The following is a 57,671-nucleotide window of genomic DNA, read 5'->3' as shown; positions in this document are numbered from 1 at the left end:
GTTCCAGCTAACAAAGCTAACATCGAGAAATTTGAAGCTCGCCGTGCTGAATTAGAAGCCAAACTGGCTACTGATTTAGCTGCTGCTAACGACCGCGCTGCTAAGCTGGCGGCACTGGCTGAAGTGACTATCGCTTCTAAAGCCGGTGACGAAGGCAAGCTGTTCGGTTCAGTAGGTACCCGCGATATCGCGGATGCCATTACTGAAGCTGGCGTGCCAGTGACTAAAGCTGAAGTGAAATTACCTAACGGTACTTTACGTGATACTGGCGAGTTCGATATCGATCTGCAGTTACACGCTGAAGTAGTAGCAACCATTAAAGTTGTTATTATCGCTGAAGCCTAAGGCTCAGAGCGCACTGCTCGCGCAGTGCGCTTCTCTTTTCTGCACCAATCCTCTCTCTTCTCCGTTGTTCCATATGTCGCTTTTCTTTTATCCTGTGTTTATATGCTAATTTTTTACAGTCTGTGCTTTTTATTCTGTTTCTTGCAGGGTAGCATTGCAGCCTGAGTTTGATAATCCAGTCGGTGTTATGAGTAGTCCAAAAGATAAGCAGGTGGCGGCGATTAAGATGCCTCCACATTCGATTGAAGCCGAGCAATCGGTGCTGGGCGGAATGATGCTGGATAATGAGGCCTGGGATCGGGTGTCAGAAAAAGTGGTGGAGCAGGATTTTTATCTGCGCTCGCATCGCTTTATTTTCAGTGCCATGTCGCGTCTGGCTGAGAGCAACCAACCGATAGACTTAATTACCGTGTCAGAATCGCTGGAAGCCAATCAGCAACTGGACGACATTGGGGGTTTTGCCTATTTAGGCGAAATTGCCAAAAATACCCCCAGTGCCGCCAATATTATGGCTTATGCCGACATAGTGCGCGAGCGCGCTGTGGTGCGCGATATGATATCGGTCGCCCACGATATTGCCGATGCCGGTTACGACACCCAGGGCCGTACCAGTGCAGAACTGCTCGATTTTGCCGAAACCAAGGTATTTAAAATTGCAGAGCAGCGCGCCAATGCCAATGAAGGGCCTGAGCCGATTAACAGCATACTGGCGAAAACCATCGACAAAATTGATGCCTTGTACCAATCGCCACAAAATGGCATTACCGGCTTATCGTCTGGCTATGTCGATTTGGACAAAATGACCAATGGTTTCCAACCGTCGGATTTAATCATTGTCGCAGCGCGGCCTTCTATGGGTAAAACTACCTTTGCCATGAACCTGTGTGAGCATGCGGCGATTACCAGCGATAAACCTGTGCTGATTTTTAGTCTGGAAATGCCCTCAGATCAAATTATGATGCGGATGTTGGCCTCACTGGGCCGCATTAACCAAACCAAGGTGCGCACCGGGCAGTTAGAAGATGAAGACTGGGCCCGCTTATCCTCGGCCATTGAGCTATTAAACACCAAAGGCAAAATGTATATCGATGATGCCTCTGGCCTGACACCCACTGAAGTGCGCTCAAGAGCGCGGCGGGTAGCGCGGGAGCATGGTGGTTTGAGCATGATCATGGTCGATTACCTGCAGCTGATGACAGTACCTGGCTTAAGTGAAAACCGTACCCTGGAAATTGCCGAAATTTCGCGCTCTTTAAAAGCCTTGGCGAAAGAGCTAAAAGTGCCGGTAGTGGCGCTGTCTCAGTTAAACCGAGGCCTGGAGCAACGCGCAGATAAAAGGCCGGTGAATTCTGACTTGCGTGAGTCCGGCTCTATAGAGCAAGACGCCGATTTAATCATGTTTATCTACCGTGATGAGGTGTATCACGAAGACAGTGCTGATAAAGGCCTGGCCGAAATCATCATCGGTAAACAGCGTAACGGCCCTATCGGCAAGGTGCGGCTGACCTTTCATGGCCATTATTCGCGCTTTGATAACTACGCGGGAAGCGCGCGTTTTGAGGATGAATATTAATGAGCCGCCGGCCATTGGCGCACATTGATTTATCTGCTCTGCAGCATAATCTGGCCAGGGTAAAACAGTTGGCAGCCAACAGTCAGGTGCTGGCCGTATTAAAAGCCAACGCCTATGGGCATGGCCTGGTGCAGGTGGCTCAAGCGCTTCACCAGGCGGATGCATTTGCGGTGGCGCGCATCGATGAAGCCCTGGCACTGCGTACCGGTGGCATCGTTAAACCTATAGTGCTGCTGGAAGGCTTTTATGAAGCCGCTGAGCTGCCGGTATTGCTGGCCAATAACCTGCAAACCGTGGTGCATAACCAACTGCAACTGGAAGCGCTGGAGCAAACACCGCTGGCCGGACAATTGAAAGTCTGGTTAAAAATTGATACCGGCATGCACAGGTTGGGTATAGCGCCTGCGCAAACTGACGAGTATTATCGCCGATTATGGCAATGCGCAACGGTGCAGCCTGGCATTCGTTTAATGAGCCATTTTTGTTGTGCCGACGAACTGGCCGCACCTCAAACCCTGCAGCAACTGGCTTTATTTCAACAACTCTGTGCTGATAAAGCGGAGCAATGTAGTCTGGCCAACAGTGCAGGTATCATTGCCTGGCCGCAAAGCCAGTTAGATTGGGTGCGACCAGGGTTAATGCTGCATGGTATCTCACCCATGCTGGGGCAACTTGGCAGGGATCATCTATTGCTGCCGGTAATGCGTTTAAGCAGCAGAGTCATAGCTATGCGACAGGTGAAGCAGGGGGATACTGTAGGTTATGGTGCCAGTTGGCAAGCAAAAGCTGATACTGTTATCGCGGTGATTGCCATTGGCTATGGGGACGGTTATCCGCGTCACGCCGCCAATGGCACACCAGTGTGGTTAAATGGCCGCATCGTTCACCTCGCCGGGCGCGTGTCAATGGATATGATCACCGTTGATTTAGGGCCAGAGCCTGACGCAACAATTGGTGATGAAGCGGTATTATGGGGGCCAGAGTTACCCATAGAACAAGTTGCAACGGCTGCAGGCACTGTTGCTTATGAGTTGTTATGCAACATTACGCCGCGGGTAGATTACCGGTATACTAATATTAAGTAATGGTGGCAGCCATGGTAATCTGGTACTGGCAGATAGCCTTGCATGGGTTAGCTGCCAGAGACACCCTTACTTATCAAAACTCACTTCAATATGAACTTTACCAAACTCAGAATTAAACGGCATTAAGATGGTGGGACCTTCACCTTTGTGGGTAATAGTGTGGTTCTTCCCTGAGACTATAATGGGCGTGGCCATGGTAAATTCATAACCTTTATCCCCTAAAATGCGTTTTGCGCCACCAGTCACCATATTGGTGATTTCGCCGACCATATCGGTGACATCAGCATTAATACCTTTGGGGCGTTCACCAAGCATCCGGAACATAATTTCCAGTGCCAGCGGTTCTTCAAAACTGACGGAAAACGACCCTTTGATAGTGGGGCCGACCATGCCAATTAATCCGGATACATCACCGCGGGCGATTTCATCTTTTTTAATCCGCGGCTGGCCAGGGGTAATAGTAGTGTTGGCCATAGTTGCCAATACATTAACTAATGAAGACAAAAACGGGTTTATATACTCTACATTCATCTGTCATGCCTATTGGTTAACGTCGGTTGCGCACAATGTGTCGCGCAGTGTGAGTGAAAAGTGTTATTAGCATAAGACTAGGTGTGTTTTAAAAAATAAACAAGATAGCTTATTGTTTTTATAATCATTTATCCAGTCAATTTTGCTGGCAACTTCGACAGGTGCCAAGGCCTTCAATCGTTTGATGTTGCAGTACAAAACCGCTGATTTCGGCTAACCGGCTGAATTCTTGTTGTAAGGCGCTGGAATGCAACTCAGTGACATTGCCACAATGCTGGCATATCAGTAATTGCGCCGGATGATGATGGCCAAAATGATGGCAGAGCATAAAGGCATTATTAGATTCTATTTTATGAATAAAACCCTGCTCAGTTAAAAATTCCAGTGCCCGGTATATAGTGGCAGGTTTGGCTGCCGGTTCAGTGGCTTTTAATTGTTCCAGTAGCTCATAAGCACCCTGGCCTCCCTGGCTTTCGGCCATTAAACGAAACACCTTTTCCCGAATGGCAGTAAAGCGCGCACCTTTTTGCTCACACATGGTCCGGGCCCTGCTTACCAGAGATTCAGTGGACATAAGCTTTCTCCTGTTACTATCTGAAGCAGTGTAACATATTGCTAAACAACTGCCATACTCAGCGCTATAACAGCCCGGTAAACCTTGAGAGCAATACCTTGCTGCTGCATTGCATCAAAACAGTCCTTTTACAGAAGGGTTATGCTAAAATTATGCTCATAAAGTACCTCATTCAGATACGAAGGTGAAGTGAGTTTGAACGCATCTATTTTGCCCCAACGCTTCTCAGTAGCACCCATGTTGGATTGGACGGATAAACATTGCCGTTATTTTCACCGGTTGATGACCCGCCATGCAGTGCTCTATACCGAAATGGTGACAACCGGCGCAATTATTCATGGTAAAGGCGATTATCTGGCTTTTGATATGGCTGAGCAACCCGTGGTGTTACAACTGGGTGGCTCAGACCCGGCGCAGTTAGCACACTGTGCCAGACTAGCCGAGCAACGCGGTTATGCTGCAGTCAATTTGAATGTCGGTTGTCCATCCGACCGGGTGCAAAACGGTATGTTTGGTGCTTGCTTAATGGCGAATCCGCAACTGGTAGCGGATTGTGTAAAAGCGATGCAGGATGCGGTATCCATACCGGTATCAGTGAAAACCCGTATCGGTATTGATGACTCGGATGACTATCAGTTTTTGCAGGATTTTGTATCTGTAGTATCTGAAGCCGGTTGTCAGCAATTTGTTGTGCATGCCCGCAAAGCCTGGTTACAAGGCTTAAGCCCAAAAGAAAACCGCGAAATTCCGCCGCTGAATTACCCCAGGGTATATCAGTTAAAGCAGGAGTTCCCCTTGCTGGATATCAGTATTAATGGCGGGGTTAAAACACTGCAACACGCCAGGGAGTTGCTGGAATATTTGGATGGCGTCATGATCGGGCGTGAAGCTTATACCAACCCTTATTTATTAAGCCAGGTAGATGCGTCGCTATATCAGGATCCGCATCCGTTGCTGAGTCAGCATCAACTTGTGCAACAGATGGCCAGTTATGCGGAGCAACAAATGCAACAAGGCGCTCGTTTCTGGCATATAGCCCGGCACATGCTGGGGTTATTTCAGGGTATGCCGGGCGCCCGGCAATGGCGGCGTTTACTCAGTGAGCAAGGGCATCTGGCAGAGGCAACACCGGAATTACTGCTACAGGCGTTGGCAAAAGTCCCGGAAGTTGAGCTGGCGTGAAGTCATCAAGGTTTAAATCCTACTGGTGAATTTGACTAAATGACTGGTTAAATTCACTACTTTTTAGTTCTAGCTGTTTTTTTCAGCAGTGATTGATGTTAGGTATTAAAATAAAATAACTTATAAATCAATATCTTAAAATTATCACCTTAGTTGGCATAAGCCTTGAAATAACTAGTGAACTGAAATGGTTCAGTTCACTAAAAGTTACGTTAAGGAGCATATGATGCCAGTATCAACTTTAAGCCTTGTTGTGTTTTCACTGACCTTAGGTCAGGCGGCACCTGCTGAGATGACCACCAATGTCGATTATAATCCGCAGGTTAATATTGCACCAATCCTGGTTGATGGCCGCAGTAAATTGGCGGCACAACTGGAGTTAATGCACTATCAGCAACAGCAACAGTTAAGCCATACCATACAACAGCAATCCAGTCAGGCATTGCTTGGTATCGCTATGCAAGCAACGACCTCGGCTCAAACTATAGGCGTTGCCAGTGTGACTTTGGCGCAGTCCGCCTTGCTGCCATCGCGGAGCGAATAACCATGCTGATGTCAGGCAGTGTAATACTGCTGATGTATTTACTGCCGGTGCTGGGATTAATTCTCGGTTGTGTACCGGCCTGGCTGGTATGGCATTTTCATAAGCCAGGTTACCGGCGTTAGTACCATTGCCGTCTGGTAAAACCAGGCAAGTCTATCTGTTAAGACAAGGAACTAATATGACAATTGAACGCAATAAAAGCTGGTATCGTTTAACAGCAGCTGGCAAAATTTCTGGTGTCTGTGCTGGTTTGGCAGATTATTATCAACAGCCGGTGTTAATGGTACGTGTTATCGCCGTGGTATTGTTACTGTGTTCTGGTTTGCTGGCGCTTGCAGCCTATGTAGCGGCGGCCATGTTGTTACCCAAATGTTATTACTGACTTTACGGTAACTCGCCACAATTTTATGGTATAACGCATACCTGAACTGATTAAACTGTTACATTTACCTGCGGTTTATCATTCGTTAAAGGAGTTAACTATGCGAGTTGTGTCCCTGCGAGTTTTATCTATGTTGCTTTGTTCAGTGGCGTTGTTGTTTACTGCTGTTCTGAGTGCGACCCAGCTGAGTATTGAGCCGGGGCAGATCCGTATGCCGATGCCAGGCAGGACTGTCACTGCCGCGTATTTAACTATTTATAATCAACAGCAACAAGCTGTCACCCTGATAGCGGCTTCTAGCCCCGCGTTTGAACGTGTTGAAATTCATACCCACTTACATCAGGATGGCGTGATGCGTATGGTACGCCTTGACAAGCTGGACCTTGCTGCTGAGCAAAGCGTTACCTTTCAGCCTGGTGGTTTACATTTGATGTTATTTAATCCACAACAAGAGCTTACTGAAAGTCTAAAAATACCGTTGACCCTGGAATTTGCGGATGGCCAGACATTACACACAGAGCTGCCCGTGGTAGCTATGCCAAGGCGATAAATATGTCATTGCTCAATAAGTCATTACAGCGCACTCTGCTGCTATCGGCGGCGATATTGGTATTTTTGTTGTTTCTACTCAGTTGCTGGATTAGCCGCGAACTGGCTCTGCTGGTCGACGAGGTGCAGAACAGCCATAGTGTGAATCAGCAGCGTGTTGTTGGCTACCCAACAGTAACGGCGCTGATCCGGGTAACTGAAACCTTGCTGGATAAGCCGGGTGGATATTTGTCAAATGATGTGCTGCCACCTTTTAGCTTACTGGATAATATGCCTGCGTGGGAATTTGGGGTGTTAGAAATGTCCCGGGATTTAACCTTAGCCTTGCGCAGAGATTTTAGCCGTTCACAGTCGCAATCGGCTGAAAATGCTTTCTTGCGGGTGGCGCAGCCGCAGCTGAATATTGATCATCAAAGCTGGATGTTACCCAGTGCAGAATCTGAATACCGTAAAGCCATTGCTCAGTTGTATTTATATCGCTCAGCCTTAGCAGATGCCAACCAGCCTGATAACCAGTTTTATGCCAGGGCAGATAATCTGCGTTCCTGGTTGAAAAATGTTGAAAAGCGTTTAGGCAGTTATTCACAGCGCCTCAGTGCCAGTGTCGGTCAAGAGCGTTTTAATACGGATTTAGCGGGTGATGCTGAAGCCCGGCAATCTACCGGTACTATGATCGCGCAGCGTGTTCAGACCAGCTGGTGGAAAATTGATGACGAATTTTATGAGGCCCGAGGTGCCGCCTGGGCCTTATTGCATTTTTTAAAAGCAGTAGAAGTGGATTTTGCTGATGTATTGCACCGACGTAATGCCATGGTCAGTTTGCAACAAATCATCCGGGAGCTGGAAGCTACTCAGCAAACCGTCTGGAGCCCAATGGTGCTAAATGGCAGTGGCTTTGGTTTGCTGGCTAATCATAGTTTGGTCATGGCAAATTACATTTCCCGTGCGAATGCCGCTTTAATTGAATTATCGGAATTACTGTCTCAAGGATAGCCTTTATGAAAAATACCTTTGTCATTGCATTGCTGGCTGCCGGTATCAGCACCAGTGCCCAGGCAGACACTTTACTTGGTTTGTATCTAGGCGCCGATGGTTGGCGTACCGATACGAGTGGTAGCTTTGGAAACAATGAGCCTCTGCAAGCCTTTAATTTTGAGCCCTCCACTCAAAGTAGTTTTTATCTGGCGTTGGAGCATCCAATACCGGTTTTGCCTAATGTTCGTTTACAATACAATGATTTGAAATCCAGTGGCAGTACTGATATTCAGCAGCAATTTAACTTTGCCGGCCAAAACTTTAATGTCAACAGCCGCATTTTTAACGAATTGGATTTAAGCAGCACTGATGTCGTGCTGTATTATGAGCTTTTAGATAATGCATTGCTTTCATTGGATTTTGGCTTAAACGCAAAATTGGTTGAAGGGCGTGCCTTTGTTCGAGAGCAAGTGCCACAAGGCCGAAGCGGTGAAGAGGAGGTATCACAATGGCTACCAATGTTGTATGCCAGTACTCAGGTGGGATTGCCTTTAACCGGTTTGGATCTGTTCGCCAGTGGAAGTTTTATCGGCTGGAGCGATAGTCGCATGTATGATGTGCAAGCCGGTGTAGCTTATAAAGTCGTAGATAGTCTGGCAGTAAATGTGCGCTTAAAACTGGGTTACCGGGCGGTAAACTTAAAGCTGGATGATCTAGACAACCTCTATACTAACGTCGATTTTAAAGGCGTATTCGCCGGAATAGAACTTCACTTTTAGCCTTTTTCAGCCGCCAGTGTGGTTTTGCTCTCTGGCGGCGTCTTGTGAGTCCCGCTTAATCGTTTTATAGTGTAGTTACTTGTTTTGCGGCAGGCCGTATTTTGACTGAACTCTACCGACATTTATTAGTGCCGCTATATGCGGCGGCCTTGCTGGCAATGTTATTGCTAAGTTTATGGTTTCGCTATGATGCCACTATGCAGTTTCAAAGCCAGTTACAGCAATTTTCAGCGCTGGCACAAATAGGTTTGCGTCCTTATTTAGGGAAAGTTCCGCCGGAGCAGGTTGCTGCGCATTTGACCCAGTTAAAATTTAGTTCCTCTTTACCTTTGTCGGCGTTGGCAGTGTATAGCCGTCATGGCGAATTACTGGCCAGTACTGTAGCTATTGAACCACTGCCGGCGCAATTGCAGATTGAGCTCAGTGAGCGGTTTTTATTCACACATTTGCCAGATGGCCGCGCTATGGCCTGGCAACCGCTATCATCGGTTGATATTGCCGCTAGCGGCAGTCCTGCCCAATTTTATCTTGCTGTGCAGTTCGACAGTTACAGCAACCGTGAGCTGTGGTTATGGCCCACTGCCTTGAGCGCCTTGTTGCTAGTGATATTGTTGTTGCTGCATAGTAGTTGGCTGCGCCGTTACTTTAAACGTCAGCAAACCGATATTAATCAATTGCAGCAGTGGTTTAGTCTGCTTGGGCGTGGTCAGCACACTGAGCGGTTCACAGCCCGGGTGCATAGCGCTGTACTGCCACTGAAACATACCGCTAATGAATTGGCGTCCCAGTTAGAACAACAGCATTTACGGCATCAGCAACAGCAACATCAGTTGGAACTGCGCGCTCAGCAATTACAGCAAAGTGAGCAGCAACTTAACGCAGAAGTATTGCGTCAAAAAAGCGAGCTGCGTTTGCAAGAACAGCAACTACAGTTGTGGTTACAAAATACCCGGCAAATGTGGTTAGCAAGAGATCAACTGGATACGGCTGAATTGACGGTGTTATTGTCCAGCAATCTGTTACAGGGGCACTTTTTGTTTTCGGCTGCCATTGTGCCGCCCTCACCTTTGCCAATGCCTAAGGCGTTGTCGGAACTGGTTTGCTCTTTGCCCGGTATCTTGCCTGAAAACATTATTCTGGAATGTGTTGAAGACAGCAGCTGCCTGACGCTGATGCCTTATATCGAACAGGATGTATTCCACTTTTTGTTGCAGGCATTGATCCGATGCGGTTTGCGCTCAACGGGCGTCAGCAGGTTGCAGTTGAGGATTAAATTACAGGCAGTCAAAGATCAATGCCAACTTCAATTACAACTGCATTGTGATGGCGATGGTTTGCCAGCTACACTGATTACCGAACTGCAGCAGCTGCCACCTGCGTTATTGCCCTGGCAGCAGGCAGATTTGGGATTGTTATCTGCGGTGGGGCAGGCACCGCAAGCTAATCTTACCGTGCAGTCACTGGATGGCTTAGGCTGCAATATCAGCTTAATGCTTACTTTACCCGCCGTTACCCAGTCACCTCCGACCTTACTACCCTTGCTGATAGTCTTGGATGCAGATCATGAGCGGTTAACTGAGCGCAAACTGTTATTTAGTGCTTTAGCAGCACAAAGCTTGTATTGCTCCAGTTTTACTGAACTTGAGCGAATGCTGCAGCGACATCAACCGGATGTATTGCTGATGCAAGATGTGCATAAGTTAGGTGAATTGCCTCTGACATTGAAAGCCTTACTAAGACGGCAAAACATTATAGTCTGTGGTGCTCTTGCGCCCAATTGGTCGTTCCCTGTCAGTTATTATCATTGTTTTTGCAGTGAACAGTTATTAGTAAGGGCTCAGCAACTATTTGAGGTGCAATCAGTTAAGCAATTGCTGGTAGTGGATGACAGTGAAACTAATCTGGCCTTTGTAAGGTTAGTGTTAAAAGATAAACCGTTGTCGGTAATTACGGCCAGTACAGGCGCCGAGGTACTAACGCTGTGTCAATATCAGCAGTTTGATCTTATTTTGCTGGATATCCAGTTACCCGATATGTCAGGCGTTGATATAGCCCGACATCTAAGGCAACAGCCGGCCTATCAGCATACTCCCATCTTGGCGTTTACTGCCCATGCCCTTCCCGAAGAAATCGCTACTTTTTTAGCTGCTGGTATGAATGATATTATTGTTAAACCGCTTGAACCGCAAAGGCTGGAAACCTTGCTACACCATTATCAATTGTTATCCTAAATCGCCTCGAATTGCACAACAGGCGCCAGCATTTTCTGTAGGGCGCTGATATAGTGTTGCTGTGGTTGGCACTGAATAAGTGGCAGCAGCTCAGCACCTGTTGGGGTATATTTATAGTACTGCAGGACCACACCGGCTTGTTTAACACTGCCGTTAAGCACTTGTTGTTGTATCTGCCAATGCACACGTTGACCGTTTTGCAATTCACCACTTTCTATTTCACTGCTATGTAAAATACCGATATCAATTAGACTTAATATTTGTGGGTAGCTTAATTGAAATTGGCTCAGGTTTAACAGTGCCAGTTGTCGGCCAGTTAACCAATGCCACAGCGAGGGTTTACGGCTATAGCCAAAGTAAATGCGAGCGGCCTGCTCAGATCGCAATCTACAACTCAAGGCAGCTGCATGTTGCAAGGCAACCGCTTCACGAACACTCATTTGCTTTAGTGTTAACAGGGTTTTTAACGCAAAACGCCCTGGCGCTGCCAATTCACCGGCCAGAATTTTAGCCCAAAGTTGCTGCATGCTGGCGTTTGAAATATCCAGTACCAATTCGCAATATTGATTAAACCAATCGGGCTCTATGTCTTGTTGAGGTAGTTGCACTGAGCAATACTCTTCGGCCAGTGACATAATACGCTCAAGGTTTGCTTGCTGGCGTTCATGTTGCATTTGCTTTCGTCGTGCCGCTCTTTCCGCCAGACTAAGGTTGCCATCAGTTCCAGCGGCACCTGAACGTGACAGTAACTGACCAAAACGTTGCCGGGCGGCAGTAGCACTGAGGTTGCTCACAGCTTCGTTCTCAGCTGCCACAACCGCTTTGCTCAGCGCTTGCTTGCCCGCGTGCTGAACTTTGCGTTGTGTAATGGATGAACCAATTTTCGTCATATTTCTTGTTAATGGCTGAGTTGCGGCAATACCCATCTTGGCACTAACGCCTGCCTGGGGCAAGCTAACTGAAACAATCAACCACAGGTCTTATACTTTTTTGACGCTTTGAAAGCTAATTGCGATGGTATTTTATTTGCTGTGACATAGCATCGTGCTAAATTGCTTGAGCAGGTGTTCAAAATAATTAAACAGGGCTTCCTCTTTTAGTAAATAAGCATGTATATTTAATAGCGTAATCAAGTAAAAGGCTATGCAATGACGCCACATGAAACAGATGAAGGATTTCTGTTTTTAGCAGAAGACGAGATATCAGCACAAGTAGCTACACCCAGCAGAGGGGAGTGGCATCTGCTTATTGTTGATGACGATGAAGAAATTCATACTGTGACCAGGCTGGCGTTAAGTGATCTGCTGGTGCTGGGTAAAAAACTGGTGTTTCATCATGTGTACTCGGCTAAAGAAGCCATCGCTTTTTTATCGCAACGACAAGATATTGCCCTGGTGCTGCTTGATGTCGTGATGGAAACTGACGATGCCGGTTTGCAGGTGGTCCGGCAAATCAGGGATGAATTAGGGTTAGATGAGCTCAGAATTGTACTGAGAACCGGTCAGCCCGGTTACGCTCCTGAAGAGAGCGTGATCAAAGAATACGACATTAACGATTACAAAACGAAAACCGAGTTGACCCGTAGCAAGCTGGTTACGTCCATCATTTCTTCTATTCGTTCTTATCAGCAAATTAGGACTATCAATCAAAGCCGTATTGGCCTGCAAAAAATTATTAATGCCGGTGCCAATTTGTTAGAGCAGCATTCTTTGCATGAGTTTTCAGAAGGCGTAGTTACACAAATTTCGTCGCTGATTGGCTTGCATGCAGAGGGCGTATTGTGCGCACAGATTGAAGATGATGGCAGTGCCAGTGATAAAATTTATGTGCTTGGCGCGGCTGGCCATTATGCGCCCTTTATCAAGTGTCAGTTAGATCGCATTGAAAACACCCAGATCATTGAGCAAATCAAGCTTTGTCTGCACACCCGGCAACATATTTTTAATGCCAACGATACAGTGTTGTATCTGGGTAATGATGCGCACTGCGCCGCGGTATACATTGAGACCAACAGGCCTATTGAAGATATCGACAGGCAGCTTATAGAGGTGTTTTTAAGCAACATTTCAATTGGCTATGAAAACGTTACGCTTTTTCAGCAACTTAAACATGCTGCTTATATAGATCCTCTGACCAAAACGCCTAACCGCAATGAATTTATTCAGATATTGCAGGATACCCGGCGCTTTGATCCCCAGGGGATGGTGGCAGTACTGATTGATATTGACCATTTTTCTGATGTCAATGATGGCTTAGGGCAGGATGTCGGCAATGACTTACTGATTGCGGTAACACTACGGATTATTGAGCATTTTGGCATCAGCTCGCAGTTAGGGCGTATTGGCGCCGATGTGTTTGGTTTGGTCGGACCAGAGCAGGAATTAACACCTGAGCGATTAAATGCACTATTTGATGAGCCCTTCCAGGCATCAGAACATGCGCTGCAGGTCAATGCCACCTTTGGCCTGTGCCGGTTAATGGATTCTGCCGAACAGGGGCTTACCATTTTAAAACATGTTTATATCGCTCTTAATAAAGCCAAAAAGAATATAAGTTTAAATTACCAGTTTTATCAACAAGATATGGAAGACGAGATGGCAGGTCGCTTGTCCATGCTGCGCATGCTGCGTTCTGATTTCGCTCGTGACAAATTGCAGCTGTGGTATCAGCCGCAGTTAGCCTTAGCCACTGAGCAAGTGGTCGGTATGGAAGCCTTATTGCGTTGGCCGCAGCAACCCGGACAATTTATTTCGCCGGCGGTGTTTATTCCGCTGGCCGAATATTCAGGGTTAATCGTAGATATCGGCTTATGGGTACTGGAGCAAGCCTGTTTGCAAATTCGTCAGTTAACCGAGCTGGGTTTTGTGAATCTGCGTATTGCCGTTGATGTGTCTATGCCGCAATTTCGCAGTCAGCACTTTGTGCAATCGGTGATTGACAGTGTGCAACGCCATCAGATTGATCCGGCGCTACTCGAGTTAGAAATTACCGAATCCGTGGTAATGGATGAGCCAAAAATAGTTATTGATGCACTACAAAAGCTGAAAAGCTTCGGCATTAAAGTGGCTATTGATGATTTTGGTATTGGTTTTTCCTCGTTAAGTTACTTGCAGCAATTACCGCTGGATCGCATCAAAGTCGATAGAGCCTTTATTCGTGATATCTGTACTAATGGTGGTGAATTAATTGCTGAGACTATTGTTAGCCTGGGCCGGCGTTTAGGGTTATCTACCATCGCCGAAGGGGTGGAAACACAGGAGCAACTGCAGGCCATTAAAGCCATGGGCTGTGATGAAGTGCAGGGGTTTTATTATGCCAAGCCTATGCCCAGCACGGAGTTAATCGAGTACCTGAAATTGCATACCGGTGGAGGCTAGATGCTGCCAAAGATAAAAAAGCCGGTTTAGAACCGGCTTTTTTATGAACTGAGCTTACTGTTTAGCGCGCTCAAAGGAGGTCATGATTTCGGCTTTAGCCGCTGCGGCATCAGCCCAACCCAGCACTTTTACCCATTTACCTGGCTCAAGCTCTTTGTAGCGCTCAAAGAAATGCTGAATTTGCTGTTTAAGCAGTTCAGGTACATCGTTAATGTCCTGAATATGGTCATACAGTTTGGTCAGCTTGCTGACTGGCACGGCGATGACTTTGGCATCTTCACCTGATTCATCAGACATATTTAATACGCCAACCGGACGGCAGCGGATAACGGCACCCGGAACCAGTGGGTAAGGTGTTGGTACTAACACATCTACCGGATCACCATCTAATGACAAAGTATGGTTTACAAAACCATAGTTACACGGATAAAACATTGGCGTTGACATGAAGCGGTCAACCCAGACAGTGCCGGTATCTTTATCTACTTCGTATTTAATTGGGTCGGCATTGGCCGGAATTTCAATAATAACGTTGATTTCATCTGGCAGGTTTTTACCTGCCGCTACATCGCTTAAACTCATTGCTCTGTCCTTTTTGGTTATTCGAATGCCGCCATTATAATGGCGACAATAAAAATGGCTATATATTGTTGCCGGGTCTCGACCAAAGGCTTAGCCCGTCAAACCGAATTACTGCGCTTCAGGGTGACTTTTTATGGTAGCCAAGGCAGCTTTCCACTTCATGTTTAGAACCAAGAATAACCGCTACCCGTTGATGAATATCGGTAGGCACTATCTCCATAATCCGCAGAAAGCCGGTTGAGCTAATACCACCGGCTTGCTCTACCAAAAAGCTCATCGGATTGGCTTCGTACATTAAGCGCAGTTTATCGGGTTTGTTTGGATCTTTGCGATCGCTTGGATAAGCAAAGATCCCCCCGCGACAAAGGATGCGGTGCACATCACCAACCATGGCGGCTATCCAGCGCATATTGTAGTTTTTACCGCGAGGGCCTTCTTTACCCAGCAGTAAATCTGCTATGTAAGCTTGCATTTCTGGTTGCCAATAGCGCTGGTTCGACATATTTAGCGCAAATTCTGTGGTGTACTTAGGGATGGTCGCCTGTTCTGCAGTCAGCAAAAAACCGCCATAGGTATTATCCAGCGTATAAAATCGGGTGCCTTTGCCTGTGGTCAGTGCCAGCATAGTCGAGGGGCCATATAACACATAGCCGGCGGCCAGTTGCGCGGTACCTGGCTGTAAAAATTGAGCGGCATCATCAGCAGACAGCTCAGCTTTAGCAGGCAATACTGAGAAGATGGTGCCGATTAAACTGTTGATGTCTGTATTAGAGGAGCCGTCCAGCGGGTCAAAAGTCACCAGGTATTTACCTTGTGGATTGCCGGCGACAATAAAATCTTCTTCTTCAGAGCTGATGGCTTTCACCACGCCGGTTTCCAGAATCACTTCTTTTAACAGCTCATTGGCGATGATATCGAGTTTTTTCTGTGTTTCGCCCTGGACGTTTTCTGCCAGGGTAGAACCGAGCACGCCCGCTAATTCGCCCCGACTTACCCGAAACGCAATTTCACGACAAGCAGCGAGGATGGTTTTAAGTAAGGCTATCAGGTCCGGATCAACGCCGTCCTGTTGCAGTACTGGAGAAATACGACGCATGGTACAGGTCCTTTTTTTAATATTGTGTAGTGAGGCCTGGCTATTTTAAAGAATTTATCCGCAAATTGCAGTTTTGATCGCAGCTTTATGCATATTTGCTACAATGGAACGCGTTTTTGCAGTGGAAAACCTTATGCATATACATATTTTAGGCATTTGTGGCACCTTCATGGGCGGTATTGCCGCTATCGCTAAGGCCATGGGACACCAGGTCACAGGCTCAGATCAGCAAGTCTACCCGCCGATGAGTGAGCAGTTGGCAGCCTTAGGTATAGGCTTAATTCAGGGCTATGACAGTGCTCAATTTTATCCTGAGCCTGACTTGGTGATTATTGGGAATGCGTTATCTCGCGGCAACCCGGCGGTAGAATACGTGCTGGACCGTGGCCTTCGTTATACTTCAGGCCCACAGTGGTTAGCAGAGCAAGTGCTGCAAGACCGCTGGGTACTTGCCGTAGCCGGTACCCATGGCAAAACCACCACCAGCAGTATGCTGGCCCGGATTTTAGAAGCTGCTGGCCTTAACCCTGGTTTTTTAATTGGTGGTATCCCGCAAAATTTTGATTGCTCGGCCAGGTTAGGCCAGTCACCATTTTTTGTCATTGAAGCCGATGAATACGACACGGCTTTTTTTGATAAGCGCTCTAAATTTGTGCATTACCGGCCGCGTACGCTGATCATTAATAATCTTGAGTTTGATCATGCGGATATTTTCGCTGATTTGGCGGCTATTCAGCGGCAGTTTCACCATTTATTGCGCATGGTGCCCGCTAATGGCCTGGTGTTATCCCCGGAAGATACCATGGCGGTCAGTCAAACACTGGCCATGGGCTGTTGGAGTGAACGCCAGAGTTATGGTCAGGATTGGCAGGCAGAACTGATAGATTCCGATGGCAGTGCTTTTAAACTGTTTTATCAACAGCAATACCAAGGTGAATTGCACTGGGGGTTAAGCGGCCAGCACAATGTCGATAACGCGGTAATGGCTATAGCTGCGGCCCGTCATGTCGGGGTGCCTGTTGCTGTGGCACTGGAGGCGCTAAGCCATTTTGTTGCACCGAAGCGGCGCATGGAGTTAAAAGCCGAGATTGCCGGCATTAAGGTGTATGATGACTTTGCTCATCACCCAACGGCCATTGCCACTACCTTGCAAGGCGTGCGTAATAAAGTGGGCCAGGGGCGCTTAATCGCCGTACTGGAACCACGCTCTAATACTATGCGCATGGGGGTGCATGAAGCGGCCTTGCCAGTATCGCTGGCTATTGCCGATAAAGTGCATTTATTTGAGCCCGCCAACGTCAATTGGTCATTGGAGCCATTATGCCGCAGTCTTAGCCCCAAAGCGCAACTGTGGCATGACATCCCTGACCTTATTGCGCAGCTGGTCTTAGATGCCCGCGCCGGTGATAACATTGTCATGATGAGTAATGGCAGTTTCGGCGGTATTCACGACAAACTGGTGGCGGCGCTGGCGCAACATTGGCACCACCCCAGCAATAGCCGCGATGACATTTAACAAGGTGCAAAGCACATGAAAGAGATAACTTTAGCCTTTACCGGGGCCTCAGGTGCGCCCTATGGTTGGCGCTTACTGCAGCTGCTGCTGTCACAGGGCATACGGGTGCACTTGCTGATATCCAGTGCAGCCAGGGTGGTGTTTGCTACTGAACACGATGTTAAGCTTTCAGCCTCCCCCGATAAATGCACCGAGCAACTGCTGGTACAGTTTAATTGCGCGCCAGAGTTATTGACGGTATATGGCAAGGATGACTGGTTCTCGCCAGTCGCCTCAGGCTCGGCAGCGCCCAGACAGATGGTGATTTGCCCTTGCTCTACCGGCACGGTGGCGGCGATTGCCAGTGGCGCCAGTGATAATTTGATAGAACGGGCAGCCGATGTGGTGATTAAAGAAGGCGGTAAACTGATCATAGTGCCGCGAGAGAGCCCGCTCAGTGCCATTCATCTGGAGAACCTGCTGAAACTGGCACGCATAGGGGTGTGTATAATGCCTGCTGCACCCGGATTTTATCATCAGCCAAAACAGATCAGTGATTTAGTCGATTTTATGGTCGCCAGAATATTGCAACAACTGGGGCTGGATCAACAATTAGTTGCACGCTGGGGATACAGTAATCAGCCCCCACAGTAAATAATCAGCCCCCACAGTCAGCAATCAGGAGCAACGCCGTGAGTTTGGCATTAGATATTCAACAGCTTCACAAGGTGTATAAAAGCGGCACAGTGGCCTTGACTGGCATTGATTTGCAGGTCGCTAAAGGCGATTTTTTTGCGCTGCTTGGCCCCAATGGCGCCGGTAAAAGCACCACTATAGGTGTGATAAGCTCGCTGGTAAACAAAAGCTCAGGCAGCGTTAAAGTGTTTGGCTATGATATTGATAGCCAGCTGGAAAGTGCCAAAAGCCAGCTGGGCTTAGTACCGCAGGAGTTTAATTTTAACCAGTTTGAAACGGTACTGCAGATAGTGGTGAATCAGGCGGGTTACTATGGCGTGCCGAAAAAACTGGCGCTGCAACGGGCCCAGACTTACCTGGGGCAGCTGGGGCTGTGGGAAAAGCGTGATGCCCGGGCCCGCGAATTATCTGGCGGCATGAAGCGGCGGTTGATGATAGCCCGCGCACTGATGCACGAGCCAAAGTTATTAATACTGGATGAACCCACTGCTGGTGTCGACATTGAGCTGCGCCGCTCAATGTGGGAGTTCTTACGCAAAATTAACCAGCAGGGCGTGACCATTATTTTAACTACTCATTATCTGGAAGAAGCCGAGATGCTCTGCCGTAATGTCGCCATTATTGATAAAGGCAGCATTATTGAAAACACCAGTATTAAGGCCTTACTGGCCAAAATGGGTAAAGAAACTTTTATTCTGGATTTGTCAGCAGCAACCAGCCAACTGCAGCTTACTGACTTTAGCTGGCGGCCGCTGGATGACAACAGTATTGAGGTGGATGTGAATAAAGCCCAGGGTTTAAATGGCATTTTTAGTCAGCTCACCGCTCAGGGCCTGCAGGTGTTGTCGATGCGTAATAAAGCCAACCGGCTGGAAGAGTTGTTTGTTAATTTGGTAGAGCAGGGGCGGGAAAGCGCAGAATGAAAGCACTTTATGTTATTGCCTTAAAAAGCATTCTGGACAAAGAAATCACCCGTTTTATGCGGATTTGGGTGCAAACTCTGGTGCCACCGGCCATTACCATGAGTTTATACTTTGTCATTTTTGGCAGCTTAATTGGCTCACGCATTGGCGATATGGGGGGCTTTAGCTATATGGAGTTTATTGTGCCGGGGCTGATTATGATGTCGGTGATTACCAGCTCTTATGCCAATGTCGCTTCGTCCTTTTTCAGCGCCAAATTTCAGCGTAATGTCGAAGAGCTGTTGGTCGCCCCGGTGCCCAATTATATTATTGTGTTAGGTTTCGTCGGTGGCGGCATGGCGCGCGGCATTCTGGTGGGCATTATTGTTACCGTGCTGTCGTTATTTTTTGTCAGCATTCAGATTCATAACCTGTTTATTATTATTGCCACTGTGCTGCTTACTTCTATGTTGTTTGCGCTGGGTGGGCTGATTAACGCTATTTATGCGAAAACCTTCGATGACATCAGTATTATTCCCACCTTTGTATTAACCCCGCTGACCTATCTGGGAGGTGTGTTTTATTCACTGACCTTATTACCCGGTTTTTGGCAGCAAGTGGCAGCATTGAACCCGGTAGTCTATATGGTTAATGCCTTTCGCTTTGGTTTTTTAGGGGTGAGTGACGTGAGCCTGTACCTGGCGCTGGCCGTGGTGCTGGGCTTTATTGCGGTGCTCTACAGCTTCGCCATGTACCTGATTAGCCGTGGCATTGGCTTGCGCAGCTAAGGCGGAAATTTTTGCAGACTTTAATCACAAGTTGCAGTACAGTTAGCCCCTTTTCTTGGCAGACAAAGGGGCTGTTTTATCAGCTCACAGAGTAGCGAAACGCATGACAGAACCGATTAAACGCCAGGCCGAAGCGTCGGAAGAAGCGCTATGGCGGATATTTACTGTACCTGAAGCGCCAGACTCCACGCTGAGCATTATTGAGCAGAATCTGTCGCAGAATCTGGCCGGCTTTTTACGCGAAAGCATAGTGGCGCTGGAAAAACCGCTGTGGCAAATTGAACGCGATTTTCAGGCGCATCAAATCCCGGTTAGCCCGCAATTTGTCTCTGATTATACCGAAACCATAATGCACAAGCTGGTAGCGCATTCAGTGCATACCGCTGCGCCTAGTTTCATTGGCCATATGACCTCGGCCTTACCCTACTTCTTATTACCGCTGTCGAAAATGATGGTGGGGTTAAATCAAAACCTGGTGAAAATTGAAACCTCCAAAGCTTTTACGCCGCTGGAGCGTCAGGTTATCGGCATGATGCACCATCTGGTGTATGGCGAAAAAGACAGTTTTTATAAAAAGTGGATGCACAGCGCCAATCACTCATTGGGCGCGTTTTGCTCAGGTGGCACCATTGCCAATATTACTGCTTTGTGGATTGCCCGTAACCGCCTGCTGCGTGCCGATGGCGACTTTAAAGGTATCGCTAAAGAAGGCCTGTTCCGGGGGTTAAAATACTACGGCTACGAAGGTTTGGCACTGGTCGTCTCTGAACGCGGCCACTATTCTTTGGGCAAGGCTGCCGATATTCTGGGCATTGGTCGTGACCATGTGATCAGCGTGAAAACCGATGCCAAAAATAAAGTCGATGTGCTGGAGCTTGGCCGGGTGATGCAACAACTCACTGAGCAAAACATTAAAGTGTTGTCGATTATTGGCGTGGCCGGCACCACTGAAACTGGCAATGTCGACCCGCTTAACCAGCTGGCTGATATTGCTGAGCAGTATCAATGCCATTTTCATGTCGATGCAGCCTGGGGTGGCGCCACCTTATTATCCGACAAATACCGGCATTTGCTCAGCGGCATAGAGCGTGCAGACTCGGTTACTATTGATGCCCACAAGCAAATGTATGTGCCAATGGGCGCCGGCATGGTGGTCTTTAAACACCCATCTGCCGCCCATGCGATTGAGCATCATGCCGAATATATTCTGCGTAAAGGCTCTAAAGATTTAGGTAGCCAAACATTAGAAGGTTCGCGCGCGGGCATGGCGATGCTGGTACATGCCTGTTTACAGGTGATTGGCCGCGATGGTTACGAAATTTTAATTAACCGCTCTTTAGAAAAAGCCCGTTATTTTGCCACCCTGATAAGCCATAATATCGACTTTGAGCTGATCACCGAGCCAGAGCTGTGTTTGCTGACCTATCGCTATGTCCCGGCGCAAGTGCAACAGGCTATGCGCGGCGCTAGCCCGGAGCAGTTAACGCGTTTTAATGAGTTACTCAACGGCCTGACTAAGTTTATTCAAAAACGCCAGCGCGAAGAAGGTAAGTCTTTTGTATCGCGTACCCGGTTGATGCCAGAGCGCTATCAACGCCAGGAAACCATTGTCTTTAGAGTAGTATTAGCTAACCCGCTGACCACCGAGCAAATTTTACATGATGTACTGGTGGAGCAGGATCAGCTGGCACAGCTTGACAAAGAATTTTACCCCAAGTTAATGCAACTGGCCCAGCAACTAAACAAAGCGGCAAGTTAGCGCCAGCAGCTTGCCACTACACAGCAAATAAGCACCATAACGCCGCGGCACTGCCAAGTGCCGCCAGGCCATAACACAGCAGTTTACTGACTAAGCCGCCGCCTAGTTTAAGATCATGCAAGCCATGGTGAATACGGTGCGCGGCATGAAACAGCGGTAAGCATAGGGCACCGCCAACAAAGGCTAACCCGGCCAAGCCCCACAAAGCGTTATACATTAAGCCTGAGATGCGCGCATAGCTCAGGTTATCGGCCGTGATTACATCCAGTACAGGTAACAAAGCCAAGGCCAGTATGGCGCCCGGTATTACTACGGCAAAACAGACACCTCCGGCGCTGAACAAGGCCCACCAGATAGGTTCATCAGAACGCCGGGGTTGTGATGCATGTCGCTTCATAGCCAGCCTCCTAACAGCAATACTAAACCAAGTGCGACAAGCACACTGGCCAGCCACTGGCCTGCTATCATCACGGCGGGCGGTGCTATAGGCATTACCCTTGGAAATAACTCAAAGAATGTTTTGGCATGGAACAGGCTGGCAGCAAACGCCAGTAAGTTGCAGAGTACTACCCAGGGCTGTGCCATAAACGCCAGCCAGTGTTGCCATTGCACTTCACCCTGGCCCAGACAATACAGGCCATACAGCAGGCAGCCGATAAAAAACAGCAGCGGCAGTACTGTAGCTTCGCGTAGCATGTATAAGCGAAAATAACGGTGCTGTAGCCACCAGTTGCGCGGCATAACCGGCTGATAGGGGCCAGCTCCCTGCTTGCTGCTGGGCTTTTCTAAATTCATCACTGCTATCCTTAGGGTTTAAACAGGCTGATAATCATATCGCTGGCCGAGGCCACTTTACCCTGATTAATGGCGGCTGCCGGGTCGACCTTTTTCGGACAGACTTGGGAGCAAAAGCCCACAAAGGTACAGCCCCAGACGCCGTTTTTGCTATTAAGCTGTGGCATGCGTGCGGCCTTGCCCTGGTCGCGACTGTCCAGATTATAGCGCTGGGCCAGCGTCAGAGCGGCAGGGCCTAAAAATTCCGGGTTTAAGCCAAACTGCGGGCAGGCCGAATAACAGAGGCCGCAGTTAATACAGTTGGAAAATTGCTGATATTTAGCCAGTTGGGCCGGGGTTTGCCGGTGTGGCCCATCGCTGGTTTCGTCATTAATCAGATAAGGCTTTACTGCGTTTAAATGCGCTAAAAACACCTGCATATCGACGATTAAGTCTTTTTCAACCGCAAAATGAGCCAGTGGACTGATGGTTATGTCATCCGGGTAGTCACGCAAGAAGGTTTTGCAGCCTAATTTGGGGATGCCGTTCACCATTACACCGCAAGAGCCGCAGATCGCCATGCGGCATGACCAGCGAAAACCCAGGCTGGGGTCTTGTTGTTGTACTTGCAATAGCGCATCGAGCACTGAGCTGCTGTGATCGCTTTGTACCTGATAGCTTTGTAACCTCGGCTCGTTGTCATGCTCCGGGTGATAGCGGCTGATATGCAATGTTTTGTTCATGAGCTGCTCCATGCTGAGCCATTTCCTGCTGAATCACTCCCTGCCGAACCATAGTGTCGTTCAGCCGGCGGCAATCGAGTAATAGTCACATCCTGCCAGCTCATCGCCATGCTGCCATCGTGCTGGCGTATTGCCAGGCTGTGTTTTAAAAAGTCGTTGTCGTTTCGCGTTGTCATGCCGTTATCCAGCCGTTGGTGGGCGCCGCGTGATTCCGTGCGGGCCAGCGCACTTTGGCAAATGGCCTGTGCGACATCCAGCCCAAATCCCAACTCCAGATATTGCAGCAAGGCACTGTTGTAAGCCTTACTCTTGTCGCTGACGTTAAGGCGCTGGTAGCGTTGTTGTAAGGCTTGTAAGCGTTGTAAGCACAACTGCATGCCCTCGTTGTTGCGGTAAATACCGCAGCCTGCTTCCATCGCTTTGGTCATCTCACTGCGAATAGCATGCACACTGTCGTTACCGCTGTCATCCAAGCGATCAGCCAATAAACCGGCCAGCAGACTTTGTTGCTGCTGACTTTGCGCGGCAACAGCCTCGCTGCTGCAATAATGGGCGCGGCTGGCGATAATAGCAGCCTGCTCGCCGGCTACTTTGCCAAATACTAATAGCTCGGATAGTGAATTTGACCCCAGCCGGTTGGCGCCATGTAAACCGACAGAGGCGCATTCGCCTACGGCAAACAAACCGCTAATACTGGTCTGGCAGTTGATGTTGGTTAAAATGCCGCCCATGGTGTAATGCACTGCCGGGCGAATAGGAATGGGCGCTTTGGCCGGATCGATATTGATATAGGCCTTGGCCAGTTCACAGATAAACGGCAGCCGGCTGGCCAGATGTTTTTCGCCTAAATGACGTAAATCTAAATAGACGACAGCATGGCCCTGATAATCATCGGTCAGCCCCAGTTGCTGCTGTTGCCAGAAGGCTTGTGACAATTTATCGCGTGGCCCCAACTCCATATATTTGTTTTTAGGCTGGCCGACAGGCGTCACCGGGCCCAGACCATAATCTTGCAGATAGCGGTAGCCGTCTTTATTCAGCAAAATTCCACCTTCGCCGCGGCAGGCCTCGGTAATTAAAATGCCACTGCCCGGCAGGCCGGTAGGGTGGTATTGCACAAACTCCATATCACGCAGCGCCACGCCATGGCGGTAGGCCAGTGCCATGCCATCACCGGTGACAATGCCGCCATTGGTATTGTAATGAAAGACCCGGCCGGCGCCGCCGGTAGCCAGAATGACCGCTTTAGCGCGGATTTGCACTAGCTGGCCGCTGCTAAAATGAATGGCCAGCACACCGGCGATTTGCTGCTCAACCACTAATAAATCGAGAACGAAATATTCGTCAAAACGCTGAATATTGCTGTACTTAAGTGAGGTTTGAAACAGGGTATGTAGGATGTGAAAGCCAGTTTTATCGGCGGCAAACCAGGTGCGCTCGGTTTTCATGCCGCCAAAGCGCCGCACTTGCACACTGCCATCGTCTTTGCGACTCCAGGGGCAGCCCCAACGCTCTAGTTGCACCAATTCCTGATAAGCATGTTTGACGAAATAGTCCACCACATCTTGTTCGGCCAGCCAGTCACTTCCTGCCACTGTATCCTGAAAATGCGCGTCCAGACTATCTTCAGCCAGTGTCACGGCAGCGGCACCGCCTTCGGCAGCCACGGTATGCGAGCGCATTGGGTACACCTTGGAGAGCAAGGCTACCTGCAAGGCCGGATTAGCGTCAGCTGCCGCTATGGCAGCGCGTAAACCGGCACCGCCGCCACCGACAATAATAATATCTTGCTGTAATTGCTGCATCATCGATCCTTCAGGTTAAGCCGGTCCGGCCCAAATTAACCCCGCCAGTAGTAACAGCGGGTATACATGACATAGCAATACATTCAGCCCCAAATAAGGGGTTAACTGCTCAGGTTTATCGGCATAGCGAAACAAGCCAGGTAACAGGCGGGCCACCAGCGGTAGGCTTAACAAGGCCAGCAAGCTGTGCCAGGGTAAGTAGCCAGCTACGATCGCCAGGATCAATATCAAGTAGCTCAATAGCAGCAATAAGCTGTACACGCTGGCACTGTGACGCCGACCAATAACAATAGGCAGATGGCGCCGGCCGACTTGTTTATCTGCCTCGACATCCGGAAACTGGTTCAACAGCAACAGATTACTGACCAGTAACATCATGATAAAGGCCAGCACCCAGGCGCTGGCGCTGAGACTGCCTGCCAACACCCAGTATGCGCCTAAGGTCATAAAGATGCCAAAGCCGATCCCCGGTGCCAACAGGCACAACAGCGGCCAGCGGTTTATATATTGGGTGTAACCATAAATCAGCAACACGCCGGGAATACCAATCAGCAAAGGTTGCCAGTTTAGCTGATAGCTTAAATACAGACCGCCGCTTATCAGCAGCAATAAACTGCCAATGGCTAATAGCAGCGCCAGCTGACTGGCCTCGGGCTGGTTAACCAGGGTGCCGCTGCCGCCACTAAAAGGGGTGCGCTGCGTTAAAAAATCCAACCCTGATTTAAAATCAAAGTATTCGTTAAAAGCATTAACGCTAATATGGGCGGCCAGACTAACAACAGCCACCAGCAACAATAACATTGGCGATAGGGTATGGCCGGCTTGCCAGCTGGCAGTAGCGGCCAGCGCGATACAAACCAGGGTTAAACTCAGAAAATTCGCGCGGGCGACACCGCATAACACTTTAAACACGCATTTATCCCTTTTTAGTTAACTGGTTAAGAGTATAGTCATATCTCAGCGCCTGGCTTGATCTATCTCAGCTTCAACACAGTTAAGTGGTAATCTGTGCCTGACTGACTAGGCTGAATAGGTGCCGTTTTTTAAACGAGAATACTTTTATTCAATGAGAGCACTATGACCACAGCGCAAGTCATTATTATTGTTATCCTGTTGCTGACTATCGGCATGTTTTTATGGGGCCGCTGGCGCCATGACATGATAGCGCTTGCTGCACTGCTGGCTTGTGTGCTGGGTGGGGTGATTGATCCGGCCATTGCTTTTAATGGTTTTGGCCATCCAGCGGTGATTACTGTGGCCTGTGTGTTGGTGTTAAGCGCCGGCCTGCAAAGCTCCGGTGCGGTAGATGCGCTGACCCGACAGGCGATGCCTAAGAATGCCGGCCCACTGGTTAGCATGGCGGCGCTGGTCGGCATAGGTGCCTTGCTCTCAGGCTTTATGAACAACGTAGGGGCGCTAGCCTTACTCATGCCGGTCGCGCTGCAGCTGGCTAACCGACTGCAGATGCCGCCCGGCAGAGTCTTGATGCCTCTGGCGTTTGGTACCATTTTGGGCGGTATGACGACTATGATAGGGACGCCACCGAATCTGATTGTCTCAGGTTTTAGGGCGCAGCAGGGCTCATCAGGCTTTGGCATGTTTGACTTTACCCCGGTGGGTATAGGTGTGGCGTTAACCGGCTGTATCTTTGTGGTACTCGCCTGGCGTTTAGTGCCCGCGCGCAAACAAGCGGGCACTGAAGGGTTTGAAACCGGCGCCTACCTGACCGAGGCGCGGGTCACAGAAAAAAAGCAAAATTGCCGATAAGCGTTTGTATGATATCGAAAACGAGTTTGATGACAGCGGGGCGCAAATAGTCGGACTTATCCGTAATAACGTTAAAATTAATGCACCCAGTGGCGGCCGGGTCATTCGGGCCGGCGACATCCTCTGGTGTTAGAAGCGGAAGTGGACTCCCTGGGCGCTGTCTTATCGACGCTGGGGCTGGAGCTGGAAGAGTCAAAAACGGTGGACAAGCCGGCTAAAACTGAGCCGGAACAAGAGCCATCAAAAGCAGGGTTGGCTTTGGATGCCAAAGCTGAGCAGGCAGAAACCAACAGCGATGCCAGCGCATCGGCAGAGAGTAAAGAGCCACAGCTAAAAGCACAGCATAACGAAGAAATCATTCTGATGGAGCTGGTGGTCAGGCCTGAATCCAGCTTACAGGGCCGTTCGGCGACCAATATATTACTGCGCTCACGTTATAGCCTGAACCTGCTGGCGGTATCGCGCGATGGCGGCCGTTCGAAATCACGGTTACGCAATTTCAGAATGCAGGCGGGCGATTTGTTGTTACTGCAAGGTACCAGTGAAAATGTGCTGGAATTTGCCAGCGATTATGGCTGTGTGCCGTTGGCGAAAAGGGACTTAAACATCCCGGATAAAAAGCAGGCCATTATTGCCGGGGCGATTATGCTGTTTGCGGTGGCTGGAGCTGCCTTTGGCTTATTACCTGCAGCTATTTCTTTTGCTATGGGAGTGCTGGCATCTATGGTGTTTAAAACGGTGCCACCCCGCCTGGTATACAAGGCTATCGACTGGCCGGTAATAGTGCTACTGGCAGCGCTTATTCCGGTGGCCGGCGCTATGGAGTCCACCGGCACAGCAGAACTTATTGCCAGTGCTTTAATGGAATACATCGCTCAGGGCAATGCCATTGTTGCCCTGGCAATGATTTTGATTGTTACCATGTTTTTATCTGATTTGATGAACAATGCGGCAACGGCGGCGGTGATGTGCCCGATAGAGATAGGTACAGCCATCGCGCTGGATGTTAACGCCGATTCGTTTTTAATGGCGGTGGCCATAGGGGCGTCTTGTGCGTTTTTAACGCCGATAGGGCATCAGAACAACACGTTAATTCTGGGGCCCGGAGGCTTTAAGTTTGGCGATTATTGGCGCCTGGGCCTGCCGCTGGAAATTCTGGTGACGCTGGTGGCCTTGCCGTTACTGATTGTGTTCTGGCCGCTATGACATTTGACATTGCACTGGTATTACTCATTTTGCTCAGTGCGCTAGTGCTGTTTGTCACCGGCTGGCTGCGCATGGACGTGGTGGCGTTATTGGTCATGTGCTTGCTGGCGCTATTGGGGCTGGTGTCGCCGACCGAGGCAGTAAGTGGTTTTAGTAACCCGGCGGTGATTACGGTCTGGGCCATGTTTATTATGAGTGAGGGCTTAACCCGGGCCGGCATTGCCGACAGTATTGGCCGGCGGGTGATGCGGTTATCCGGCAGCAGCGAAACGCAGATGATCATTGTCATTATGCTGGTATCGGGCTTGTTATCAGCCTTTATGAGCAATATCGGCGTGGTGGCATTATTGCTGCCGGTTACGGTAGAGGCCGCCCGACGCTGTGGTATCTCACCGGCCAAAATATTAATGCCAATGGCGTTTGGCGCCATGTTAGGCGGCTTATTAACACTGATTGGCACCCCGCCCAATTTACTGGTCAGCATGGCGCTGGACAATAGTGGTCAGCCCGGTTTTAAGCTGTTTGACTTTGCGCTGATCGGCTTGCCGGTGTTGCTGGCCTGTACCTTGTTTATGGCCATTATTGGCCGCCATTTTTTACCGGCCACCGATCCGGATCGCGCTGGCATGGCGGGCAGCCACGATCTTAGCGAGCAGTACGGCCTGCAAGAGCGGATTTTTGCCCTGCGTTTACCCACGCCTTCGTTACTGGCCGGGCGTACTCTGGAAGAGTCGGGGTTGATTAATACTGTCGGTTTGATGGTAATAGCCCTGACCCGTGGCAAAGAAACCTTCACCCTGCCTTCACGCCATACGGTGCTAAAAGCTGGCGATATTGTGCTGGCGCAGGGAAAATTAAACCGTTTTGAGCGCTTGCGCAGCTGGAACTCGCTGACCATAGAGCGCGAAGCACCGCTGTTACATGAGAAACTGCTCGCGGCCAGTTGTTTGGCCGAACTTGAGGTGGCCGCGACAGGGCCCTTGAGCAATGAGCAGCTGGAGCATCACCGTTTTCGTGAGCATTACCAGCTGAATGTGTTAGCGGTGAAGCGGCCAGGCCAGGTGTTATGTACCCGGCTGGCTGATTTTACGCTGGCGCCGGGCGATAAAATACTGGTGCAAGGTAGTAGCGATGCACTTGAAGAATTACAATATCAAGCGGCGTTTAGTGCCATCGAACGGCTAAGCGTTGATGCGGTAAAAAAACAGTATCAGCTGCAAGAGCGGCTGTTTGTGCTGGGTTTACCGGCTGACAGCCCGTTAGTGGATAGCAGCTTTGCAGAAAACCGCTTGGGCGATGCTTTTGATTTTCGTCTGCTGGGGTTATTCCGGCAGGGAGAAATTATTCAGCAGTTTCACTCTGATGACAAACTGCAAGCCGGTGATCTGCTGCTTATTCAGGGCCGTGAAGAAGACCTGGACATATTACGGGGTTTTAAACAGCTGGAGCGGCTGGACGATATGTCGCCTTATCTGGATTTACTGGCAAAAGGACAGTTGCAGCTGGTTGAGGCGACCTTGCACCCGCGCAGCAAATATCTTGGCCAGAGCGTTAATGCACTGCAATTAGATAAACGCTACAAGGTAGAGGTATCAGCCATCTGGCGTGAGGGCCGCGCCTATCGCTCAGCGCTGGGCTCTATGTTACTGCAGGCAGGTGATGCCTTATTGATTGTTGGCCCCAAGCCTCAGTTGGCCAAGCTGAACGACAGTGAACACTTAATCGTACTGAATCCGGTGCAGGTGAAACCGGTAAATGCCAGTAAGGCGCCGCTGGCTGCCGGTTTAATGGCGCTGATGGTATTGCTGACGCTGACCGGGGTGCTGCCGATTTACCTGTCGGCGATACTGGCCGCCACCTTAATGGTCGCCAGCCGCTGTTTAACTATGGAGCAGGCCTATGGTGCTATTGATTGGCGTTCTATCTTTTTGATTGCCGGTATGTTGCCCTTAGGCTTGGCGATGCAGCATTCAGGCACGGCGGCCTGGCTGGCGCAAGGCGTGTTGTCCGGTTTAGGCCAGCATGGGCCACTGGCGGTGCTGGCGGGGTTATATCTGGTAACGGCGCTGGGTACCTTAATCATTCCTACGGTAGCGCTGGTGTTGATTATGGCGCCTATTGGTTTAATGCTCAGTGGTGTGCTGGGGATTAATGGCCAAAGTGCCATGATAGTGGTGGCGGTTGCTGCCACCAGCCTGGCCAGCCCGGTATCGCATGCGGCCAATACGTTGGTCATGGGCCCGGCTGGCTATCGTTTTGTCGATTATTTAAAAGTGGGCGGGCCCTTGAGCTTGCTGCTATTTGTGATCACCATGGCATTGCTGCCATTGTTCTGGCCGCTGAGTGCAGGTTAGCGACAATCAACATAAGGTTGCTATAACTAAACCGTGTTACAGTGTCTGTGAGCTGGTCATTTTTTAGACTATCGTCGCGCCTCCCCGATCCTTTCTGTTTGTTTATGTGAGTTATGTCATGCCAATGGGTTTAGCCGATTTTATTCGCTCAGAAATAGAGCCGATCCTGAAAGATTGGGAGGCGTTTGCCAAAACACTGTTTAATGCCCGGCATATGAATAAAGTCGGGCTGCGCGATCATGCCAAAGATATGCTGTTGGACATTGCTGATGATTTAGATTCACATCAAACTGACAGCGAGCAGGTAGCGAAATCTAAGGGGCGCGGCCCCACTAATCATGACGCATCCTGGGCAGAAATACATGGTGGTGACCGCCAGAGCAGTGGTTTTAGTGCGCTTGATACAGTGGCAGAATTTCGGGCACTGCGCGCCAGTGTGGTGTCGCACTGGAATCAGGCATTTTCTGAAATTACTAGCCGGCATCTACAAGATTTGACCCGCTTTCATGAGGCGATAGATCAAGCCGTAGCGGAGTCATTGGAGCAGTATGCCACAGTAAAAGAAATGGAAACCCGCTTGTTTGGCGCTATTTTGGTGGCTTCGCCTGATCCTATTTATGTGCTGGATTTAGAGGGCCGTTTTGTTTATGCCAACAAGGCCACGGCCGACTTGTTTGCGTTGGATTTGCCGCACATTATCGGCAAATCCAGCTTTGATTTAGGCTTTTCCTTTGCCAGTGATTTTCAGCGCAATCTGCAAAAAGTGATGGCAGATAAAGCCACCTTTCGCGGCAAGTTTGTGCATACCTTTGCCTCTGGTAAAGGCGAGAAATTCGAATATTTACTGGCGCCGGTGTTGAATGAAGATGAACAGATAGAAGCGACGGTCTGTATCTCGCGTGATATCACTGAGCAGGCGCTGGCCGAAGAAAAAATCTGGTACAACGCCCATCATGATCTGTTAACCGGCTTACCAAACCGGCGGTTATTTTTAGATCGGCTGGAGCAGGAGGTTAAACATGCTAAGCGCAGCAACTTGCCGCTTGCAGTATTATTTATGGATTTGGATGGTTTTAAAGATGTGAATGATACTTTAGGCCATGAAGCGGGCGACCGCTTATTAACCGTGGTCGCAGAGCGGCTAACCGACTGTGTGCGCGAAGAAGATACGGTGGCCCGTTTAGGCGGTGATGAATTTACCGTGATCCTAACCGGTGCCAAGCTGCAATCTGATATCGAGCAGGTCGCAGTGGCCATTATTGATGGGCTGGCGCAGCCGTTTCTTATCTCACAACGCCAAGTAAAGATTTCTGTCAGTATCGGTATCAGCTGCTACCCAGCGCATGGCGCGTTGCCGCTTGAGTTGTTAGAAGCAGCTGATAAAGCCATGTACCAGGCTAAAAAAGCCGGCGCTAACCGTTTGTGTTTTTATTAATGGCTATACTTAAAACCGGGCGCTAATGGCTGGCTATGTTATCCAATGCAAAATGCAAGGCCTGACCCCATGGGGGTATGCATGGGGTGAAATCTATCGTAAGATTTTGATTTATAGCCAGCACAGGAATTAAGCATATGAACACATCTTTAGCTATGGTTACCCTGTTATCATTGTCATTAGTTGGGTCAGCTTTGGTGTTTGCTAAACCAACTATGCCCTCGGGTATTGCCGCTTCACCAGCAATGATTTCGAAGGCTGCTATTCAGGCTTGTGAAAGCCATATAAAACAGAATATCCCTTACTCCAGTGGCATATTTGCTGAAACGAAAGCGGGTACGGAGCAGCATGGTTTTACCTTGGTGAGTGGTGTCATTAAATGGCGTACGCTGAACAGTGAACATGGCACCTTTGCCTGTATTTACCAGCAGGCACAAGGCAACATCATCAGTGCGGTTATACCAGAGCAGCCGGACAATACTGGTAAACCTATACAAGACAAACCAGAGATGCTGCGCTCTGCTTGCATCCTAAGCATTACCCTTCAAATTAAATCAGCTCATAAGGTAACACCTGAGTTTAACCCTCAGACCAGCAAGCAACGAACGGCAAACACGGTTACGCTCACAGGTTCTGGTACTTTTACTGAAATCAGAAGAGCTTCATCAGAGGCCAGAAGTACTCCAGCCAAAACGTTCAACTATTTTTGCCTGTTGGACAACAACGCTGAGTCTGTTAGCCGCAGCTGGTTTGTGCTGGACTAAACATCAGCGCAGCGAACTATTATATCGGTTACCACAACGCCAGCTGTGCTTGCTGCTCGCCTGGCCAAGGTGCCAACACCGAGTGGGGTTGCTGTAAATCGGCTGCAAACTGGCGGCATAGATAGGGGGCCAGGGTGTTGTCCGGGGTGTGGAAGAAACAGTAAGGGTTTTTCCCCTCACGCAGCCAGTCGTTAATTTTAGCCAGCCACGGCGTATAGAATTGCCGATTCAATTCCAAGTCATTTGTGCCAATAAAGCGCAGCATTGGCCGGTCACTCAGACAAATAGCATGCACCGGCAAGCGCGGCTTTTTACCTTGCGCATCCAGTAGAGCAGGGGTGGTTGCTGCCACGGCAAACAGCGCCCGGCTATCCAGCACCACCCGCTCGGCCTGGTATTGCTGCAATAAGCGGTTTAGCGCCAGCTCCTGCTCAGCCTTATCAAAAAATACCGGGTGCCGCACTTCTACCGCCACCGGCGCCTTATCTGTTAGCCACTCTAGCACTTTGGCCAGCTGTGGCAGCATCGCCGGGCCGCTAATGGCCGGCAGTTGTAAATGAATTAAGCCGATATAGGGGTGCACCGGTGCAAAATGCTGCCACCATTGCTGCAAGTCTGCTTGGGTCAGTTCAGCTAATTGATGACTAAAACGCTGCGGCATTTTAAAGACAAAACGAAAATCAGCAGTTAACTGCTCTGCCCAGCGCTGCAGTTGCAGGCTGTCTGGATCAGCATAAAAGCTGGTATTGCCCTCTACGCTGTTAAAATACTGGCTGTAGGCGGCTAAAAAGTCATTGGCTGGGGTGTCTTCTTTATACAGGCTACCTTTCCAGCGGCTATTGGCCCACATCGGACACCCCAGATACAACACCGTTTACAACTCGAGGTTATCAATCAGCCGGGTGCTGCCCAGTTTAGCGGCGGCCAGTACTACTTTTGGCTCAGTGGCACTGCTGGCCAATGCCAGGCTTTGCTGATGGCTGATATTGACATAATCCGGCAGCATGCCGGCGGCTAGCAGCTGTTGTTTGGCTTGCTGCTCCAGTGCCCGGTAATCATGATTGCCCGCCGCTACAGCGTGTTTTACTTGCTGTAATATCTGGTACAGCGCCGGGGCCTGAGCGCGCTCTGTTGCCGTTAAATAGCCGTTGCGTGAGCTTAGGGCTAAGCCATCAGCGGCACGCTCGGTGGCCACGCCAATAATCTCGATAGGCAGGGATAAGTCGGTAACCATTTGCCGGATAATCGCCAGTTGCTGGTAATCTTTCTGGCCAAAACAGGCAATATCTGGCTGCACCAGATTAAACAGTTTGCAGACAATAGTAGAGACACCACGAAAATGGCCGGCCCGGCTGGCGCCACAATGTAAGTCACCTAATAACGGGACTTCTACATAGGTTTGTGCATCCAGCCCGCGCGGGTACATCAGCTCAGGGGTTGGGGTAAACAAGGCATCGGTATGATGCGCCACTAAGCCGGCAATATCCTCATCCAGGGTGCGCGGATAGCTGGCGAGATCTTCATTTTTGCCAAATTGCATGGGATTGACAAAAATACTGGCAATGACTCTGTCGGCCTTACTGCGGGCGACATCAATCAGCCGTAAATGACCGTCATGCAGGTTACCCATGGTGGGCACAAAGGCGATACTCTCACCCGCCTGACGCCACTGACGAATTTGCGAGCGTAACGGTGCTATGGCGTTAATAACAGAAATTGACGGCATTACTGTGCTGTTACTCATTTTTAAATACTACATTGATTAAACGGCTAGATTATTTAAAGCTATGCTCGGGCCCAGGGAAAATCTGCGATTTTACTTCGCTGACATAAGCCGCAATCGCACTTCTGATCTCACCGGTTTGCGCCAGGTAGTTTTTCGAAAACTTGGGAATATAGCCGCTGCTAATGCCCAGTAAATCGTGCATCACCAGTACCTGGCCATCGGTGACGTTGCCGGCGCCAATGCCAATGACGGGGATCTGTAACGCCTGCGTTATCCGCTCGGCCAGCTCAGTAGGGATACATTCCAGCACTAATAACTGAGCGCCGGCCGCTTGTAGCGCCAGCGCCTGATTCAGCATGGCCTCAGCGGCCTCACTGGTTTTACCCTGCACTTTATAGCCGCCAAAAATATGCACAGATTGTGGTGTCAGGCCCAAATGACCACAGACAGGCACGCCGCGCTCGGTCAGGGCTTTAATGGTGGGCAATAAAAAATCACCGCCTTCTAATTTCACCATATTGGCACCTGCCTGCATCAGCGGCGTGACATTGTGCATTGCCTGCTCAGGGGTGGCATAGCTCATAAAGGGCATATCCGCTATAACAAAAGCATCTGGCGCGCCAGCTCTGACACAACGGGTATGATAGGCGATGTCATTAATGCTGACCGGCAGCGTGTCGCTGTGACCCTGTAACACCATGCCCAGGGAGTCGCCAATTAACAGCACTTCGATACCTTGCTCTGCAAAGAGTTTGGCGAAACTGGCGTCATAGGCGGTCAGCATGGTGATTTTTTCAGCCTGCTGTTTCATTTTTTGTAATACAGCGGTAGTGATTTTTGCCATTAGCTTGTCATCCGACCAGAATTAGGGGCGAAAGATCGCATAAACTGCCGCTAGCTGCAAGTCTGTTGCAGTGGCTGCAGGCCATTTAAGGGTACTAAGGGTAGTAGTGCGGTCAGTGGTGTGCCATCTGGCAGCACCAGCTGGGGTGCCAGCTCAGATAAGGGGTAAAGCACAAATTCACGCTGGCGCAGGCCATAATGCGGCACGGTCAGACGGCTGCTGTTAATCTGTTGCTGGCCAAACAGCAGGATATCCAAATCCAGGGTACGGGGCCCCCAACGCTCAGCTTTGCGCTGCCGGCCTTGTTGTTGTTCAATCTGTTGCAGATGATCAAGCAGGGCTTCAGCCGTCAGTTCGGTGTCTAGCTCGGCCACGGCATTGATATAATCAGGCTGGTCCTGTGGCCCCATGGGTTTGGAATGATACAAACTGGAGACAGCGATTAGCTGGCTTTGCGGCAGTTGCGCCAGGGCGCTGAGGGCGCGTTGTAATTGCGCTACGGGCTCGGCCTGGTTAGCACCCAGGCCAATGTATACCCGCTCTGCATGGCTTAGCGGCAACGGGGCAGCGCTGACGTCAGGCACTGGCTCAGACATGAGGCGTGCTGCTGCGCTTACGCGTATAGTTGCGGCGACGGCGGCCCCTTTCTGCGCCGGCTTTACCCAGACCCTGAATAAGCTGTAATTTGCCGGTTTCGTCACAGTGCTGGAACTGCTGCCACCACTGTGCTAACTCGATTAGCTCGCCACCTTCAGCGGCTGCTCTTAAGCTTAAAAAGTCAAAGGCACCACGAAATTTGCTTTGTTCGAGCATTTTAAAGGGCCGGCGGCCAGCTCTTTTCGGCAAGCGAAGCTGTAACATCCAGATGTCGCGCATCGCCAGCGTAAAGCGTTTAGGAATGGCGATGCTTTTTTGCACCTCATCAAGCACATCATTCATGGCAATACCCAAGGCATCTATATCATTTAAGCCACTATCTATCATCAGCGCCTGGCTGCGCAGTTCTACCGGGTACCACAGCATGGCAGCAAAAATAAAGGCTGGCGTTACAGGTTTGCCTGACTCAACGCGCTGATCCGTATCTTGCAGTGCCTGGGTTAACAAGGCGAAAGCTTTGCCCTCTGGCTCCTGATTTAACAATTTATCCAGTTGCGGCAGTATCACTTTTAAAATCTTTAACTCACGCATCAGCATCACGTTGTCAAAAGCCTTGCCGGCCAGCCACATCTTCACTAACTCATCAAACAGCCGGGCGGCCGGCACGTTTTTTAACAGATTGGCTAGCGGCGGTATGGCTTGGGCAGTGGCTAGCGCAATCTGCATATTTAGCTTAGTGGCAAAGCGCACAGCCCGCAGCATCCGTACCGGATCTTCGCGATAACGTGTTTCAGGATCGCCTATCAGCTCGACTTTACGCTCGGCAATACTTTGAATGCCATTGGCAAAATCGTATACGGCAAAGTCTTTAACCGAGTAGTACAGCGCATTAATGGTAAAATCGCGCCGTTCGGCGTCTTCTTCAATGCTGCCATAGACGTTATCCCGCAAAATCTGCCCATGATCACTGAGGCTGGCGGTTTTCAGTTTTTCAGCCGTGCTGTCATCATCTTCCGCGCCACTGTGATGGCCTCGAAAGGTCGCGACTTCGATAATTTCGCGGCCAAACACCACATGTGCCAGCCGGAAACGGCGGCCAATTAAGCGGCAATTGCGAAATACCTGTTTAACCTGCTCCGGATGGGCATTGGTCACTACGTCAAAATCTTTTGGCTGGATGCCTAACAGCAAGTCGCGGATACAGCCGCCGACCAGATAGGCGTCGAAGCCAGCATCTTTTAAGCGGTACAGTACTTTCAGGGCATTCGGGCTGATATCTTTGCGCGAGATGCTGTGCTGATCGCGGCTGAGGATATTAAGCGGTGGCAAATGGCTGGCCGCCACTGCAGCTGCAGCGCTTTTTCTACCGTGGGCAGCTTGTGGCGACGCAACTTTAGCGCTCGACAGGGGGGCTGCATTGTTGCCTTTGGCAGGGCGACGAAAAAAGTCTAACACACGCGAAATAATGATCTTTCTCCTTTACAGCCAACAGGCTGCAAATCAGGCTGTATAAAAATTAGCTGTATGATACCTCAGCTGTGACAAAAAAAGAATGTTCAGGCAAAGTCGCTGCAGGGAATTTCCAGTTGCTGCGGCACTTTAGCCAGTCGCCAATGTGCCAGCGCATAGCTCAGTTGTTCGTTAACCGGTGCCGCGATCAGCGTTGGCGGCAAGGGTTGTCCCAGTACGGCTAAGGCGCGGGCCAGGCTGTGCGACAGTGGCCACTGGCTTAAATCACTGGCGTGGTTTTGTTTGCTCAACTTATGGCCAGGGGCACTAACGGCCAGCGGCAAATGGCCATAACGCGGTGGTGTGGCCCCTAATAGCTGAAAAAGCCGTTGCTGTCGTGGTGTCATACTGAGTAAGTCGGCGCCGCGGATCACTTCGGTTATCTGCTGATCCCAATCGTCAACCACTACCACTAACTGATAGGCAAATAAGCCATCGCGTCGTTTCAGGATATAATCTTCTGCTGCCACAGCTGCATCAATCTGCTGCTGGCCAAACACCAGATCAGTAAATTGCGTTGAGGTGCCCTGACTACGTAAACGCCAGGCTAAAGGAGGCTGGCTAAGCTGTAATGCGGCGCAGCTGCCCGGATAGAGGCCGCCAGCTTGCTGAATTTGCCGGCGATTACACTGACAACCGTATACTAGCTGCTGCTGCGTCAGCTCAGCGAGTACCTGTTGATAGCGCTCAAGCCGCTGACTTTGCCACAGCACAGGGCCATCCCAGCCTAAGCCAAAACGCTCTAATGTGCTAAGGATGGCATCAGCGGCATGGGGTTGCACCCTTGGCGTGTCAATATCTTCCATGCGAACTAGCCAGCGACCGTGCTGGCTTTTTGCTTGCAGATAACTACCAACAGCCGCTATCAGAGAACCAAAATGCAGGGGGCCTGAGGGGGACGGTGCAAAACGACCAATATAAGGAGGCCTTTTATCAGCGGGTATTTGCACTGTGCTGAAGCCTGGCATCAGCATCACCTGGCAGCCTTAGCCGCCGAGTTGTTTTTCTTTAATCTCTGCCAGGGTTTTACAGTCGATACATTGATCAGCCGTAGGCCGTGCTTCCAGACGCTTGATACCAATTTCAATACCACAGGTATCGCAATAGCCAAAGTCGTCATTCTCGATTTTCTGTAAGGTTTTTTCAATTTTTTTCAGTAGCTTGCGTTCGCGGTCCCTGGCGCGCAGCTCTAAGCTGAATTCTTCTTCCTGCGCGGCTCTGTCAACCGGATCCGGGAAGTTAGCGGCTTCATCCGCCATATGGGTTTTAGTGCGGTCCACTTCTTCACGTAATTGCTGACGCCAGGCATCAAGAATTCGGCGAAAATGGTCCAGCTGTTTCGGGTTCATGTACTCTTCGCCTACCGCTTCCTGGTAGGGAGTAACACCGGCTAACGCCAGCAATCCCAAGGTTTTAATGTTCTTGCCCTCTGGCATGATTATCTCCTGTACAATACTGCCAAGCAAAAAATGACCGCTACAGATAACAGATAACATCTGAGACTGCAATCACTAATAAAAAGCCGCCAAAGTATACAGACAGCCTGCGGTGGCGTCACTCATTTTCATCCATATTGCTAAATAAAAGTGATAATGTCACATTTGTGACGAACGTCACTTCCATCACTGCTGCAACTATTATTGCTAGCACAGTACTGTCAGTGTCTGACGCTGTTGTCGGCAGGCGCTTATGCTACAATGGCGTCACAATATCAGCTAGCCAGTGTAGCTAGCGCGTTTAACCAGCCGACAGGGGCCCTTATGACCACACAAAGCATTATCCAGATTTCGTTGAGCTTCGAACCTGCTGCCACGCAGTGGGGCAAACAGGCGTTGATAAGCCCATTCGCTGCCGGGTATCAAATTCACTTGTCGGGTACAGACTACCGTCAGATGCAAAAAGCGGCCCGCAGTCTGGATGGGCTTGGCTTGCAACAAGTGCAGTTGAGTGGAGAGGGCTGGAACCTCGAGCTGCAGTGGGCGTTTTATCAGGGGTTTTGCAGTGCCAAAAAGGCCGGTGGCGTGCACTTTACCGGTGACGCCAGTGTGCAGCAGTTATTGCAGCAACAGGTGCAATGTTTCAGCTGGGCTAAGCAATTAATCAATCAAACACCGGAGCAATTATCTCCGGCAGAGTTAGCCAGTCAGGCGGCTGCTTTTATTACTGCGGTGGCGCCACAGGGTACGGTCAGCAGTCGTGTCATCAGTGGTGAATCCCTGGCCGCGGAAGGCTGGCAGGGTACTTATCAGGTGGGGCGTGGCAGTAACCGGCCACCGGTGATGCTGGTGCTGGATTTTAATCCGTTAGCTGCGGAAGCTAAGGTAGCGGCGGCCCTGGTGGGTAAAGGTATTACTTTTGACAGCGGCGGTTACTCGATTAAAGCCAGTGAAAGCATGGTCAGTATGAAGTACGACATGGGCGGCGCCGCGACCATTACCGCCGCCTTGGCGTTGGCAATATTACGCGGCTTAAATAAGCGGGTGCAATTAATTTTATGTTGTGCAGAAAACCTGATAAGCGGCCATGCCTATAAATTGGGCGATATTATTACTTATAAAAACGGCACTACGGTAGAAATTGTCAATACTGATGCTGAAGGCAGGCTGGTACTGGCCGATGGTCTACTATATGCCGCACAGACAGGCGCGCCTTTGATTATGGATGCCGCTACGCTGACCGGTGCTGCTATGGTGGCAGTAGGTGGTGAATATAATGCGCTCTTTGCTTTAGATAAACCTTTAGCTGAACGCGCGCTGACACATGCCGCCGCCGAACAAGAGCCGACCTGGCCTTTACCATTGGAGCTGTGGCATCAGCAGCAATGCCCGTCACCCTATGCTGATACTGCCAATAGCCGGCCGGTAAAAGGCGGTGGTATGGGTGGGGCCAGTAATGCGGCCGGCTTTTTAAGTCGTTTTGTACCAAATGAAGGTAAAGGTTGGTTGCACTTTGATTTAGCGGCGGCCTTTAACAGCTCGTCCAATGCATACTGGTCTGCTGGTGCTACTGGTCAGGGTATTCGTACCCTGGCGGCAACCTTATTGGCTGAAACCGCTGACTAACTGAGAGTCAATTTAGTGTTACCTGTTGCCGATGTCCTACCAGAACTGCTGTCTGCGTTGCAACAGCAGCCTGCGGTGATTTTGTCGGCCCCTCCAGGCGCCGGCAAATCAACCTACTTACCGCTGTATTTATTGCAACAACCGGCGTTGGCGGGTAAACGTATTCTGTTACTCGAGCCACGCCGGTTGGCGGCACGCAGTATTGCCAGTTATCTGGCACAGCAATTAGATGAACCTCTGGGCCAAAGCGTTGGCTACCAGATCCGCCATGAGCAATGTAGCAGCGCGGCAACCCGCTTACTGGTGGTGACCGAAGGGATTTTAACCCGCAAAATTCAGCAGGATCCGCAGTTAAGTGCGGTGGATATTCTGATCTTTGATGAGTTTCATGAACGCTCGCTGCATGCGGACTTAGCCCTGGCACTGGCGCGGGAAGTACAGCAACTACGCGAAGATTTACGTATTCTGGTGATGTCGGCCACGCTGGATGTGTCGGCGTTGCAACACTATTTGCAAGCGCCGGTGATCAGTAGCGCCGGGCGCAGCTACCCGGTGGACATTCATTATCTGCCGCTGACAAAGGAGCCGGTGGCACTGCAGGCCGCCCGGCAGGCCTGGCTGGCGCAGCAACAACATCAGGGCAATGTGCTGGTGTTCTTACCTGGGCAGGCCGAAATTCATCAGGCATTTACCTACCTACAGCAACAAGCTTTGCCCGATCAAGTGCGGGTGCACCCGCTAATTGGCAGTATGACGCTGGCCGAGCAGCAGGCGGCGATAGCCCCAGCAGCCGCTGGCTTTTATAAAATTGTACTGGCCACTAATCTGGCCGAAACCAGTTTAACCATTGAAGGCATCAATGTGGTGGTTGACAGCGGGCTGGCGCGCCGCGCCAGTTATCACGCCCGCTCCGGGGCTAACCGGTTGGAAACCGTGGCGATAAGTCAGGCTGCGGCTGAGCAGCGAGCCGGCAGGGCAGGCCGCTTAATGCCTGGGCATTGCTACCGTTTTGACAGTGCAGAGCGCTGGCAAAGACGCGCCCAGTTTGAACCTGCCGAAATCAGTTTAAGTGATTTAACCGCTTTGCGTTTAGAAGTGGCCGCCTGGGGCTGTTTACCGTCAGATATTGACTGGTTAACGGCGCCTGCTGCTGCCAACCTGGCCGCGGCCAGTCAGTTATTAACCGAACTGCAGGTACTGGATGCCCAGGGTAAAATTACTGAGTTTGGCCGTAAGCTGTATCAGTTGGGGCTGGAACCGCGGCTGGCCAGTATGTTGTTGTACGCCAAACAACTGGAAGCTGGGCCCCAGGCTGAACCGGGAGTCGCCTGGTTAGCCTGTTTGTGTGCTGCAGTGCTGGAAGATGGCCGGCTGAATGGCGGCGACTTGTATCAGCTGGTGCAACGGCTGGGGCAGCAAAGGGCGCCTGCTATGCAATGGCAACAAGCGCAGCACTATGCCAAACGGCTGGGGGTAAAAGCGGGGCAACAGCTGCCTTTGCAGTTATTGCCACTGTTGATATTAAGAGCTTATCCTGAACGGCTGGCGCAGCGACGCGGCCAGGGGTACTTAATGGCCAATGGTGTGGGCGCCAGTTTGCCGCCAGATCATCCGTTGCAAGGCCAGGCCTATTTAGTGGTAGTCCAGTTACAACAAACAACGCAGCCATTGGCAGCGCCAGCGCAAGGCAGCCGGATCAGTCAGGCGTTAAAAATTGAGCTTGAGCAAGTGCAGGCCGACTGGCCGGCGGCACAGCAATGGCAATTACATTGCGGCTGGGACGAGCAGGCCGGCGGCTTTAGCAGTGAGCAGCGGCAATGCTTTGGGCAGTTAGTGTTGCAGCGGCGACCGGCCAAAGTTCAGCTGAGCCAGGCGGAAAAACAACTAGCCTGGCTGGAGTATATTGAACGTAAAGGTTTAGCTGTGCTGCCTTTTGGCGAAAAAGAGCAGCAATTGCTGGCCAGAGTGGCGCTGATGCGGCAGTATCTGCCTGGTGCAGACTGGCCAGATTTAAGCGCTAATGCGCTGTTGCAAAATCTGGCGGTTTGGTTGGGGCCGCACTTAGGCGAGATTAACAAGCAAGCTCAGTTAGCTCAGCTGCCCTTGGCCGAGTTGTTATGGCAACAATTGAATTACCGGCAACAGCAACAGTTGCAGCAACAACTGCCATTACGCTGGCAAACTCCGGCGGGTAGCAGTGTCAGTATTGATTATCAGCATCCGGCTGGGCCGCGTATCGCGGTCAGAGTGCAGGAGATGTATGGGCAACTGAATTCACCTCAGCTGCTTGATGGTAAGCTGGCGTTAACCTTAGAATTGTTATCTCCCGGCCGCCAGCCGCTGCAAATTACCCGGGATTTAGCCAGCTTTTGGCAACACGGCTGGCAAGAAGTAAAAAAAGAAATGAAAGGACGTTATCCAAAACACTTTTGGCCTGATGATCCCTCTAGCGCCCAGGCGACCAGTAAAACGAAAAAGGCAATGCAACGATGAGTAGTAAAAAGCGCGTGGCACCAGCAAGTGGACCTTTGCGGCGTTATTTACGCTATAGCGCCATGACCTTGTTAAAGTTAGCGCTGGCGTTGTTTATGACCTTGGTGCTGTATCTGATTTATCTGGACAGCAAAGTCACACAGGTGTTTTCAGGTCAGAAATGGCAAGTGCCAGCGCAGATTTATGCCCGCAGTTTAACCCTTTATCCCGGTAAGTATTTTTCTCAGACTGAGCTGATTGCTGAACTTGAGCAGTTGCAATATCAACGCAATCCCCAGTTAAGCGGGCCTGGTCAGTACAGTGTATCGCGTAATCATGTCACGGTGTTTCGGCGCGCTTTTACCTATATTGAAGGCGAAGAGGCAGCAGCGCTGTTTAGTGTTGAATTTAATCGCAGTGGCATTAACCGCATCATCTATCGCAATCAGGAATCGGTGAATTTTGCTCGATTAGAGCCACAGTTGATTGAACATTTGGTCTCGCCGCATCAGGAAGATCGTGAGTTGGTGCGCTTAGAGCAGGTGCCTCCTTTAGTCCGCGAAACCTTACTGCTGGTTGAAGATCGTGATTTTTACCAGCATCGCGGTGTGTCACCCATGTCTGTGCTGCGAGCCCTTTGGGTTAACTTTAGTGCCGGGCGCACGGTACAGGGCGGCTCGACCCTGACCCAGCAGCTGGCAAAAAATATGTATTTAAGCAGCGATCGCACCTTGTGGCGTAAAGGTAATGAAGCCTTGATGGCGCTGATACTGGATTTTCGTTACAGCAAAGATCAGATCCTCGAAGCTTATCTAAATGAAATTTTTATCGGCCAAAACCATAATACCGCTGTGCATGGCTTTGGCCTGGGCGCGCGTTTTTACTTTGGCAAGCCGCTGTCGGAATTAGACCACAGTGAATATGCACTGCTGATAGGCCTGTTAAAAGGCCCGTCTTACTATGATCCGCGGCGCTTTGAGCAGCGGGCATTACAACGGCGAGATTTAGTACTGCGACTGATGTTTGAACAGCATCTGCTAGACCGGCAAGCTTTTGAGCAGGCGGTGCAACAGCCGCTGAAACTGGTGCCGCGTGGTCAATACCTGAACGCTAATTATCCGGCCTATATGGATGCGGTGAAAAAAGAGCTGCGACAGTTGAACCTGAGCCCGGCACTGATGCAAAGCGGCATCAAGGTGTTTACCTTTTTAGATACCGCGGCCCAGCGTCAGGCTGAGCAGAGTGTCAGCCGGCAATTGGCGCAATGGCCCGCAGAGTTAGAAGCCGCGATGTTGGTGGTCAATTACCAACAAGCGGAAATTCAAGCCTTAGTGGGCGGTAAAGCGGCGGGTTTTGCCGGTTTTAACCGTGCACTGGATGCCAGACGGCAAATTGGCAGCATGATTAAGCCGGTGATTTATTTAGAAGCGCTAGAGCAAGCCGGGCGCTTTCAACTGGCGACCTTGCTGCAGGATCAGCCTTTGAGTCTCAAATCCAATAATCAGCACTGGCAACCGCAAAATTTTGATCAGCAATTTCGCGGTGCGGTAAGCCTGAATCAGGCATTGGCCGAATCATTAAATGTGCCCACAGTGCGCTTAGGCTTGCAGCTGGGTTTGCCAAAGGTGCAGGATGGTTTACGCCGTCTGGGGTTAACCCGTAATGTGCATTTGCATCCGTCATCTTTATTGGGGGCTTTGGAATTAAGCCCTTGGGAAGTCAGCCAATTGTACCAGACTATTGCTAACAATGGGGTTTATCAACCGTTAGCCACAGTGCAGGCAGTGACAGATCAACACGGCTATGCCTTGTATCAGCGCAGTGGCCAGCGCTATGCGCGCTACTCACCACAAACCGTTTATTTACTGCAACATGCGCTAATTGAAGCCGGTTTAACTGGCACCGCCCGCAGCTTGCAACACAGTTTTGCTAATCAGCAACTGGCAGGGAAAACCGGCACCTCCAGCGATTATCGTGATAGTTGGTTCAGTGGTTTTGATCAGGATAGCCTGGTCACGGTGTGGCTGGGAAGGGATGATAATCAAGCTACCGGCTTAACCGGTGGCAGCGGTGCGCTTAGGGTGTTTAGCGATTATTTTACGCATAAAGGTGTGCATTCACTGATCCGTTACATGCCAGAGGGCGTCAGCTGGCAGGCTTTTTCCAGAAAAACCGGTTTTCCTGTGGTAGATAACTGCGCTAACCCCTTGTTATTACCAGCGATATCAGGTGAAATACCGGCATTAAGCCCCTGTGATGATTAAAAGGCCTGGCGGCAGGCAATAGCGATGACAGATACTCAGATGTTAAAAGTAGGGCACTGGTACTATCTGCCCGAACAGGACAAATTGGTCAAGCTGGATGCGAAAGGCCAGCCGGCTGAAGTGTGTCAGTTAGATAATCTGGGCCAAAAGGTGGCCAATTATTTTATTGCCCACCCTGGGGTTTTAATCAGCAAAGAACAACTGTTGCAGGATGTCTGGGGCATACGTGATGTCTCTGATGGCCGTATTACCCGGGTAATAAGGGTGTTGCGTTCAGCGCTGGGCGATGACAGCCGCCTGCCAAGTTATATTGAAACCATTCCTAAACGTGGTTATCGTTTTATTGCTGAAGTGAGCCCTATTAGCGAGTTGCCTGCAGCCGACAGCCTGATAGTAACTGAAGCGGTAACATCCGGTCGGTTATCCCGCTCTGCGAAAAGCGTCAGCATTGCTTTGTTGGCAGGTACAATAGCACTGCTAGCATGGTGGTGGCTGACCCCAGCCGAACCGCTCATTACTGAAGTGCCGCTTCGGCATTACCAACCAGTCACTTCCCTTGATGGCTTAGAGTTTTACCATAATGTGTCAGCAGATGAAGCTTTTATGGTGTTTAGTTATAGTAGTCATCAAAATGAACAGGCCGCCGTATTAATATTACAAGATCTAAAAACACATCAACGCACTCAACTGACCGAAGACGGATATAGAAGCTTTGGTGCGGCTTTTCATCCTGATGGTTATCAGTTAGCTTATCAGCGTTTTTATGAAGATGGTCTTTGCAATATCCATTTAATTAAGTTTGCGACTGATCGACAACAGGTATTAAGCGACACTAAGCTAGTTTCTTGCGGAAACTTAAAAATATCAGCACGCTTAAGTTGGTCCCCTGATGGCCGCTATCTCACCTACCAAAGTATTGAACCCGGACAGACCCAAGTGGTATTAATGTTGCTGCCGGTTAACGGCGGTGCACCAGAGCAATTAACGGTGCCACCTGTCAGTAGTTTTGGTGATTTTACGGCGCGTTTCTCTCGTAATGGCGAGCAAATAGCATTTTTACGTGATGCAGGCGGGCTGGCCCAATTATGGGTTTTGGATTTGGCTACCCGCTCTACTCGCTTACTGGTAAATATACCAGAGACTTATCCTGGCAATATTGATTGGTCACTCGATAACCGCAGTATTATTTACTCTTCAGCACCTATGATTTTAAGCCAGGTTGAGCTGAATAGCCAGAAAGTAACTGATTTAGCCCGGACCAATGTTTCTGCTTTTGAGGTGCAATTGGCCTCGAGCGGAAATCTTTATGCTTCTACAGGGCTCTTTTCAAGAATTAATATTCGGCGGCAGCTAAATCCGCGATATCATACTGAATCTAATGGAGAAACGGTTTTTAGTTCAAATCGTAATGAAACCTTTATCGAGGCTAATCCATTAGTCGAAGGTCCCGTTGCTGTGGTTTCACGCCGCTCAGGTTTGCCACAAATTTGGTTGTTTTATCAAGACGGCCGGCAAGTGCAGCTTAGCCAGTTTACGCAAAGTGAGCGGATAAGAGCGATACTGTTTTCGCCAGATGGCCAGCAATTATTGGTACAATTAAATCATCAAATCTGGTTATTTAGTCTGCATAAAGCACCAATACAGGTTGCCGGATTTGGCGATAAAGTAGCCATATCTGCTGGTTTTAGCCAGGATGGACAGTCTTTTTTTTATAGTGAATCTCATCAAGGCCGCTGGCAGGTGGTGTCAGCACCACTAATCGATCCTTTGTCGACAAAGATCATGGCTTACGACCAGGATTACTATCAGCAAAGTTATTTTGGTGATTATGCCGTCTGGCGTGACAGTAATACCAGGTTATTCTACATGCAGCGGCATGGTTCCGATGAGGTTGAGCTGTTACCATTTCGTTTGCCTGAAAGTCAGTTATTGGTAAAGCTTGATTTAAGAGCTCAGGGCATTTATTTCAGTAAACTGCAGCAAAATGATCACTATCAAGTGTTTTACCTGGATTTATCGACTAAACAACTGCAGCCATTGTCAACAGAGATACTATTATTACACAGTCGATTTAGTTTGAGTGCTGACGAACAATATTTGTACTATCTGGAAGCTGTTAAGGCTGACATCGATATAGGTAAGATAGAGGGGTTCATCGAAAATATGTAAGGTTTTTATCGGTTTTCTATCGAGTTAAATGTCTTTGGCTGTTCTAGGCTGCAGGTGTGTCTAACCTGAAAGGAAATTGCCATGAAACAGTTAACCACCCCTTTTATCTATACAGTATTAATCATAACAAGTGTCTCAATTTTAGGTGTAGCTGCCACAGTTAAAAGCAGCATAGAAGTCTTACCTGAAAAGCAAATACATATACCCGTAAATCTTCAAGACGATTTTTATGCTTGTTTTCTCTATCCTTTTTGCTACGACCCAGACAATGCTGAGCCGTTAAATCATCAGCAAGCTGAGCCGAGTACTCAAAAGGTCTGACATCTTAGTTAGTTGTTAACTGAACGGTTTTACCTTAACCGCTTACAACTTTGAGGTATACTCCGCCCGAGTAATATTAACGGGCGGGCCTTATGTCTAATCTGGAACCTCTGATAAAACTGGGTGACTGGTATTATCGACCGGTACAGGGCATTTTGTGGCCAGCCGTTGACGTACCCGCTGAACAGCAGAAGCCGCTGCAGCTCGAACTACGCCTGCACAGCTTGTTAAATTATTTTTTATTGCATCCGCAAAAACTGCTGCATAAAGATACCCTTATTGACCAGGTGTGGCCCGATGCAGAAGGCACAGATGGTGCGGTAATGCGCGCAGTGGGCGCCCTGCGCAAAGCCCTGGGTGATGACAGCCGGTCACCGCGTTATATCGCGACAGTGTCAAAAAAAGGCTATTGCTGGTTACAAGCTATAGAGCCTTTAACCAGTAGCCAGATTAATGCTCAGACAACGCAGCCACTGCTCACTGAGCCAGTGAACGCTACTGATAATGCGGGCGGTATCAGCTGGCGTGGCGTCTGGCGTTTTGCCTTGCTTAGCACCTTCGGCTTGCTGGTTGTGGGCGGCAGCCTTGCTTATCTGCTCGCCAGTTTTACTGCAGGCCCGCTGACCCGCTTGCCGGATCAGATCCAGCCGATAAGTGCATTAAGTGGCTTGGAAGACTGGCCGATTTTTCATGCCGGACAACAACAATTATTTTATCAGCATCGAGCTGCTCCGGCGGCGCCGATACGCTGGTTACGGCAGGATTTAGCCAGTTTGCGAATTTTTAGCTCAGAGCAAAGCTACCAAAAAATGGGCGTCGGCAGTTGGCTGGATGAGCAGCATCTGCTGTTCCGGGCACTAACTATGCAGGGGCAGTGCGGTATGTACCGGCAACAGGTGATACCGGACTTTGCCCCACCAGAGTTAATGCAGCCCTGCCAGCATTGGTTGGATACGGCCAGCGTGCTGTGGCAAGTTGATGGACAACAGCAGTGGTATTGGTTGGACTGGGACGACGAGCGCCAGCAGTATCAGTTATGGACCCAGGATCAACAGGGGCAGGCGCAATGGGTGCAAAGCCTGAGGGGCCCTTGGCGGCAGCTAAGCCAGCTGGTGGTGCATCAGCAGCAGCTTTATCTGTTAGCGCAAACCGGCTTTAACCAGTCAGCTTTATTTCAGCTGAGTGAGCCCGGGGCAGAGCTGACGCTACTACAACATTTTCCCTATCAGCTTTACCAACTCAGTGTGTTTGATCAGCAACATTTATTGCTGAATAACGCCGCCGGGCAGCTAGCCTTGTGGCAAGGACCCGACAAAGCGATGCAAGCTCTGGGGCCGATGAGTGAGAATTTACTGCAGGCTAGCCGCTACCAGCAGCGGGTACTGGGCAGTCAGCTATTAGATTACACCACCGATATTCAGCGCTGGCAGCCAGCGGTAGCAATGAATGCTGAAGGTGCTTTCCAGACAACAGAGTTATGGCAAGCCAGTAACCGCAGTGAACGCCATTACAGTGGCAGCGCTGATTCGCAGGCTTTTGTATCAGAGCGCAATGGCAGTGCACAAATCTGGTTGTTACAACAGGAACAAAACCGACTGCTGACCAACTTGCAACCGCAGCAGCAGGTGCAACAGTTGCTGTGGCATCAACAGCAATTGCTGGCGCTGATTAATAGTCAGTTGTATCAGGTTTCCCTTACGTCAACAGAGCTAACCTTGCTGAGCAGCACTGAGCAGATAATTGGCCGGGTAGAAAGCTGTAGCGATGAGCTGTGGTTGAGCAGTTACACCTCTTCCGGCTGGCAGCTACGACAGCTAAGCCGGCCTGATGCCGATATTATTAAGCAGTCGGTGGTGGATATGCGCTGCGCAGGTAAGCAATTGTTATTGCAGTTTAGCGACACCCCGCAGTTAGCCAGCTGGCAGCCTGACAGTTCAGAGGTTTCCTGGTTGCCATATGAGCTGGATTGGCGTGATCGTGAGCCACAACAGTGGGGAGTCTATACTCAGGGATTATTTTGGTTAGCGCCGCAACAGGCGGAGTTAATGTTGGCACCCTGGCATAGTGAGCAATTACTGCGTCAGCCATTAACCGCCAGGGTACCGTTGCAGCTATACTTTGACAGTTATCGGCAGCAGTGGTACCAGGTGACGTCGCGGCCATACGATACTGATATCGTATGGCTGCAAAACCGCAGCTAGCACTTTTTACAGTGCAGCAAAGCTGTCTGCGGCAGCCTGTATGGTAGCCGCTAAGTCATCGTCACTGTGCGCCAAGGATAAAAAGCCGGCTTCATAAGCTGAGGGGGCCAGGTAAATCCCTTTAGCCAGCATTAAGTGGAAAAACTGTTTAAAAGCGCCGATATCACACTGCGTAGCCTGCTGAAAGTTACTGACTCTGGGCGCATTGGTAAAAAAGAAACCAAACATACCGCCTACCTGATTAAAACTCATCGGTACACCATGCTGTTTTGCCGCGCCGGCCAGACCGGTGACCAGTTGGCTGGTTTTAGCGGTAAGCGCTTCATAGACGCCGGGGCGGCTGATTTCTGTCAGGGCGGCTAAGCCCGCAGCCATAGCAATAGGGTTGCCGGATAAGGTGCCAGCCTGATACACCGGGCCCAGTGGCGCTATCTGTTGCATAATGGCTTTTTTACCGCCAAAAGCCCCTACGGGCATACCGCCACCGATAATTTTGCCTAAAGTGGTCAGATCCGGTGTCACGTTATATACTTGCTGCGCACCGCCCAGTGCAACCCGAAAGCCGGTCATCACTTCATCAAAGATCAACACCGCGCCATATTGATCGCACAACTGCCGTAAGCCCTGTAAAAAGCCTGGCTCTGGCGGAATGCAGTTCATATTGCCGGCCACGGGCTCGACAATAATACAGGCGATGTTGTCGCCCTGTTCGGCAAACAACGCTTGAATTTGCTCAAGATTATTAAATTCGCAGGTCAGGGTGTATTTGGCAAAGTCAGCTGGTACGCCAGGCGAGTTCGGTACTCCTAAGGTCAGGGCACCAGAGCCGGCTTTAACCAGCAGTGAGTCGGCATGGCCATGATAGCAGCCTTCAAATTTTACGATAGTATCGCGCCCGGTATAGCCCCGCGCTAAGCGGATAGCACTCATGGTGGCTTCTGTGCCAGAACTTACCATCCGCAGCATTTCCATGCTGGGCACCAGCTTGGACACTAGTTCAGCCATATCAATTTCGGCCGGGCAGGGCGCACCAAAGCTTAAGCCATTCGCCGCTGCATTAATCACTGCCTGGCGAATGGCCGGGTGATTATGGCCCAATAACATCGGGCCCCAGGAGCCGATATAGTCGATATAGCGTTTGCCATCGACATCATATAAATAAGCGCCATCGGCACGCTCAATAAATACCGGTGTACCGCCGACGCTTTTAAAAGCCCGTACCGGTGAGTTAACACCGCCGGGAATGGTTTGCTGAGCACGTTGAAACAATTGTTCGGACAAAGACATTTTAGTTAACCTTTATTTTTGCTGTACCAAGGTACTCTTTATTGCCGTACCAAGGTTTTATTTATTACTGTACCAAGGTACAGCACATTCAAATTTATCGACCTGATTTTCTACGCCCAGACAGAGCGCAAACAGCGCCATACGTACCAAAATACCATTATCGGCCTGGCGGAAAATCGCCAGGTTCGGATTCAGGTTCAGATCGTTATCCAACTCATTAGCTTCTAAACGTGAGTCACGCGGCAGCGGATGCATAATGACCGTATTCGATTTACAGTGACGGGTATAAATTTCCTGATTAAGCCGGAACTTGCCTCTGTAGCGGTTGGCTTCCTCTTTTGACGGGAAACGCTCTTCCTGAATACGGGTTTGATACACGATATCAGCGTTAAGATTTCCCTCCAGTTTATCGGTTATCGTCAACTGATGGCCGGCATTGCTCAATGCATTGAGTATTTCATCTGGCATAGCCAGCTCTGAGGGAGAAATTAAGATGACTTTGACATTCTGATATAAGCTGAGCAGTTTCGATAAAGAGTGCACAGTGCGGCCAAATTTTAAATCGCCGACCATGGCAATGTGCATACCGTCAATGGACTGACTGCTGGCCGCCAGCTCTTGTTCAATGGTAAATAAATCGAGTAAGGCCTGGGTGGGGTGTTCATTGGCGCCATCACCACCATTTAAAACCGGTACCCGGCTACCCTGTGCAAACTCGGCCACCGAGCCTGCTTGTGGATGGCGCATCGCGATGACATCGCTGTAACTGCTGATTACCCGGGCGGTGTCGTACAGCGATTCCCCTTTCGATAACGCTGACGACTCCATGCCGGTGGTTTCGCGCACTTCGCCGCCTAACAAATTGAAAGCACAGCCAAAGCTGACACGGGTGCGGGTGCTTGGCTCAAAAAACAGGTTACCCAGAATAGCGCCTTCGAGTACTGTAGTACGCTTTTTACGGCTGGCATAGGGTGACATTTGGCGTGCAATGCGGAACACATCCAATATGGCATCACGATTAAATTGTTGTACCGAAAGAATGTGCTGACCTTTAAAGCTCATAACGTGGCTCACTTAGCAGATAGCAGGCAGAGGCTAGAAATAATGCCGTTATTATACGGAAAAGCCTGGCTAAAAGCATGTGCAAATACGGCTAACTAACTGGGTTTAAATACCGCCAACAGAATAATAGCCAGCAACACCAGCACCGGTAATTCATTAAACACCCGATAAAAGCGCGAACTGTGTGTATTGCGGTTATGTTTGAAATCAGCCAGTAATTTAAAACACCAGCCATGATAGCCCAGCAACAAAGCCACCAGCAGCAATTTATAGTGTAACCAGCTGCTGGCAGCAAACCACTCGCTGCCATAGGCGACAATCAGCACTACGCCACTGATTACTGTGAGCAGGGCAAAGGGCGTGACAAAATAGAGTAAACGTCGCTCCATCACTTTAAAGGTACTGTCGCAATCCGGGCTTTGCGTTTCGGCGTGGTACACAAAAAGCCTTGGCAGGTAAAAAATACCGGCAAACCAGGCAATAATAAAAAACAGATGCAGTGCTTTGAAGGTCAGTATTAGGGTCATAGTGATTGATTATCCTGATTGCATCACAACAGATTGTTTTGTTTGATCAGTAAGGCTCGCACCTGATCCCAGCGAATAACCCCTACAGGCGTGTCGGGGTCTTGCTCATAGATATACACCAGACCATCGCGTTGCTCTTCCAGTAAGGCAAACACTTCTGCCATGGTGGCCTGATGTGATAAACCACTGACCACCTGATACTGAATAACACTGTCACCGCTCATCGATAAACTGACATCATACTGCGCACTGACAAACTCAGTCTGCCCTGCATCGGAGCGGCGAATAAGCAATTGCTCAGGGGGGGGCAGCTTGGCCAGATGTTGGTGCACTTCAGCTTCATCTGGTTTATCTAATAAATGATATTGCTGATTCATCAGGGCCAGCACGCCCACTTTTTGCAGTACATCATCTGCTGGCGCGAGTTTATAGGGCAACTGCATAAAATCCAGCTGCAGCATAAATATCGATTTATTATTAAAAAACTGCACCGTTGTGACATAGGCGCTGACGATGACCAGCATCGCCGGTAAAATAATTTGCTGGTTGCCGGCCAGCTCCATCACCGCCACTAAGGCGGCTAACGGCGCATGCAGGGTGGCGGCCATTAATCCGGCCATCCCCAGTACGGCATAGGTGCCAGCAGCGCTACTATCGCCCATTGCTAACCCCGGCACTATGGCCAGAATAGTGCCCAGCACTATGCCCAAACCAAACACCGGGCCAATAATACCGCCAGGTACCCCCAGGCCTAATGCGAATAAGGTCATGATCATTTTGCCAATAAAAATGATCAGCAGCAGTTGCAGTTCGGTCGGGCTATTAACGGCAAAGGCAATGGCTCCGGTTTCCGCCCCCATGGCGTGTGGTACCAGATACCCCACACCAGCGGTGACTAAGCCGGCGATGGCCAGTCGCAACAACAGTGGCCGGTTTTTAAATAAACGCAGTAAGCGCATCAGGTTCTGATTAAAAAAGAACGCCACAGCACCAAAGATCACGCCACACAAAATAAGATAAGGAAAATGCCAGAAACTGATACTGATAATGGGTAAAGATGCCAGCTCTTTATCATGACCAAACACCAGCTGAGTAGCCAGGGCGCCGACCACCGCCGCCAACATTATCGGGATAAAGACATGAATGCGATACTCGCGCAGCACCACTTCCATTACAAAAATCATCGCGGCCAACGGCGTATTAAAAGATGCCGAAATCGCTGCAGCTATACCACAGCCTGCTAAGATACGGATGCTGTTGTATGGCAGTTGTAAGTAACGGCCTACCGTGCTGGCGCCATAAGCGCCCAGATGCACTGAAGGACCTTCACGGCCCACTGAAAATCCGCTGGCTAGCGCCATGATGCCGCCAAAAAACTGATGCAGGGTATTTCGAAACGGCATAACACCATAGGCGGTTTTAATACGGTGAATGACAAAGGGAATACCCAGCCGGGTGTGACGATAGCCGGTAATGAGTGCCACCAGGCCAATAGCTGCGGCGCCCAGTAACGGCAGTATCAATCGCAGCTCAGGTTCAATGCTGACAAAATTATCGGCATGCGCTAAAAACAGCTGCTGTAGCCCAATAATCGCCAGCCGGAACAGGATAATCAACAAAGCGGCAATCAGGCCGCCCAGCATGCCAAGCAGGCAGAGTTGCAATGAAGTTTGCGGTAATGCCAGCCGCCGTCGCAGCGGTGGTAACCATTCTTGCCAATGTCTCATAGCAGCTAAGCGTTAATAAACATAGCTATAGTTTAACATAAGCATCTGAGTTGACAGCTGATATTTTAAGCTTGCGCCCATTACCGGAAAATACTTGAATAAAATAGTCAAGTATTAGATAATGCCGCTCTATAAACACGCCCCCTGCATCGCCTCGAATTGCCCATAGGAGCTAGCATGTCTGATATTCAGATCCCAATAGAATTTACTGATGCCGCAGCTCGTAAAGTAGCAGCACTGGTCAGCGAAGAAGAAAATCCGGCATTAAAATTACGGGTGTATATCACCGGTGGTGGTTGCTCAGGTTTTCAATACGGCTTCACCTTTGATGAAAAAGTAAATGACGGTGATTTACTGGTCGAAAAACAAGGTGTCGCTATGGTGGTAGATCCGATGAGCCTACAATACCTGATGGGCGGCGTGGTTGACTACACCGAGGGTTTACAGGGTAGTCGTTTTATAATACAAAACCCTAATGCCACAACTACCTGCGGCTGCGGTTCTTCTTTTTCGGTATAAATACACCTTTTGTAAAATAATAATTACATTATTGTGTTGGTTAAGCCCTGCTAGCGGTGGCTTAACCAGATAATGATGCTCAAACTAAGTGCAATAACCAAATTAAAGCTGATAATGACGATAAATCCTTTCAGTCCCTGTCGCAGGCTGTAACCATAGTGCCGCAAGAACATATACCAACCTAAACACATCAATAATGGTACTAAGAACAATAGCCTGACCATAAATACTCCTCAGATTTTGATTCGAAAACACTCAGTATAAATGCAGTTTTGCTGGCTTGCTGATAGCTCAGGTAGCAGAGTGTAAAGATACTTTACATTATTTAACGCTTGTACCTGTACGCTCGTCGCAAGCTGTGGTTTAATTAATTCGGTTATTTTTGCTTATTGCTTTGCAATAAGGTTTGAAATTTTGCAGGAAGTTAATCCACCATAATAAAAGCGTATCACGCTGGGAGTAGAAAAAATATGAAGGGCACTAAAAGCGTCATATCTGACGAGAATAAACGGTTATGTGTCTGGTTAAAACGCCAGCGCCAGGAAAAAGGGCATACTATGCGCAGTTTGTCTGAAATTTTAGGCACACCACATTCTTTTATTGGCAAGGTTGAAAATCAGGAACGTCGTTTAGACGTGGTTGAATACGTCAGATATTGCCAGGCACTAGAAGTTGATCCCACTGAAGGCCTGAAGCAGGTGTTAAATCCCTAAGCTCCTTAGGTAGGCAAAAAAAACCGCCATGAGCGGTTTTTTTTGTCTACCATCTTTGCCAATATACTTACACCTGAAATACCGGTTCCAGCAGCTTAAAGCTGCCTGCCGAGGCGTCCATTTCAGCCATGGCACCCACCGGCACGATAAATTGTCGCGGTATGTGGCCAATCATAGCGCCGCGATAGGCCGGAATGCCCAGCGGTTTAATAAAGTCATCAAAAATATCATCCAGTGTCAGGCTGCCCCAGCCGCCGCCCGGTACACAGTTATTACAATCACCAAAAATAAAACCACTGATTTTATCCAGTACCCCCATTAGCTGCAGCGTGCTGAACATGCGATCTATACGGTAAGGCTGCTCCTGAATGTCTTCTAAAAATAAAATTTTGCCGCTAAAGTCTGGCAGGTAAGGTGAACCGGCCAATGCCGTTAACACGGTAAGGTTACCGCCAACCAATGCCCCTTTGGCCACCCCTGGCGTAATGACCTGAGTACGGTTTTGCCTGGGGACCAACTCATCCCGTGCAGTGAGATCGTTTTGGTAATGCATCAGTTCGCGTTGAAAAAACAGCCGTTCAAACTGATCAACGTTAAAGGCGTTCCAACTACCTGTACCATTGGGACCATGAAAACTCACCAGTCCGGCTTTGGCCAGTAACGCATTATGTAATGCTGTGATATCAGAGTAGCCCAGTAATGGCTTGGGGTTTTGCCGGATCATGTCATAATCCAGTAACGGCAGAATGCGCGCCGCGCCTGAGCCGCCGCGCAGACAGATAACGGCTTTCACCTCTTTATCGGCAAACATCGCATTTACATCGGCGGCTCTGTCTGTATCGCGCCCGGCCAGATGGCCACGGCGGTCTGCAAAAAAACGCCCGGTTTTCACTTTAAACCCCAGCGCCTGCATGGCTTCCTGGGCTAACTGTAGCTCTAAGCGCTCAGCGGTGGCGGCTGACGAACTGACTAAGCCGACCGTATCGCCTTTGCTCAGTGCTTTGGGCAGGATGCGGGATGGACTGTTTTTAGACTTACTGTGGGTAGGCATGCTGGCTGCAGAGCTGATGCTGCACCCTGCCAGGGGTAACAAGGATAACGCCAAGGCGCTTTGCTTCAGAAATTGCCGTTTATTCATTAAAAACACCCACCCAGAAATAAATTATTCCAACAGTATTTCATTAGATAGCATGCTTTACGCAGAAATGCAGCTGCTTGCGACCAAAAAAATGGCCGCAAGCAGCGAATGTTTTTACTTCTTAGCGGTTTTTTTGGCGAGTTTTTTAGCGGCGATTTTGCCTGGTTTTTTCTTTTTGCTGCCTACTTTGGCTTCTTTATGTTGTGGCCGCAGGCTGTCAATGACCCGCCGTTTTAGTTTTTGCTCGGTATAGCGCTCTACTTTAGCCAGAATAGCCATATCATGCGCTTCTACCAGAGAGATAGCGGTGCCTTTTTTGCCGGCACGCCCGGTGCGGCCAATACGGTGCACATAGGTATCGGCAGAGCGTGGCATATCAAAATTGATCACGTGGCTGATGTCATCAATATCCAGACCACGGGCGGCCACGTCGGTGGCCAGTAAAATACGGACCTGATTATTACTAAAGCGCGCTAATGCCTGCTGTCGTTTATCTTGTGGCATCTCGCCCTGTAACCAGCAGCAGCGGATCCCTGCGGTTTCCAGCTGACCGGTCAGGCTGGCCAGTCGTTCGCGGGTTTTCACAAAGACAATGGCTTTGCTGACATCGGCTTGCTGCAATAAATGGGTTAATAAAGCCAGTTTATGATCAGCATCATCGGCCAGATGGACCCATTGGATGATCTTGGCTTTTTCTTTGCGTGACGGTATGGCTTCAATCCGCTCAGGCTCTTTTAACGCATGGCTGGCAAAGCGCTCCAGTGAAGCCCCCTCTAAGGTAGCAGAAAATAAAAATGTCTGACGGCGGCGGCGCGCTTCAAGCACAATGCGGTTCATCTCGCCGACAAAGCCCATGTCGAGCATCCGGTCGGCTTCATCGAGGATCAGTACTTCGACTTCATCGGCCTGAAAGCTTTCTTCATCCAGGTATTCAATTAAGCGGCCCGGGGTGGCTACCAGGATGTCATTATTTTTTTCCAGTGTATCTTTGTGGCTGCCATAGTTAATGCCACCGGTGATCACGCCAATGTTTAAATTGGTGTGCTTAGCAAAAGTACAGAATTCGTCGTATACCTGATAGGCCAGCTCGCGGGTAGGGGTCATCACTAAGACCCGGGCAAAACCCGGATCACGGCGGCCGAAATCCAGCAAATACTGGATCGCCGGTAACACAAAAGCCAGCGTTTTACCGGTACCGGTGGGGGCACTGGCTAACAGATCTTTGCCATCCAGAGCCAGC

Annotated in this window: 52 protein-coding genes (1 of these 52 running past the window's edge); 29 read left to right on the top strand and 23 right to left on the bottom strand. The window is 49.8% G+C overall.

Features of this window, described 5'->3' with window-relative positions; genetic code table 11:
* From rplI to alr, 3 genes are all read left to right on the top strand, one after another.
* Window positions 1–345 carry the 3' portion of a 50S ribosomal protein L9 gene (rplI, locus tag V7D78_RS01340; protein WP_333606626.1) on the top strand. 108 nt of this gene lie to the left of the window's left edge, so 345 of the gene's 453 nt are visible here — the last part of the coding sequence; its start codon lies beyond the left edge, outside the window; its stop codon occupies window positions 343–345.
* Between the two features lie 187 nt (window positions 346–532).
* Window positions 533–1,918: a replicative DNA helicase gene (gene dnaB, locus V7D78_RS01335; RefSeq protein WP_333606625.1), complete on the top strand. Its 1,386-nt coding sequence runs from the start codon at window positions 533–535 to the stop codon at window positions 1,916–1,918.
* Complete coding sequence (alr, locus tag V7D78_RS01330) at window positions 1,918–3,003, top strand: alanine racemase (RefSeq protein ID WP_333606624.1); 1,086 nt, start codon at window positions 1,918–1,920, stop codon at window positions 3,001–3,003. Before dnaB ends, alr begins: the two co-directional genes overlap by 1 nt.
* A 66-nt stretch (window positions 3,004–3,069) precedes the next feature.
* On the opposite strand, the gene V7D78_RS01325 is transcribed toward alr, so the two are convergent.
* Both V7D78_RS01325 and V7D78_RS01320 read right to left on the bottom strand, forming a co-directional pair.
* The gene (locus V7D78_RS01325; protein ID WP_333606623.1) at window positions 3,070–3,534 is read right to left on the bottom strand and encodes a chemotaxis protein CheX; all 465 of its coding nucleotides are present in this window, start codon (window positions 3,532–3,534) and stop codon (window positions 3,070–3,072) included.
* A 136-nt stretch (window positions 3,535–3,670) separates the two neighbouring features.
* Window positions 3,671–4,108: a transcriptional repressor gene (locus V7D78_RS01320; RefSeq protein WP_333606622.1), complete on the bottom strand. Its 438-nt coding sequence runs from the start codon at window positions 4,106–4,108 to the stop codon at window positions 3,671–3,673.
* A 195-nt stretch (window positions 4,109–4,303) separates the two neighbouring features.
* Here V7D78_RS01320 and dusA point away from each other — a divergent pair, with 195 nt between their 5' ends.
* From dusA to V7D78_RS01285, 7 genes are all read left to right on the top strand, one after another.
* Window positions 4,304–5,290, top strand: a complete 987-nt coding sequence (gene dusA / locus V7D78_RS01315) for a tRNA dihydrouridine(20/20a) synthase DusA (RefSeq protein WP_333606621.1) — start codon at window positions 4,304–4,306, stop codon at window positions 5,288–5,290.
* 226 nt (window positions 5,291–5,516) lie between these two features.
* Window positions 5,517–5,834: a hypothetical protein gene (locus V7D78_RS01310; protein WP_333606620.1), complete on the top strand. Its 318-nt coding sequence runs from the start codon at window positions 5,517–5,519 to the stop codon at window positions 5,832–5,834.
* Window positions 5,835–6,012: 178 nt separating this feature from the next.
* Complete coding sequence (locus V7D78_RS01305) at window positions 6,013–6,216, top strand: PspC domain-containing protein (RefSeq protein ID WP_333606619.1); 204 nt, start codon at window positions 6,013–6,015, stop codon at window positions 6,214–6,216.
* A 100-nt stretch (window positions 6,217–6,316) separates the two neighbouring features.
* Window positions 6,317–6,766: a copper chaperone PCu(A)C gene (locus V7D78_RS01300; protein WP_333606618.1), complete on the top strand. Its 450-nt coding sequence runs from the start codon at window positions 6,317–6,319 to the stop codon at window positions 6,764–6,766.
* A 2-nt stretch (window positions 6,767–6,768) separates the two neighbouring features.
* A complete protein-coding gene (locus V7D78_RS01295) occupies window positions 6,769–7,758 on the top strand; it encodes a DUF2333 family protein (protein WP_333606617.1) in 990 nt (329 codons plus the stop codon).
* A gap of 5 nt (window positions 7,759–7,763) precedes the next feature.
* Window positions 7,764–8,519, top strand: coding sequence for a TIGR04219 family outer membrane beta-barrel protein (locus V7D78_RS01290; protein WP_333606616.1), 756 nt, complete (start codon window positions 7,764–7,766; stop codon window positions 8,517–8,519).
* A 101-nt stretch (window positions 8,520–8,620) separates the two neighbouring features.
* Window positions 8,621–10,750 carry a response regulator gene (locus V7D78_RS01285; protein ID WP_333606615.1) on the top strand — a complete coding sequence of 710 codons (2,130 nt, stop codon included), beginning with the start codon at window positions 8,621–8,623 and terminating at the stop codon, window positions 10,748–10,750.
* On the opposite strand, the gene V7D78_RS01280 is transcribed toward V7D78_RS01285, so the two are convergent.
* Complete coding sequence (locus V7D78_RS01280) at window positions 10,747–11,676, bottom strand: TIGR03899 family protein (protein ID WP_333606614.1); 930 nt, start codon at window positions 11,674–11,676, stop codon at window positions 10,747–10,749. The two genes, V7D78_RS01285 and V7D78_RS01280, sit on opposite strands and share 4 nt — an antisense overlap.
* A 222-nt stretch (window positions 11,677–11,898) precedes the next feature.
* Here V7D78_RS01280 and V7D78_RS01275 point away from each other — a divergent pair, with 222 nt between their 5' ends.
* Window positions 11,899–14,127, top strand: a complete 2,229-nt coding sequence (locus V7D78_RS01275) for an EAL domain-containing response regulator (protein WP_333606613.1) — start codon at window positions 11,899–11,901, stop codon at window positions 14,125–14,127.
* A 54-nt stretch (window positions 14,128–14,181) separates the two neighbouring features.
* On the opposite strand, the gene ppa is transcribed toward V7D78_RS01275, so the two are convergent.
* Complete coding sequence (ppa, locus tag V7D78_RS01270) at window positions 14,182–14,709, bottom strand: inorganic diphosphatase (protein WP_333606612.1); 528 nt, start codon at window positions 14,707–14,709, stop codon at window positions 14,182–14,184.
* Between the two features lie 118 nt (window positions 14,710–14,827).
* On the bottom strand, window positions 14,828–15,805 hold the full coding sequence (locus tag V7D78_RS01265) for a class 1 fructose-bisphosphatase (protein ID WP_333606611.1): 978 nt from the start codon (window positions 15,803–15,805) through the stop codon (window positions 14,828–14,830).
* Window positions 15,806–15,938: 133 nt separating this feature from the next.
* Here V7D78_RS01265 and mpl point away from each other — a divergent pair, with 133 nt between their 5' ends.
* From mpl to panP, 5 genes are all read left to right on the top strand, one after another.
* Entirely contained in the window at window positions 15,939–17,321 is a 1,383-nt protein-coding gene (gene mpl, locus V7D78_RS01260; protein ID WP_333606610.1) for a UDP-N-acetylmuramate:L-alanyl-gamma-D-glutamyl-meso-diaminopimelate ligase, read from the top strand.
* A 15-nt stretch (window positions 17,322–17,336) separates the two neighbouring features.
* Window positions 17,337–17,954 carry a flavin prenyltransferase UbiX gene (locus V7D78_RS01255; protein WP_333606609.1) on the top strand — a complete coding sequence of 206 codons (618 nt, stop codon included), beginning with the start codon at window positions 17,337–17,339 and terminating at the stop codon, window positions 17,952–17,954.
* A 38-nt stretch (window positions 17,955–17,992) separates the two neighbouring features.
* Window positions 17,993–18,919, top strand: a complete 927-nt coding sequence (locus V7D78_RS01250; RefSeq protein WP_333606608.1) for an ABC transporter ATP-binding protein — start codon at window positions 17,993–17,995, stop codon at window positions 18,917–18,919.
* On the top strand, window positions 18,916–19,686 hold the full coding sequence (locus V7D78_RS01245) for an ABC transporter permease (RefSeq protein ID WP_333606607.1): 771 nt from the start codon (window positions 18,916–18,918) through the stop codon (window positions 19,684–19,686). The genes V7D78_RS01250 and V7D78_RS01245 overlap by 4 nt, the downstream gene beginning before the upstream one ends.
* 103 nt (window positions 19,687–19,789) lie before the next feature.
* Complete coding sequence (panP, locus tag V7D78_RS01240; protein WP_333606606.1) at window positions 19,790–21,445, top strand: pyridoxal-dependent aspartate 1-decarboxylase PanP; 1,656 nt, start codon at window positions 19,790–19,792, stop codon at window positions 21,443–21,445.
* A 16-nt stretch (window positions 21,446–21,461) separates the two neighbouring features.
* On the opposite strand, the gene frdD is transcribed toward panP, so the two are convergent.
* The 5 genes from frdD to V7D78_RS01215 are packed head-to-tail and all read right to left on the bottom strand — an operon-like array spanning window position 21,462 to window position 25,679.
* Window positions 21,462–21,842, bottom strand: a complete 381-nt coding sequence (gene frdD, locus V7D78_RS01235; protein ID WP_333606605.1) for a fumarate reductase subunit FrdD — start codon at window positions 21,840–21,842, stop codon at window positions 21,462–21,464.
* Window positions 21,839–22,240, bottom strand: coding sequence for a fumarate reductase subunit C (locus tag V7D78_RS01230; protein ID WP_333606604.1), 402 nt, complete (start codon window positions 22,238–22,240; stop codon window positions 21,839–21,841). Before V7D78_RS01230 ends, frdD begins: the two co-directional genes overlap by 4 nt.
* A gap of 11 nt (window positions 22,241–22,251) precedes the next feature.
* On the bottom strand, window positions 22,252–22,962 hold the full coding sequence (locus tag V7D78_RS01225) for a succinate dehydrogenase/fumarate reductase iron-sulfur subunit (protein ID WP_333606603.1): 711 nt from the start codon (window positions 22,960–22,962) through the stop codon (window positions 22,252–22,254).
* Window positions 22,959–24,770 carry a fumarate reductase (quinol) flavoprotein subunit gene (gene frdA / locus V7D78_RS01220; protein WP_333606602.1) on the bottom strand — a complete coding sequence of 604 codons (1,812 nt, stop codon included), beginning with the start codon at window positions 24,768–24,770 and terminating at the stop codon, window positions 22,959–22,961. Before frdA ends, V7D78_RS01225 begins: the two co-directional genes overlap by 4 nt.
* Before the next feature lie 12 nt (window positions 24,771–24,782).
* Window positions 24,783–25,679 carry a prenyltransferase gene (locus V7D78_RS01215; protein WP_333606601.1) on the bottom strand — a complete coding sequence of 299 codons (897 nt, stop codon included), beginning with the start codon at window positions 25,677–25,679 and terminating at the stop codon, window positions 24,783–24,785.
* A gap of 165 nt (window positions 25,680–25,844) precedes the next feature.
* On the opposite strand from V7D78_RS01215, the gene V7D78_RS01210 reads away from it, so the two are divergent.
* The 5 genes from V7D78_RS01210 to V7D78_RS01190 all read left to right on the top strand — a co-directional run bounded on the left by V7D78_RS01210 (window position 25,845) and on the right by V7D78_RS01190 (window position 32,293).
* Window positions 25,845–26,534, top strand: coding sequence for an SLC13 family permease (locus tag V7D78_RS01210; RefSeq protein WP_333606600.1), 690 nt, complete (start codon window positions 25,845–25,847; stop codon window positions 26,532–26,534).
* A 126-nt stretch (window positions 26,535–26,660) separates the two neighbouring features.
* Window positions 26,661–27,740: an SLC13 family permease gene (locus tag V7D78_RS01205; RefSeq protein ID WP_333606599.1), complete on the top strand. Its 1,080-nt coding sequence runs from the start codon at window positions 26,661–26,663 to the stop codon at window positions 27,738–27,740.
* On the top strand, window positions 27,737–30,094 hold the full coding sequence (locus V7D78_RS01200; RefSeq protein ID WP_333606598.1) for an SLC13 family permease: 2,358 nt from the start codon (window positions 27,737–27,739) through the stop codon (window positions 30,092–30,094). Before V7D78_RS01205 ends, V7D78_RS01200 begins: the two co-directional genes overlap by 4 nt.
* Before the next feature lie 118 nt (window positions 30,095–30,212).
* Window positions 30,213–31,529 carry a GGDEF domain-containing protein gene (locus tag V7D78_RS01195; RefSeq protein WP_333606597.1) on the top strand — a complete coding sequence of 439 codons (1,317 nt, stop codon included), beginning with the start codon at window positions 30,213–30,215 and terminating at the stop codon, window positions 31,527–31,529.
* Window positions 31,530–31,666: 137 nt separating this feature from the next.
* Entirely contained in the window at window positions 31,667–32,293 is a 627-nt protein-coding gene (locus V7D78_RS01190; RefSeq protein ID WP_333606596.1) for a hypothetical protein, read from the top strand.
* Window positions 32,294–32,321: 28 nt separating this feature from the next.
* On the opposite strand, the gene V7D78_RS01185 is transcribed toward V7D78_RS01190, so the two are convergent.
* The 7 genes from V7D78_RS01185 to dksA all read right to left on the bottom strand — a co-directional run bounded on the left by V7D78_RS01185 (window position 32,322) and on the right by dksA (window position 38,405).
* Window positions 32,322–33,143, bottom strand: a complete 822-nt coding sequence (locus V7D78_RS01185; RefSeq protein ID WP_333606595.1) for a DUF72 domain-containing protein — start codon at window positions 33,141–33,143, stop codon at window positions 32,322–32,324.
* 24 nt (window positions 33,144–33,167) lie between these two features.
* On the bottom strand, window positions 33,168–34,037 hold the full coding sequence (panC, locus tag V7D78_RS01180; protein ID WP_333606594.1) for a pantoate--beta-alanine ligase: 870 nt from the start codon (window positions 34,035–34,037) through the stop codon (window positions 33,168–33,170).
* Window positions 34,038–34,068: 31 nt separating this feature from the next.
* A complete protein-coding gene (gene panB / locus V7D78_RS01175; RefSeq protein ID WP_333606593.1) occupies window positions 34,069–34,863 on the bottom strand; it encodes a 3-methyl-2-oxobutanoate hydroxymethyltransferase in 795 nt (264 codons plus the stop codon).
* A 50-nt stretch (window positions 34,864–34,913) separates the two neighbouring features.
* A complete protein-coding gene (gene folK, locus V7D78_RS01170) occupies window positions 34,914–35,459 on the bottom strand; it encodes a 2-amino-4-hydroxy-6-hydroxymethyldihydropteridine diphosphokinase (RefSeq protein WP_333606592.1) in 546 nt (181 codons plus the stop codon).
* Window positions 35,452–36,915, bottom strand: coding sequence for a polynucleotide adenylyltransferase PcnB (pcnB, locus tag V7D78_RS01165; protein WP_333606591.1), 1,464 nt, complete (start codon window positions 36,913–36,915; stop codon window positions 35,452–35,454). The genes folK and pcnB overlap by 8 nt, the downstream gene beginning before the upstream one ends.
* Before the next feature lie 101 nt (window positions 36,916–37,016).
* On the bottom strand, window positions 37,017–37,937 hold the full coding sequence (gene gluQRS, locus V7D78_RS01160) for a tRNA glutamyl-Q(34) synthetase GluQRS (protein ID WP_333606590.1): 921 nt from the start codon (window positions 37,935–37,937) through the stop codon (window positions 37,017–37,019).
* Between the two features lie 18 nt (window positions 37,938–37,955).
* Complete coding sequence (gene dksA, locus V7D78_RS01155; protein WP_333606589.1) at window positions 37,956–38,405, bottom strand: RNA polymerase-binding protein DksA; 450 nt, start codon at window positions 38,403–38,405, stop codon at window positions 37,956–37,958.
* A 324-nt stretch (window positions 38,406–38,729) separates the two neighbouring features.
* Between dksA and pepB the strand changes: the two genes are divergently transcribed.
* From pepB to V7D78_RS01125, 6 genes are all read left to right on the top strand, one after another.
* The gene (gene pepB, locus V7D78_RS01150) at window positions 38,730–40,031 is read left to right on the top strand and encodes an aminopeptidase PepB (RefSeq protein WP_333606588.1); all 1,302 of its coding nucleotides are present in this window, start codon (window positions 38,730–38,732) and stop codon (window positions 40,029–40,031) included.
* A 15-nt stretch (window positions 40,032–40,046) separates the two neighbouring features.
* Window positions 40,047–42,524, top strand: a complete 2,478-nt coding sequence (gene hrpB, locus V7D78_RS01145; RefSeq protein ID WP_333606587.1) for an ATP-dependent helicase HrpB — start codon at window positions 40,047–40,049, stop codon at window positions 42,522–42,524.
* The gene (mrcB, locus tag V7D78_RS01140) at window positions 42,521–44,767 is read left to right on the top strand and encodes a penicillin-binding protein 1B (protein ID WP_333606586.1); all 2,247 of its coding nucleotides are present in this window, start codon (window positions 42,521–42,523) and stop codon (window positions 44,765–44,767) included. The genes hrpB and mrcB overlap by 4 nt, the downstream gene beginning before the upstream one ends.
* Before the next feature lie 24 nt (window positions 44,768–44,791).
* Window positions 44,792–46,936, top strand: a complete 2,145-nt coding sequence (locus tag V7D78_RS01135) for a winged helix-turn-helix domain-containing protein (RefSeq protein ID WP_333606585.1) — start codon at window positions 44,792–44,794, stop codon at window positions 46,934–46,936.
* A gap of 81 nt (window positions 46,937–47,017) precedes the next feature.
* Window positions 47,018–47,257 (top strand): hypothetical protein, encoded by a 240-nt coding sequence (locus V7D78_RS01130; protein ID WP_333606584.1) that lies wholly within the window; start codon window positions 47,018–47,020, stop codon window positions 47,255–47,257.
* Between the two features lie 92 nt (window positions 47,258–47,349).
* Window positions 47,350–49,458: a winged helix-turn-helix domain-containing protein gene (locus V7D78_RS01125; protein ID WP_333606583.1), complete on the top strand. Its 2,109-nt coding sequence runs from the start codon at window positions 47,350–47,352 to the stop codon at window positions 49,456–49,458.
* A gap of 6 nt (window positions 49,459–49,464) precedes the next feature.
* Here the strand turns inward: V7D78_RS01125 and hemL are convergent, their stop codons facing one another.
* The 4 genes from hemL to V7D78_RS01105 form a co-directional block, all read right to left on the bottom strand.
* Entirely contained in the window at window positions 49,465–50,745 is a 1,281-nt protein-coding gene (gene hemL / locus V7D78_RS01120) for a glutamate-1-semialdehyde 2,1-aminomutase (RefSeq protein WP_333606582.1), read from the bottom strand.
* A gap of 57 nt (window positions 50,746–50,802) precedes the next feature.
* A complete protein-coding gene (locus V7D78_RS01115) occupies window positions 50,803–51,807 on the bottom strand; it encodes an aspartate carbamoyltransferase (RefSeq protein ID WP_333606581.1) in 1,005 nt (334 codons plus the stop codon).
* A gap of 95 nt (window positions 51,808–51,902) precedes the next feature.
* The gene (hemJ, locus tag V7D78_RS01110) at window positions 51,903–52,334 is read right to left on the bottom strand and encodes a protoporphyrinogen oxidase HemJ (protein ID WP_333606580.1); all 432 of its coding nucleotides are present in this window, start codon (window positions 52,332–52,334) and stop codon (window positions 51,903–51,905) included.
* A 23-nt stretch (window positions 52,335–52,357) separates the two neighbouring features.
* Entirely contained in the window at window positions 52,358–54,061 is a 1,704-nt protein-coding gene (locus V7D78_RS01105; RefSeq protein ID WP_333606579.1) for a chloride channel protein, read from the bottom strand.
* 177 nt (window positions 54,062–54,238) lie between these two features.
* Between V7D78_RS01105 and erpA the strand changes: the two genes are divergently transcribed.
* Both erpA and V7D78_RS01095 read left to right on the top strand, forming a co-directional pair.
* Window positions 54,239–54,580, top strand: coding sequence for an iron-sulfur cluster insertion protein ErpA (erpA, locus tag V7D78_RS01100; protein WP_333606578.1), 342 nt, complete (start codon window positions 54,239–54,241; stop codon window positions 54,578–54,580).
* 470 nt (window positions 54,581–55,050) lie between these two features.
* Window positions 55,051–55,293, top strand: a complete 243-nt coding sequence (locus tag V7D78_RS01095; RefSeq protein WP_333606577.1) for a helix-turn-helix domain-containing protein — start codon at window positions 55,051–55,053, stop codon at window positions 55,291–55,293.
* Window positions 55,294–55,360: 67 nt separating this feature from the next.
* Here V7D78_RS01095 and V7D78_RS01090 read toward each other — a convergent pair whose 3' ends face one another.
* Together V7D78_RS01090 and srmB are read right to left on the bottom strand one after the other, a co-directional pair.
* On the bottom strand, window positions 55,361–56,431 hold the full coding sequence (locus V7D78_RS01090) for a S66 peptidase family protein (RefSeq protein WP_333606576.1): 1,071 nt from the start codon (window positions 56,429–56,431) through the stop codon (window positions 55,361–55,363).
* Window positions 56,432–56,545: 114 nt separating this feature from the next.
* Window positions 56,546–57,671, bottom strand: a 1,126-nt coding sequence (gene srmB, locus V7D78_RS01085) for an ATP-dependent RNA helicase SrmB (protein ID WP_333606575.1), incomplete at its 5' end; no start/stop codon positions are given.

This window comes from Arsukibacterium sp., assembly GCF_036735525.1.
Lineage (GTDB): Bacteria > Pseudomonadota > Gammaproteobacteria > Enterobacterales > Alteromonadaceae > Alishewanella.
The sequence above is the reverse complement of the archived record's forward strand: the minus strand, read 5'-3'. Positions and strand labels throughout refer to the sequence as shown.

Coding starts and splice junctions, on each gene's coding strand:
- dnaB (WP_333606625.1), top strand. CDS start 533: ATGAGTAGTCCAAAAGATAAGCAGGTGGCGGCGATTAAGATGCCTCCA.
- alr (WP_333606624.1), top strand. CDS start 1,918: ATGAGCCGCCGGCCATTGGCGCACATTGATTTATCTGCTCTGCAGCAT.
- V7D78_RS01325 (WP_333606623.1), bottom strand. CDS start 3,534: ATGAATGTAGAGTATATAAACCCGTTTTTGTCTTCATTAGTTAATGTA.
- V7D78_RS01320 (WP_333606622.1), bottom strand. CDS start 4,108: ATGTCCACTGAATCTCTGGTAAGCAGGGCCCGGACCATGTGTGAGCAA.
- V7D78_RS01310 (WP_333606620.1), top strand. CDS start 5,517: ATGCCAGTATCAACTTTAAGCCTTGTTGTGTTTTCACTGACCTTAGGT.
- V7D78_RS01305 (WP_333606619.1), top strand. CDS start 6,013: ATGACAATTGAACGCAATAAAAGCTGGTATCGTTTAACAGCAGCTGGC.
- V7D78_RS01300 (WP_333606618.1), top strand. CDS start 6,317: ATGCGAGTTGTGTCCCTGCGAGTTTTATCTATGTTGCTTTGTTCAGTG.
- V7D78_RS01295 (WP_333606617.1), top strand. CDS start 6,769: ATGTCATTGCTCAATAAGTCATTACAGCGCACTCTGCTGCTATCGGCG.
- V7D78_RS01290 (WP_333606616.1), top strand. CDS start 7,764: ATGAAAAATACCTTTGTCATTGCATTGCTGGCTGCCGGTATCAGCACC.
- V7D78_RS01280 (WP_333606614.1), bottom strand. CDS start 11,676: ATGGGTATTGCCGCAACTCAGCCATTAACAAGAAATATGACGAAAATT.
- V7D78_RS01275 (WP_333606613.1), top strand. CDS start 11,899: ATGACGCCACATGAAACAGATGAAGGATTTCTGTTTTTAGCAGAAGAC.
- ppa (WP_333606612.1), bottom strand. CDS start 14,709: ATGAGTTTAAGCGATGTAGCGGCAGGTAAAAACCTGCCAGATGAAATC.
- V7D78_RS01265 (WP_333606611.1), bottom strand. CDS start 15,805: ATGCGTCGTATTTCTCCAGTACTGCAACAGGACGGCGTTGATCCGGAC.
- mpl (WP_333606610.1), top strand. CDS start 15,939: ATGCATATACATATTTTAGGCATTTGTGGCACCTTCATGGGCGGTATT.
- V7D78_RS01255 (WP_333606609.1), top strand. CDS start 17,337: ATGAAAGAGATAACTTTAGCCTTTACCGGGGCCTCAGGTGCGCCCTAT.
- V7D78_RS01245 (WP_333606607.1), top strand. CDS start 18,916: ATGAAAGCACTTTATGTTATTGCCTTAAAAAGCATTCTGGACAAAGAA.
- panP (WP_333606606.1), top strand. CDS start 19,790: ATGACAGAACCGATTAAACGCCAGGCCGAAGCGTCGGAAGAAGCGCTA.
- frdD (WP_333606605.1), bottom strand. CDS start 21,842: ATGAAGCGACATGCATCACAACCCCGGCGTTCTGATGAACCTATCTGG.
- V7D78_RS01230 (WP_333606604.1), bottom strand. CDS start 22,240: ATGAATTTAGAAAAGCCCAGCAGCAAGCAGGGAGCTGGCCCCTATCAG.
- V7D78_RS01225 (WP_333606603.1), bottom strand. CDS start 22,962: ATGAACAAAACATTGCATATCAGCCGCTATCACCCGGAGCATGACAAC.
- frdA (WP_333606602.1), bottom strand. CDS start 24,770: ATGATGCAGCAATTACAGCAAGATATTATTATTGTCGGTGGCGGCGGT.
- V7D78_RS01210 (WP_333606600.1), top strand. CDS start 25,845: ATGACCACAGCGCAAGTCATTATTATTGTTATCCTGTTGCTGACTATC.
- V7D78_RS01200 (WP_333606598.1), top strand. CDS start 27,737: ATGACATTTGACATTGCACTGGTATTACTCATTTTGCTCAGTGCGCTA.
- V7D78_RS01195 (WP_333606597.1), top strand. CDS start 30,213: ATGCCAATGGGTTTAGCCGATTTTATTCGCTCAGAAATAGAGCCGATC.
- V7D78_RS01190 (WP_333606596.1), top strand. CDS start 31,667: ATGAACACATCTTTAGCTATGGTTACCCTGTTATCATTGTCATTAGTT.
- V7D78_RS01185 (WP_333606595.1), bottom strand. CDS start 33,143: ATGTGGGCCAATAGCCGCTGGAAAGGTAGCCTGTATAAAGAAGACACC.
- panC (WP_333606594.1), bottom strand. CDS start 34,037: ATGAGTAACAGCACAGTAATGCCGTCAATTTCTGTTATTAACGCCATA.
- panB (WP_333606593.1), bottom strand. CDS start 34,863: ATGGCAAAAATCACTACCGCTGTATTACAAAAAATGAAACAGCAGGCT.
- folK (WP_333606592.1), bottom strand. CDS start 35,459: ATGTCTGAGCCAGTGCCTGACGTCAGCGCTGCCCCGTTGCCGCTAAGC.
- gluQRS (WP_333606590.1), bottom strand. CDS start 37,937: ATGCCAGGCTTCAGCACAGTGCAAATACCCGCTGATAAAAGGCCTCCT.
- dksA (WP_333606589.1), bottom strand. CDS start 38,405: ATGCCAGAGGGCAAGAACATTAAAACCTTGGGATTGCTGGCGTTAGCC.
- pepB (WP_333606588.1), top strand. CDS start 38,730: ATGACCACACAAAGCATTATCCAGATTTCGTTGAGCTTCGAACCTGCT.
- mrcB (WP_333606586.1), top strand. CDS start 42,521: ATGAGTAGTAAAAAGCGCGTGGCACCAGCAAGTGGACCTTTGCGGCGT.
- V7D78_RS01135 (WP_333606585.1), top strand. CDS start 44,792: ATGACAGATACTCAGATGTTAAAAGTAGGGCACTGGTACTATCTGCCC.
- V7D78_RS01130 (WP_333606584.1), top strand. CDS start 47,018: ATGAAACAGTTAACCACCCCTTTTATCTATACAGTATTAATCATAACA.
- V7D78_RS01125 (WP_333606583.1), top strand. CDS start 47,350: ATGTCTAATCTGGAACCTCTGATAAAACTGGGTGACTGGTATTATCGA.
- hemL (WP_333606582.1), bottom strand. CDS start 50,745: ATGTCTTTGTCCGAACAATTGTTTCAACGTGCTCAGCAAACCATTCCC.
- V7D78_RS01115 (WP_333606581.1), bottom strand. CDS start 51,807: ATGAGCTTTAAAGGTCAGCACATTCTTTCGGTACAACAATTTAATCGT.
- hemJ (WP_333606580.1), bottom strand. CDS start 52,334: ATGACCCTAATACTGACCTTCAAAGCACTGCATCTGTTTTTTATTATT.
- V7D78_RS01105 (WP_333606579.1), bottom strand. CDS start 54,061: ATGAGACATTGGCAAGAATGGTTACCACCGCTGCGACGGCGGCTGGCA.
- erpA (WP_333606578.1), top strand. CDS start 54,239: ATGTCTGATATTCAGATCCCAATAGAATTTACTGATGCCGCAGCTCGT.
- V7D78_RS01095 (WP_333606577.1), top strand. CDS start 55,051: ATGAAGGGCACTAAAAGCGTCATATCTGACGAGAATAAACGGTTATGT.
- V7D78_RS01090 (WP_333606576.1), bottom strand. CDS start 56,431: ATGAATAAACGGCAATTTCTGAAGCAAAGCGCCTTGGCGTTATCCTTG.